Source organism: Wolbachia endosymbiont of Menacanthus eurysternus (genome assembly GCA_029715105.1).
Taxonomy (GTDB): domain Bacteria; phylum Pseudomonadota; class Alphaproteobacteria; order Rickettsiales; family Anaplasmataceae; genus Wolbachia.
The window spans coordinates 115,344-173,014 of sequence record CP085695.1 but is presented as its reverse complement, the minus strand read 5'-3'; the positions used below and the strand labels follow the sequence as shown (position 1 = coordinate 173,014).

46 protein-coding genes and 6 tRNA genes (1 of these 52 only partly in view) are annotated in these 57,671 nt (G+C 28.5%); 20 read left to right on the top strand and 32 right to left on the bottom strand.

Annotated features, from left to right (window positions below; genetic code table 11):
• Positions 1 to 169: 169 nt before the first annotated feature.
• Positions 170 to 2,218 (bottom strand): NAD-dependent DNA ligase LigA, encoded by a 2,049-nt coding sequence (gene ligA, locus LJI21_00720; protein WFW29829.1) that lies wholly within the window; start codon positions 2,216 to 2,218, stop codon positions 170 to 172.
• A 155-nt stretch (positions 2,219 to 2,373) separates the two neighbouring features.
• Here ligA and surE point away from each other — a divergent pair, with 155 nt between their 5' ends.
• The 4 genes from surE (at position 2,374) to nuoH (ending at position 6,940) form a co-directional block, all read left to right on the top strand.
• A complete protein-coding gene (surE, locus tag LJI21_00715) occupies positions 2,374 to 3,132 on the top strand; it encodes a 5'/3'-nucleotidase SurE (GenBank protein ID WFW29828.1) in 759 nt (252 codons plus the stop codon).
• A gap of 547 nt (positions 3,133 to 3,679) precedes the next feature.
• Positions 3,680 to 3,883: a hypothetical protein gene (locus LJI21_00710; protein ID WFW29827.1), complete on the top strand. Its 204-nt coding sequence runs from the start codon at positions 3,680 to 3,682 to the stop codon at positions 3,881 to 3,883.
• Entirely contained in the window at positions 3,868 to 5,937 is a 2,070-nt protein-coding gene (gene nuoG / locus LJI21_00705) for an NADH-quinone oxidoreductase subunit NuoG (protein WFW29826.1), read from the top strand. Before LJI21_00710 ends, nuoG begins: the two co-directional genes overlap by 16 nt.
• Complete coding sequence (gene nuoH, locus LJI21_00700; protein WFW29825.1) at positions 5,921 to 6,940, top strand: NADH-quinone oxidoreductase subunit NuoH; 1,020 nt, start codon at positions 5,921 to 5,923, stop codon at positions 6,938 to 6,940. Before nuoG ends, nuoH begins: the two co-directional genes overlap by 17 nt.
• A gap of 913 nt (positions 6,941 to 7,853) precedes the next feature.
• Here the strand turns inward: nuoH and LJI21_00695 are convergent.
• From LJI21_00695 to LJI21_00685, 3 genes are all read right to left on the bottom strand, one after another.
• Positions 7,854 to 9,569, bottom strand: a complete 1,716-nt coding sequence (locus LJI21_00695) for an ATP-binding cassette domain-containing protein (protein WFW29824.1) — start codon at positions 9,567 to 9,569, stop codon at positions 7,854 to 7,856.
• Between the two features lie 120 nt (positions 9,570 to 9,689).
• A complete protein-coding gene (gene grxD, locus LJI21_00690; GenBank protein ID WFW29823.1) occupies positions 9,690 to 10,007 on the bottom strand; it encodes a Grx4 family monothiol glutaredoxin in 318 nt (105 codons plus the stop codon).
• A gap of 126 nt (positions 10,008 to 10,133) precedes the next feature.
• A complete protein-coding gene (locus LJI21_00685) occupies positions 10,134 to 11,471 on the bottom strand; it encodes a malate dehydrogenase (protein ID WFW29822.1) in 1,338 nt (445 codons plus the stop codon).
• 128 nt (positions 11,472 to 11,599) lie between these two features.
• Here LJI21_00685 and pgsA point away from each other — a divergent pair, with 128 nt between their 5' ends.
• Complete coding sequence (pgsA, locus tag LJI21_00680) at positions 11,600 to 12,145, top strand: CDP-diacylglycerol--glycerol-3-phosphate 3-phosphatidyltransferase (protein WFW29821.1); 546 nt, start codon at positions 11,600 to 11,602, stop codon at positions 12,143 to 12,145.
• Between the two features lie 417 nt (positions 12,146 to 12,562).
• On the opposite strand, the gene LJI21_00675 is transcribed toward pgsA, so the two are convergent.
• The gene (locus LJI21_00675; GenBank protein WFW29820.1) at positions 12,563 to 13,753 is read right to left on the bottom strand and encodes a phosphoglycerate kinase; all 1,191 of its coding nucleotides are present in this window, start codon (positions 13,751 to 13,753) and stop codon (positions 12,563 to 12,565) included.
• A gap of 56 nt (positions 13,754 to 13,809) precedes the next feature.
• Positions 13,810 to 14,820: an NAD(P)/FAD-dependent oxidoreductase gene (locus tag LJI21_00670; GenBank protein WFW29819.1), complete on the bottom strand. Its 1,011-nt coding sequence runs from the start codon at positions 14,818 to 14,820 to the stop codon at positions 13,810 to 13,812.
• 363 nt (positions 14,821 to 15,183) lie between these two features.
• Here LJI21_00670 and LJI21_00665 point away from each other — a divergent pair, with 363 nt between their 5' ends.
• Positions 15,184 to 16,062, top strand: a complete 879-nt coding sequence (locus LJI21_00665; protein ID WFW29818.1) for a hypothetical protein — start codon at positions 15,184 to 15,186, stop codon at positions 16,060 to 16,062.
• A 777-nt stretch (positions 16,063 to 16,839) separates the two neighbouring features.
• The gene (locus LJI21_00660) at positions 16,840 to 17,343 is read left to right on the top strand and encodes a hypothetical protein (protein ID WFW29817.1); all 504 of its coding nucleotides are present in this window, start codon (positions 16,840 to 16,842) and stop codon (positions 17,341 to 17,343) included.
• 75 nt (positions 17,344 to 17,418) lie between these two features.
• On the opposite strand, the gene tldD is transcribed toward LJI21_00660, so the two are convergent.
• Positions 17,419 to 18,864: a metalloprotease TldD gene (gene tldD, locus LJI21_00655; GenBank protein WFW29816.1), complete on the bottom strand. Its 1,446-nt coding sequence runs from the start codon at positions 18,862 to 18,864 to the stop codon at positions 17,419 to 17,421.
• 59 nt (positions 18,865 to 18,923) lie between these two features.
• On the opposite strand from tldD, the gene LJI21_00650 reads away from it, so the two are divergent.
• Positions 18,924 to 19,008: transfer RNA gene (locus tag LJI21_00650), tRNA-Leu, on the top strand.
• A gap of 215 nt (positions 19,009 to 19,223) precedes the next feature.
• Here the strand turns inward: LJI21_00650 and pdhA are convergent.
• The gene (gene pdhA, locus LJI21_00645) at positions 19,224 to 20,195 is read right to left on the bottom strand and encodes a pyruvate dehydrogenase (acetyl-transferring) E1 component subunit alpha (protein WFW29815.1); all 972 of its coding nucleotides are present in this window, start codon (positions 20,193 to 20,195) and stop codon (positions 19,224 to 19,226) included.
• Between the two features lie 599 nt (positions 20,196 to 20,794).
• Here pdhA and LJI21_00640 point away from each other — a divergent pair.
• Positions 20,795 to 21,283 (top strand): hypothetical protein, encoded by a 489-nt coding sequence (locus LJI21_00640; protein WFW29814.1) that lies wholly within the window; start codon positions 20,795 to 20,797, stop codon positions 21,281 to 21,283.
• A gap of 40 nt (positions 21,284 to 21,323) precedes the next feature.
• Positions 21,324 to 22,469, top strand: coding sequence for a 1-deoxy-D-xylulose-5-phosphate reductoisomerase (dxr, locus tag LJI21_00635; GenBank protein WFW29813.1), 1,146 nt, complete (start codon positions 21,324 to 21,326; stop codon positions 22,467 to 22,469).
• Positions 22,470 to 22,495: 26 nt separating this feature from the next.
• Here the strand turns inward: dxr and pstB are convergent, their stop codons facing one another.
• The 6 genes from pstB to ribD all read right to left on the bottom strand — a co-directional run bounded on the left by pstB (position 22,496) and on the right by ribD (position 27,832).
• Positions 22,496 to 23,257 (bottom strand): phosphate ABC transporter ATP-binding protein PstB, encoded by a 762-nt coding sequence (gene pstB, locus LJI21_00630; GenBank protein ID WFW29812.1) that lies wholly within the window; start codon positions 23,255 to 23,257, stop codon positions 22,496 to 22,498.
• Position 23,258: 1 nt separating this feature from the next.
• Positions 23,259 to 24,047 (bottom strand): 4-hydroxy-tetrahydrodipicolinate reductase, encoded by a 789-nt coding sequence (gene dapB, locus LJI21_00625; protein ID WFW29811.1) that lies wholly within the window; start codon positions 24,045 to 24,047, stop codon positions 23,259 to 23,261.
• 1,119 nt (positions 24,048 to 25,166) lie between these two features.
• Positions 25,167 to 25,709, bottom strand: coding sequence for a 5-formyltetrahydrofolate cyclo-ligase (locus LJI21_00620; GenBank protein WFW29810.1), 543 nt, complete (start codon positions 25,707 to 25,709; stop codon positions 25,167 to 25,169).
• Entirely contained in the window at positions 25,670 to 26,311 is a 642-nt protein-coding gene (locus tag LJI21_00615) for an oxidoreductase (GenBank protein ID WFW29809.1), read from the bottom strand. The genes LJI21_00620 and LJI21_00615 overlap by 40 nt, the downstream gene beginning before the upstream one ends.
• A gap of 38 nt (positions 26,312 to 26,349) precedes the next feature.
• Positions 26,350 to 26,440 (bottom strand) — tRNA-Ser (locus LJI21_00610).
• Between the two features lie 282 nt (positions 26,441 to 26,722).
• Entirely contained in the window at positions 26,723 to 27,832 is a 1,110-nt protein-coding gene (gene ribD / locus LJI21_00605; GenBank protein WFW29808.1) for a bifunctional diaminohydroxyphosphoribosylaminopyrimidine deaminase/5-amino-6-(5-phosphoribosylamino)uracil reductase RibD, read from the bottom strand.
• 1,268 nt (positions 27,833 to 29,100) lie between these two features.
• Here ribD and LJI21_00600 point away from each other — a divergent pair.
• Together LJI21_00600 and LJI21_00595 are read left to right on the top strand one after the other, a co-directional pair.
• Positions 29,101 to 29,571: an iron-sulfur cluster assembly accessory protein gene (locus tag LJI21_00600; protein WFW29807.1), complete on the top strand. Its 471-nt coding sequence runs from the start codon at positions 29,101 to 29,103 to the stop codon at positions 29,569 to 29,571.
• Positions 29,572 to 29,645: 74 nt separating this feature from the next.
• Complete coding sequence (locus LJI21_00595; GenBank protein ID WFW29806.1) at positions 29,646 to 30,305, top strand: ABC transporter ATP-binding protein; 660 nt, start codon at positions 29,646 to 29,648, stop codon at positions 30,303 to 30,305.
• Positions 30,306 to 30,530: 225 nt separating this feature from the next.
• Here the strand turns inward: LJI21_00595 and LJI21_00590 are convergent, their stop codons facing one another.
• Positions 30,531 to 31,193 carry an alpha/beta fold hydrolase gene (locus LJI21_00590; protein ID WFW29805.1) on the bottom strand — a complete coding sequence of 221 codons (663 nt, stop codon included), beginning with the start codon at positions 31,191 to 31,193 and terminating at the stop codon, positions 30,531 to 30,533.
• Positions 31,194 to 31,298: 105 nt separating this feature from the next.
• Here LJI21_00590 and LJI21_00585 point away from each other — a divergent pair, with 105 nt between their 5' ends.
• Both LJI21_00585 and carB read left to right on the top strand, forming a co-directional pair.
• Entirely contained in the window at positions 31,299 to 32,447 is a 1,149-nt protein-coding gene (locus tag LJI21_00585; GenBank protein ID WFW29804.1) for a cysteine desulfurase, read from the top strand.
• 457 nt (positions 32,448 to 32,904) lie between these two features.
• Positions 32,905 to 36,138 carry a carbamoyl-phosphate synthase large subunit gene (carB, locus tag LJI21_00580; protein ID WFW29803.1) on the top strand — a complete coding sequence of 1,078 codons (3,234 nt, stop codon included), beginning with the start codon at positions 32,905 to 32,907 and terminating at the stop codon, positions 36,136 to 36,138.
• Between the two features lie 1,019 nt (positions 36,139 to 37,157).
• Here the strand turns inward: carB and LJI21_00575 are convergent.
• On the bottom strand, positions 37,158 to 39,713 hold the full coding sequence (locus LJI21_00575) for a PD-(D/E)XK nuclease family protein (GenBank protein WFW29802.1): 2,556 nt from the start codon (positions 39,711 to 39,713) through the stop codon (positions 37,158 to 37,160).
• Positions 39,714 to 39,862: 149 nt separating this feature from the next.
• Between LJI21_00575 and LJI21_00570 the strand changes: the two genes are divergently transcribed.
• Positions 39,863 to 42,943 carry a phosphoribosylformylglycinamidine synthase gene (locus tag LJI21_00570; GenBank protein ID WFW29801.1) on the top strand — a complete coding sequence of 1,027 codons (3,081 nt, stop codon included), beginning with the start codon at positions 39,863 to 39,865 and terminating at the stop codon, positions 42,941 to 42,943.
• 175 nt (positions 42,944 to 43,118) lie between these two features.
• On the top strand, positions 43,119 to 43,604 hold the full coding sequence (locus LJI21_00565) for a hypothetical protein (GenBank protein ID WFW29800.1): 486 nt from the start codon (positions 43,119 to 43,121) through the stop codon (positions 43,602 to 43,604).
• 685 nt (positions 43,605 to 44,289) lie between these two features.
• On the opposite strand, the gene dapA is transcribed toward LJI21_00565, so the two are convergent.
• The 5 genes from dapA to LJI21_00540 all read right to left on the bottom strand — a co-directional run bounded on the left by dapA (position 44,290) and on the right by LJI21_00540 (position 47,535).
• Entirely contained in the window at positions 44,290 to 45,177 is an 888-nt protein-coding gene (dapA, locus tag LJI21_00560) for a 4-hydroxy-tetrahydrodipicolinate synthase (GenBank protein WFW29799.1), read from the bottom strand.
• A gap of 12 nt (positions 45,178 to 45,189) precedes the next feature.
• Entirely contained in the window at positions 45,190 to 45,675 is a 486-nt protein-coding gene (ssb, locus tag LJI21_00555) for a single-stranded DNA-binding protein (GenBank protein WFW29798.1), read from the bottom strand.
• A gap of 68 nt (positions 45,676 to 45,743) precedes the next feature.
• Positions 45,744 to 45,819: transfer RNA gene (locus LJI21_00550), tRNA-Arg, on the bottom strand.
• Positions 45,820 to 46,017: 198 nt separating this feature from the next.
• The gene (locus LJI21_00545) at positions 46,018 to 46,164 is read right to left on the bottom strand and encodes a hypothetical protein (protein ID WFW29797.1); all 147 of its coding nucleotides are present in this window, start codon (positions 46,162 to 46,164) and stop codon (positions 46,018 to 46,020) included.
• Positions 46,165 to 46,302: 138 nt separating this feature from the next.
• Entirely contained in the window at positions 46,303 to 47,535 is a 1,233-nt protein-coding gene (locus tag LJI21_00540) for a lipoprotein-releasing ABC transporter permease subunit (protein ID WFW29796.1), read from the bottom strand.
• Between the two features lie 593 nt (positions 47,536 to 48,128).
• Here LJI21_00540 and tsaB point away from each other — a divergent pair.
• Positions 48,129 to 48,752, top strand: a complete 624-nt coding sequence (gene tsaB / locus LJI21_00535; protein WFW29795.1) for a tRNA (adenosine(37)-N6)-threonylcarbamoyltransferase complex dimerization subunit type 1 TsaB — start codon at positions 48,129 to 48,131, stop codon at positions 48,750 to 48,752.
• A 388-nt stretch (positions 48,753 to 49,140) separates the two neighbouring features.
• Here the strand turns inward: tsaB and LJI21_00530 are convergent, their stop codons facing one another.
• Both LJI21_00530 and LJI21_00525 read right to left on the bottom strand, forming a co-directional pair.
• A complete protein-coding gene (locus LJI21_00530; protein WFW29794.1) occupies positions 49,141 to 50,106 on the bottom strand; it encodes a glutamine amidotransferase in 966 nt (321 codons plus the stop codon).
• A 105-nt stretch (positions 50,107 to 50,211) separates the two neighbouring features.
• Positions 50,212 to 50,284 (bottom strand) — tRNA-Phe (locus tag LJI21_00525).
• A gap of 510 nt (positions 50,285 to 50,794) precedes the next feature.
• On the opposite strand from LJI21_00525, the gene LJI21_00520 reads away from it, so the two are divergent.
• On the top strand, positions 50,795 to 51,019 hold the full coding sequence (locus tag LJI21_00520) for a zinc-finger domain-containing protein (GenBank protein WFW29793.1): 225 nt from the start codon (positions 50,795 to 50,797) through the stop codon (positions 51,017 to 51,019).
• 1 nt (position 51,020) lies between these two features.
• On the opposite strand, the gene LJI21_00515 is transcribed toward LJI21_00520, so the two are convergent.
• The 6 genes from LJI21_00515 to rpsB are packed head-to-tail and all read right to left on the bottom strand — an operon-like array spanning position 51,021 to position 55,393.
• Entirely contained in the window at positions 51,021 to 51,650 is a 630-nt protein-coding gene (locus LJI21_00515) for a phosphatidate cytidylyltransferase (protein ID WFW29792.1), read from the bottom strand.
• Positions 51,640 to 52,344: a di-trans,poly-cis-decaprenylcistransferase gene (gene uppS, locus LJI21_00510; GenBank protein ID WFW29791.1), complete on the bottom strand. Its 705-nt coding sequence runs from the start codon at positions 52,342 to 52,344 to the stop codon at positions 51,640 to 51,642. Before uppS ends, LJI21_00515 begins: the two co-directional genes overlap by 11 nt.
• Positions 52,345 to 52,905 (bottom strand): ribosome recycling factor, encoded by a 561-nt coding sequence (gene frr, locus LJI21_00505; GenBank protein WFW29790.1) that lies wholly within the window; start codon positions 52,903 to 52,905, stop codon positions 52,345 to 52,347.
• A 10-nt stretch (positions 52,906 to 52,915) separates the two neighbouring features.
• Positions 52,916 to 53,653 carry a UMP kinase gene (pyrH, locus tag LJI21_00500; protein ID WFW29789.1) on the bottom strand — a complete coding sequence of 246 codons (738 nt, stop codon included), beginning with the start codon at positions 53,651 to 53,653 and terminating at the stop codon, positions 52,916 to 52,918.
• A 10-nt stretch (positions 53,654 to 53,663) separates the two neighbouring features.
• Positions 53,664 to 54,557 carry a translation elongation factor Ts gene (tsf, locus tag LJI21_00495; GenBank protein WFW29788.1) on the bottom strand — a complete coding sequence of 298 codons (894 nt, stop codon included), beginning with the start codon at positions 54,555 to 54,557 and terminating at the stop codon, positions 53,664 to 53,666.
• Positions 54,554 to 55,393 carry a 30S ribosomal protein S2 gene (rpsB, locus tag LJI21_00490; GenBank protein ID WFW29787.1) on the bottom strand — a complete coding sequence of 280 codons (840 nt, stop codon included), beginning with the start codon at positions 55,391 to 55,393 and terminating at the stop codon, positions 54,554 to 54,556. Before rpsB ends, tsf begins: the two co-directional genes overlap by 4 nt.
• Before the next feature lie 211 nt (positions 55,394 to 55,604).
• On the opposite strand from rpsB, the gene LJI21_00485 reads away from it, so the two are divergent.
• Positions 55,605 to 55,678: transfer RNA gene (locus LJI21_00485), tRNA-Asp, on the top strand.
• 427 nt (positions 55,679 to 56,105) lie between these two features.
• Here the strand turns inward: LJI21_00485 and iscX are convergent.
• The 3 genes from iscX to rpsD all read right to left on the bottom strand — a co-directional run bounded on the left by iscX (position 56,106) and on the right by rpsD (position 57,045).
• Positions 56,106 to 56,300 carry a Fe-S cluster assembly protein IscX gene (gene iscX, locus LJI21_00480; GenBank protein ID WFW29786.1) on the bottom strand — a complete coding sequence of 65 codons (195 nt, stop codon included), beginning with the start codon at positions 56,298 to 56,300 and terminating at the stop codon, positions 56,106 to 56,108.
• A 20-nt stretch (positions 56,301 to 56,320) separates the two neighbouring features.
• A tRNA-Leu gene (locus LJI21_00475) sits at positions 56,321 to 56,410 on the bottom strand.
• A 20-nt stretch (positions 56,411 to 56,430) separates the two neighbouring features.
• Positions 56,431 to 57,045: a 30S ribosomal protein S4 gene (gene rpsD, locus LJI21_00470; GenBank protein WFW29785.1), complete on the bottom strand. Its 615-nt coding sequence runs from the start codon at positions 57,043 to 57,045 to the stop codon at positions 56,431 to 56,433.
• A 122-nt stretch (positions 57,046 to 57,167) separates the two neighbouring features.
• On the opposite strand from rpsD, the gene tkt reads away from it, so the two are divergent.
• On the top strand, positions 57,168 to 57,671 hold the 5' end (the start) of the coding sequence (gene tkt / locus LJI21_00465; GenBank protein ID WFW29994.1) for a transketolase. The gene runs 1,446 nt beyond the window's last position; the window shows 504 of its 1,950 coding nt (coding positions 1-504); the start codon lies at positions 57,168 to 57,170; the stop codon falls past the right edge of the window.

Sequence of the window (57,671 nt, the reverse complement as noted above, 5' to 3'; positions counted from 1 at the left end):
AATACATACAATTAATAATACTCTCGTGTTGTAAAACATAGCAGAACAAAATAATAAATTACACCCCACCCCCTTGGTATCCCTCATAACAAAATAATCCTGAAACTAATTCTTTATACTATTTTATATTCTTCTGTTTCTTTATATACTCTATCTATACTAAAGATATTTAATCTCTAATTATTTTATTCCATTGATGCTCATCTAAAACTTCTATCCCCAATTCTATTGCCTTTTTATACTTAGATTCAGAACCTTCTCCTTTAATTAAATAATCAGTTCTAACAGAAAGATTTGAAGTAATTTTTGCCCCTAAAGTCTTAGCTCTCACTTTTGCTTCCTCTCTACTCATAGAAAATAGTTTACCAGCAAAAACTACAACTTTATTATTTAAAACAGAACTTCTAAAATTAACATTAACAGGAAGAATTCGAACATGTGTAACAAGATCACTTAACATCTTAATATTGTTTTCCCTAGAAAAAAAAAATCTTAAGGATTTAACTACTTTATCCCCTATACCGCTTATACTCATTAACTCGTCAATAAAAAACTTAGCTGTTTTTTTCTTTGTATTATATAGTAGATCTCCCTCAAAATTATTTGATAATAATCTAGTCATTGAATTATACCAATTAGTATAAGAAAAATAATAATTTGCAAGCAACTCTGCTACAACCTGACCTACATATCTAATACTTAAAGAAAATATAAACCTATCTAAAGTCACCACCTTCCTATTTTGTATAACATTCAATAAATTGATTATTGATTTTCTACCAAAATTAAATTGTTTTCCAACTTTATTAAGTTCACTTATTTTTCTTTCTAAGATAAAAATATCTGGAATTCTTCTTATTAAACCAAGTTTATAAAAAAAATTTATCTGTTTTTCGCCTAAACCAATAATATTAAATGCATCTCTTGAAGCAAAATGTCTTAATTTCTCTATTATTTGAGCTTTACATGTAAATTCCTCAGGGCACCTTATTGATATTCCATCAATCTGAACTTCACTATCACATTCTGGACACACTTTAGGAAATATAAATCTAGGCATACCAGCACAACGAGAGTCTTTGTCTACTTTAATAATTTGAGGAATTACATCCCCTGCTCTTTTGATCATTACAATATCCCCTTCTCTTATATCCTTGCGTCTTATTTCATCTCGATTATGTAAACTTGCCCTACTAATCAATACTCCACCTATATTAATAGGAACTAAATCTGCAACAGGAGTCAAAATTCCAGTTCTACCTACTTGTATAAATATCTTATTTAATTTTGTTTTTGCATAAATTGCAGAAAATTTATATGCAAGTGCTGAACGTGGTGCTCTACGAGTATTTCCTAAACGACTCTGTAAAATTACATCATTTACTTTATAAACCACCCCATCAATATCATAATCTAAGTTATAACGACGATTATACATCTCATTATAAAATCCCAACATTTCATCTAAATTGCTTACTAAACAACGATGCTCATTCACGCAAAAACCAAGTCTTTCAAGCTTCTCCAATATTTCACTTTGACTTCTCTCTTCTCCACCAATCAATGAATAAGTAAAATACTTAAGTGGTCTATCTGCCGTAACACTTGAATCTAATTGCTTTAAAGAACCAGCTGCTGCATTTCTTGGATTAGAAAATTTTTTGCTTTCATTTAACTTCAAAAAATCACTATTACTAATATATATTTCTCCCCTTACCTCTAATCTTCCAACGCACATACCTTGTAAAAATTTAGGAAAACCTTTTATTGTTGCTACATTACAAGTAACATCTTCTCCTATAAAACCATCTCCTCTAGTTGCAGCTTTAATAAATTTTCCATTATCATAAATTGCAGAAAATGACAGTCCATCAATTTTTAACTCACATAAAATTTCTATCTCTTTTTCAATTAAAAACCTTTTTATTTTGCACAAAAACTTCTCTACACCTTCTTCATCATAAGCACTCTCAAGAGAGAGCATAGGTTCATAATGTTTAATCTTAGAAAACCTTTTATCTGGTATAGCGCCAATACCATCCTGAACAGTGTAATTCCATGAAAATTGTTTTTTTATATCAATTAATTTTCGCTTTAATTTATCATACTCAGCATCAATAATTCTTGGCTTATTATCTCTATAATACAAAGTATTATGATAATTTATCTGCATTTGCAATTTTATGATTTTTTTTCTCAATTTTTCTAAATTAATCATAATATAGTATCTCTAATACCATAAATAAAAATTTAAAACCTCTACATCAATCTTTTAAAACTTTATATTTTATATTTAAATATAAAGTAAAATTAATTATATCAAAAAATCAATAAGAAATTGCAAACAACTCAAAGTTAAAGTATAAAATTTATATGGTAACGTTAATAACGAATGATGATGGTTATAAAAGTGAAGGAATAAAATTACTAAAAAAAATTGCACAAAACTTTGCGTCAGAAATATGGATAGTAGCACCAAACTCTGATAGAAGTGGAGCAGCAAGATCTCTTGACTATTTAATAAGTCACTCTATTAAAATAACTCAGCACAGCAAAAAAGAGTTTAGTATATCCGGAACACCTGCGGACTGCATTATAACTGCACTAAATAAAATCATGGACAAGAGACCAGACTTAATATTATCTGGAGTAAACATTGGATCAAATGTCGGAGACGATGTTTATTATTCTGGAACAATTGGTGCAGTTATGGAAGGCGCTGCAAAATCTATACCCTCTATCGCAATAAGTCAAGTATATCACAACCATAATAGAATAAACTGGCACAATACAAAAACTTTTGGACTAAAAATTATTACTAAACTTATTGAAGTTGGATGGCCTAAAAATATAGCTATGAGCGTAAATCTCCCTGATATAGAAAAAATAAAAGGAATAGAATTTGTTGAACAAGGTGAATATAATAACATTGATGGAAATCTAACCTTTATAGAAAATCCAGATGGTTCTTTAAACTTAAATTGGTCTCGAGAATATTCAGGTAGTGGAAGTGTAGGTAAAATAAAAGAAGGATTCATTACTATTACACCAATAAAATTGGATTTTACAGATTATGATACACTAAATATAATGAAAAGTTCTTACGCAGATAAATTTTCTCATAGCCAATAAAACTCCTTATAATAGAAAAGTAAAATATTGTTCTTGTAATTTTATATTTTTTAAAAAAACCCCTAAGTCCAAACCTACATTTTAACATAAAAAATAAATTAAGACTAATTCTAAATTTAGGAAAAACACTCAACAAAAAATCAAACAGTATATTTATTTATACTACTTAAAGTAACTCCATTTAGCTTTTGACTCCATAAATTAAAATTTAAATCTAATAAGCTTAACATCAAAACTATTTAACTTTCCAACAAAATTTTCCAATAACTAGAGAAATTACCTTCGATAAAACATTTAAATGAATGTACAATAATTTATAATATAATTTCAATTAACAAATAAAGAAATTCTCTGCACTATGCAAGCAAATACAAATAATATTTATTATAAAATTATAATACTCTTAATATTGTTGACTCCTTATTTTCTCTTTGCAAGAGAAACTCTCTCTCCCATAAAAGTCAATTTAAAATTCAATTTCAATTTTAAATATTGACGTTATACGCTTAAATGCTAAAATAAAGCCAAGAAATTTTATAAAATATATATGGCAACAATAACAAAAACAGCTAGTAAAAATAACCTTGTTCAAAATCAGAAAGTTAAACAAAAAACGTATAAAAGTAAATATGTGAAACCTGTAAGATATATAGATCGTGATCTACATGTAGATTATATGTCAGCTGAGTATGAAAATGGTAATATCGTTCAAGATGAAAATAATAATCCCATAAAATGGAAAGCAATATAACTTCAGACTTTGTTAAAATTACCATTAATTCTAATGAATATGAAATAGATGCTGGGCTTACCATAATCCAAGCATGTGAAACAATAGGTATTGAAATACCGCGTTTTTGTTATCATAAACGTTTAGCAATTTCTGGTAATTGTAGAATGTGTTTAGTTGAAGTAAAAGGCTTTTCTAAACCTATAGCTGCCTGTACAACACAGATCGCAAAAAATATGATTATTTATACTAACACTCCAAAAATCAAAAAAGCACGCGAAGGAGTATTAGAATTTTTATTAGTTAATCATCCACTTGATTGTCCAATTTGCGATCAAGGTGGTGAATGTGACTTGCAAGATATAACAATAATCTATGGAAGAGGAGTTAGTAGATTTAGTGAATATAAAAGAGCCGTACCAAAAAAACACTTTGGACCATTAATAGAAACTGCAATGAATAGATGTATACATTGCACTAGATGTATCAGGTTTTTATCTGATATTGCAGGTACAAATGAACTTGGAAGAATTGGTAGAGGAGAAAATATAGAAATCAGCACTTATATAAAAAAATATATTAACTCCGAACTGTCTGGAAATATCATAGACCTTTGCCCTGTAGGTGCTCTAACTTCAAAACCTTACTCTTTTAAGGCGCGTCCATGGGAATTATCGCATTGCGAAACTATAGATGTACTTGATGCTGTGGGAAGCGCAATAAGAGTTGACTATCGGGGCCCAGAAATTATGCGAATACTACCAAAACTTAACGAAGAAATAAACGAAGAATGGATATCGGATAAAACTCGTTTTGCTTACGATGGATTAAAAGTACAACGTCTTGACAAACCATATATAAAAAAAGACGGTAAATTAATCCCAGTTGATTGGAATAGAGCATTAACTGCCGCTGCAGAAAAATTAAAAAATACAAATCCAAACAAAATAGCTGCAATCGCAGGTGACCTAGTAGACTGTGAATCTATGCTCTTACTAAAAGATATGATGCATAAACTTGGTTCAACAAATATAGACTGTAGACAAGACGGTGCAAATCTTATACAAAGTAATCGTGGATCATACATATTTAATACTACTATTCAAGGTATAGAAAATGCAGACTTATGTCTTCTTATAAATACAAATCCTAAGATAGAAGCACCAATCATAAACGCTCGCATAAGGAAAAGGTATTTACAAGGAAATTTTCTTATAGGAAGTATTAGCGCAAATACCAAGTATTTATATCATGTCGAAAATCTAGGGGATAATCCTAATATTCTACATGATATAGTAAAAGGAAACCATAAATTTTGTAAACTATTAAGCGCCGCTAAAAATCCCATGCTCATCATTGGACAAGATGCATTAATAAGAGATGATTCTGAATCGATTCTAGCCCTAGCTGGTACAATTGCAGAAAATTTTAATATGATAAGAGATGATTGGAATGGTTTTAACGTACTACACAAAGCTGCAGCACGAGTTGGTGGATTAGATATTGGATTTGTTCCAACAGAGAGTTCAAATAATACTAATCAAATCATAAAACAAGCAAAAAACGGTAATATAAAAACTATTTATCTCCTAGGTGCAGATGAAATTGATGTACCAAAATTAGAAGATACATTCATAATCTATCAAGGCCATCATGGCGACAAAGGCGCACACATAGCAGATATTATTCTTCCCGGAGCTACATATATAGAAAAATATGCAACATATGTAAACACAGAAGGACGAGTACAAAGAACAAATTTAGCCACATTTCCACCTGGTGAAGCAATGGAAGACTGGTTAATTATTAAAAACTTATCTCAATATTTGGGCTTTTCTCCTCAATACAAAAACTTATCTGACGTAAGAAAAAAATTAGATACTATGGGTTTACAATTTAAAAACACTAATCAAGTAATAAAAAATAAATGGACTTCAATTGTTTGCGATAAAATAAAACTAAGTAACACTCCTTTTATATTAAAAAAATTTAATTTCTACATGACAGATTCTATAAGTCGTGCTTCAGAAACAATGGCAGCCTGTACTAAAGCTTTCTATGGATATACTAATTAATACTTTAATTGTTTTAGTATTACTACTATTTTCAGTTGCATATTTAACGTATTTTGAACGTAAACTTATTGCTGCAATCCAACTAAGACATGGTCCCAGTACAGTTGGACCTTTCGGGTTATTACAGCCGTTTGCAGATGCAATTAAACTATTAACTAAAGAACCAATAATACCACTCAAGGCAGATTCCATATTATTTGTTATAGCTCCAATACTTACTTTTATTCTAGCACTAATCTCTTGGGCAGTTATACCATTCGGTAGTAAAATAATTATAGAAAATGGACAACAAATAATATTTCCTAAGACGATAGCAAATATTAATGTTGGAGTACTTTATGTGTTAGCTGTATCCTCTTTGGAGGTATATGGTATTATTATCGCTGGTTGGTCGAGTAACTCTAATTATGCTCTCTTGGGTAGTATAAGGTCAGCTGCTCAAATGATTTCATATGAAGTTCCAATAGGACTAATAATTGCCACAATAGTTATCACAACTGGCACACTAAATCTAGGAGAAATTGTTATAATAAAACACAGTATGCCGTTTTGGATTAATTTATTACTTATACCTATGGCAATAATATTTTTTATTTCCCTTCTTGCAGAAACTAATCGACATCCATTCGATTTACCAGAAGCTGAAGCAGAACTCGTTTCTGGGTATAATGTTGAGTATTCATCGATGCCATTTGCCCTTTTTTTCTTAGGAGAATACGCAAACATGATCTTGGCAAGTGCTATGATGACAATATTTTTCTTAGGAGGATGGTATCCTCCTTTAGAATTTAATTTTCTATATAAAATTCCAGGTTCAATATGGTTTATTTTAAAGATAACTTTATTATTAACCATATTTATCTTAATTAGAGGAACAATACCTCGATATCGTTATGATCAATTAATGCGTCTCAGTTGGAAAGTATTTCTACCAATATCAATAATTTGGTTAATACTTATTTCTGGAATTTTACTCTTTACTGGAAACCTACCAAACAACTAAAAGTCACAAAATACAATACCAACAAAATACATATCTTTTTTTTGTAATGGATGAACAAACTTCTTTCTTAATTAAAATCTGAAACTCTGTTTTGACTATAAAACTCTATAACCTTATTTAAATAGAAAAATTTTAATTATATATAATGACCCCCCATATTCTTTACTATACTTTATCATATATAAAATTCCCTATCTTTTTATATCAATTTTCTAATTAAGACAAAAGTATTTATAACTTAAATATCAAAATAAAATTTAAATAATCTACATAAAACATAAAACATATACCAATTTTATAATTCCTACTTTCTTAACAACTAAAGTTTACACTAAATATCTCAATACAAATTCTACAAAATATTAATAATAAAACCCTACTCAATTTCACATTTCAAAATACCCAAATAAATTCCCATACAATTAATAACCTAAATTCTAAACTCCGCCATGAAAATTAAACTTTTAATAAAGTATCATCAATAAGAGAGAGCTTTTTAGTAATCTCAAATACCCATACCTTCTAATTAAAGAAAGTTAAAATCAATGATTTAATATTTTAATCACTTCTAACTAAAACAAAATATATGAATACAAATCATAGTAACGATGAACAATAAAACATCAAAACTCTATTTTTATTACAACTAAAAATCTATAAGAATCCTAAATTAATAAAAAGTGCTCCCACCCCAAATAGATAAAAACATTGCATCAAATGATTAAATAAAATACTAGTAATTCTTAATAATTAAGTCTTTTAATTATTCAAAATCAAAAACAAAATTTATTTATCACACTATAAATATAGTCATAATTTAACACAACTTCCTATCATTAATAGAAAAACCAATAAAACCAACCCCCTTTCTTGTGTATAATATAAATTATACAAAATAATAAAACTTTTCTCCTTATATCTTCCTCATCTTTACTAACTTCGCATATAATCCATTTTCTCTTATTAAAGATTCGTGAGTTCCTATTCCCTCCACCTCTCCGCGATTAATCACTATAATTTTATCAGCTTTAAAAACAGTTGATAGCCTATGAGTAATTATAATCGTTATCCTATTTTGCATTAACTTACTCAGCGCCTCTTGCACAAAATCTTCACTCTTATAATCAAGAGCAGAAGTCGCCTCATCTAATACTAAAACTTGTGGATTTCTTAAGATGGCTCTTGCTATTACAATACGTTGCTTCTGTCCTTCAGAAAGCTTCAGCCCCCCTTTTCCAACAAATGTATTAAACTTATCAGGTAATTTATCAATAAACTCCATAGCATAAGAATTAATAGCTGCCCGTCTTACTTCTTCATACTCGGCATCTGGTTTACTATGCAATATATTCTCCATTATAGAACAAGAAAATATTACATAATCTTGCGGCACTAAACCAAATAATGACCTAAGACTACTTAATGCAATTGACTTAATATCATATCCATCAATAGTAATGCTACCTTTAATAGGATCATAAAAACGAAGTAAAAGTTTTAAAAGCGTACTTTTACCACTACCAGATAGTCCAACGATCGAAACCGTTTGACCAACTTCTATAGAAAATGATACATTATTTAATGCAAACTTATCAGATTGAGATTCATAAGAAAATGTTATATTATTGAACGAAATTCCCTTTTGAATACTACAAATCTTCATAGAACTATCATAATTTACTATAGAATTTTGCATATTCTTAAACTTAAATAAACGCTCTACTATCCCAAAACCACGTTGTAAATCACTAATATTATCACTTATGTTATTTATAGCTCCTGCTACAAGTGCTGAATAAAATACAAATGATGATAATTCTCCAATAGTTATATTTTCACTTAAAACCTCTTTAATACCAAAAAAGATTAAAATAATCAGTGAACCTATTACAAACAAGATAATCAAAGTTACTAGAACAGCACGCAAAAATATTAACTTTGTATATGATACTGATACTAAACTCAAATACTTTTTAAAACGCACTTTTTCATTTTTCTCTAATACAAACGACTTAATAGTTACTATAGACCTAAAACTCTCTTCACTGAATAATGCAAGTTCACTCAACTTACTATGAACTAGGCGCGCACAATCGCGCACTTTACTTCCAATAAAAACCATAATAATAAATAACACAGGTATTATCACAATTGCGCACATAGTTAAATGTAAATTCGTATATAGCAGCATAACGACACTACCAACTAGAATTATAAAATTTCTAGATATAGTAAGTAAACTGCTACTTATTATAGTCTGTAATACAGATGTATCAGTAATTAATGCTGAAATCACATCCTGAATACTAACTTTTTCAAAAACACTTGGCTGCAAATCAACAATATTACTATATATATCATACCTTATTTTCGAAACAACTTTTTCACTACCAATATTAATAAAATACAACCTGATAAATGCAGTAAAAGAAATAACTAAAACTACAAATAATGCAATCGCCAACTTCATAATAAAATCGCCTTTTATGCCGGAATCAACTATTACACTTAGACCTCTACCAAAAATAAGAATCGTTAAGGCTGAAAATAAAACCGCAATAAAAGCTACAATAAAATAATTTAAACTAGGTTTTATATAATAAAACAACTGCTTAATATTAGATCGCATTTTTAAAAATCTTCAAATTGACTAACGAATCCCAATATTATGAAATATACAAAAACTATATACATTAGAGATTAATTTTTACACAAAACAATTTAAAAACAACAACCCCTAAAACCTTGTTTATATAACCTTTTTTTCTTCCAATAAACTACGCAGTTCACCTCTTTCATACATCTCACGAATAATATCGCAACCACCAACAAAATCCCCTTTTATATATAATTGCGGAATTGTAGGCCAATTAGAAAATCTCTTTATGGATTGACGTATTTCATCACTCTCTAACACATCAACAAATTTAAATTTGATATTTAAATCTTTGAGAATCGATACAACAAGTCCAGAAAACCCACACTGAGGAAAATCAGAAGTACCCTTCATGTAAAGAACCACATCATTCTCTTTTATATCTTTCCTTATTTGTTCAAAACTATCCATAAATTACCTCTAATTATCCAAATAACCAACTTCAATTATAACTTATTATTTTATAAACTTATCTACACATAACCTTTTCAACTATGCTACTTATCATTATATAACTTTAATTTTTTAAACTCAAAATTAATCTAAACAATTGTATCCTCGTGAAAACATCAGATTTAGTGTATCAAGAGAACTTGCAAGACGGGATTTTAATCGATTTTCATACTCACTCCAATCTCGTATTGCCTTTTTAGCAACACCAGAATATATTGCAGCTTTTGCGACCGCAGAAGAAACCGTTGAAATTAATCTGGGATCAAATGGAGTTGGTATTATGTACTCACATCCATAACTCATTTTACGTCTATTATAAGCTGTAAATATCTCATCAGGAACTGGTTCACGAGCAAGTTTTGCTATTGCGTATGCAGCTGCAATTTTCATCTCATTATTTATCGTAGTTGCATGTACATCAAGTGCTCCCCTAAATATATAAGGAAATCCCATTACATTATTAACTTGATTATTATAATCCGACCTGCCGGTTGCAATTATTGCATCTGGTCTCACAATTTTCGCGAACTCAGGCTTTACTTCTGGATCAGGATTAGCAAGGGCAAAAATAATTGGATCTTTGCTCATACTTTTTAATACTTCTTCACTTAACACATCTTTTGTAGATAATCCTATAAATATATCAGCACCTTTTATCACATCAACTAAAGAACGCTCTTTAGTACTAATTGCATGTTTTTCCTTCCACGCATTCATATCTTCTTTTCGACCTTTATATATTACTCCTTGTTTATCACACAACACTATATTTTTAGCACCCATAAATCTCAATATTTCTAAACACGCAATTCCTGCAGCCCCAGCGCCATTCATAACAATTTTAACATTTTCCAACTTCTTTCCAGTAATATCAAGTGCATTCTCTATTCCAGCTGCAACAACAACTGCAGTTCCATGTTGATCATCATGAAATACCGGAATATTCATTAATTTACTCAGACGTTCTTCTATTATAAAACAATCAGGAGATCTTATATCCTCTAAATTTATCCCCCCCCAACTCGGTCCGAGATATTTTACAGCATTGATAAAATCCTCTACATTTTCTGTACCAACTTCTATATCAATTGCATCAATATCAGCAAAACGCTTAAATAAAATGGCCTTACCTTCCATAACTGGTTTCGAGGCAAGAGGGCCAATATTCCCGAGTCCAAGCACTGCAGTACCGTTTGAAATAACAGCAATACAGTTACTCTTTGATGTATAATCATATACTAAATTAGAATTCCTAGCTATTTCAAGGCATGGAGCTGCAACTCCAGGAGAATAGGCGAGTGATAAATCATATTGAGTAGATAATGGCTTTGTTGGCAAAATAGATATTTTACCAGGATTACCATCTCCACTATGATATCTGAGCGCCTTTTGTTTTGTAATACAATTTAAATTGTTATCCATTATGTCTCGACCTAATAATCTCCTTTTAGAATAAGAAATTTTTATAAAAATTCAATTGTAAAACTATTGACTTGTGAAGTGTGTTTTACTCATGTATAAATTTATAATACCGCACTAGATTTAACTGCATGTTTAAGGAAAGCTTGCCTAATTTATTAACAATCTCTCGTGCACTTGCGGTACCAGTAATAATATTAAGCTTTTACTTAGAAAGTAGGTATGCAAACTTAATAACAATATCAATTTTTATATTTGCTTGCATTACAGATTTTTTTGATGGTTACTTAGCACGTGCATGGAAAGTACAATCAGAATTTGGCAAACTATTCGATCCAATTGCAGATAAATTAATAGTTGTTTCAACAATAATAATGTTGATCTATATACATAAAGTCAATGATTACATGATAATAGCAGCAGTAATAATAGTTTGTAGAGAAATATTGATTTCCGGCTTGCGAGAATTTTTAATCGCTACAAATATCAGTTTACCAGTAAATAAAACAGGAAAAGTTAAAACATTTCTACAAATGCTTGCAGTAATAACTTTAATAATAGATAACTACAGAATAATTCAATACGTAGGTATAATTTGTTTATGGATTGCAGCTATTATGGCTATATGGTCAAGCTATAATTATATTTTAATTAGTATTAAACGAATCAATAATTAAATTCTAATATCACTTCAGAACAATAGCAACAAACCAATTAAGAATTGATAACCTAATTTTTCAATTTTATTTTATATTATTTTATTATAAAACTTTATTAACATCCTCACATTTCACAATTACTTCCCTTAATTTCTTTTATTTCTACCTTTCAATTCACCATCAGTCATTCGTGCATCTCTCCCTTAATGTTCTGAATTAAACTACTCTTTTAAAATTAAGACTTTTCTATTTTATAAGTTTTTATAACCAACATTCTAGTATAGCTACGCATATTCTATAAAACACACAAAATTTTATAAACTCCCACTAATAATTAATCCCTTAATCTCTCTTATTTAAGAGATAATAGAATCTTTGTTCTCTTCTCTACTAATGAATAAGAGATAACCATAAATAAAAGCACACTTTAAGATATTAATTACGTAACACTGTAACTCCAGGCATTTCACCTCCACTCACCCAAGTTAAAAATGCACCCCCACCGGTCGAAACATATGTAAAATTTTCATTAGTAAGACCAGCAATACTCATTGCAGATAAAATATCTCCACCTCCTATTACACTGGTTAACTTCTTTTTACTAGTTAAATCACTTACAACTTTCATTACCTTTATCGTTCCATTTGCAAAAGCTGGATGTTCAAAAGCACCAATAGGACCATTCCATAAAAGAGTCTTGCTATTCAATATAATATTACTTATTAAAGATAAAGTCTTAGGTCCAATATCTAAAATTGTATCATCACTTAAAACAGATTCTATATTTCTTAAAATACAAGTTCCATAATCAAAGTTCACTGCAACCAAAACGTCCTCTGGTATAATTATTTTACAATTATATCTACTTGCTGTCTCAATAACTCTACAAATAAGATCATCAATTCCTTTATAAAAAAGAGATCTACCTATATTTACTCTGTTGAATAACAAAAAATTATTAGCAATTGCACCTCCAAGAATAAGATAATTAACCCTTTTTACTAACTTAACAAGCATTTTTACTTTAGTTATCACTTTCGTACCACTAACTATTGCAGTAACAGGCCCGTTAAATGATGCTACAAATTTTTCAAGACATTCTAATTCATTTTGTAAACAAAATCCTGCATATGAAGGTAAAAATTCTGTAACGCGTGAAATAGAAGCATGAGCCCTATGAGAACAAGAAAACGCATCATTTACATATATATCTGCTATTGATGCCAATTGCTTAGCAAAGCTCAAATCATTTTGTTCTTCCTCTTTATAAAACCTTAAATTCTCTAATAACACTATATCTCCTCTATCCATCTTATTTATTACTTCCAATACTTTTTTGCCAATACAATCATTAATAAATTTTACTTCTTTATTCAAAAGTTCTAATAAAATTAGAACTATATTTTTCAATGATAAACTACTATTTTTAATTTTTGGACGTCCAAAATGGGATGCAATAATAACTTTTGCATTTGCATTCACTAGATATTGAATAGTAGGCAACACCCTCAAAATACGAGTAGTATCACGGATTTTCCCATTTTCTATTGGAACATTAAAGTCAACTCTAACTAAAACAGCCTTATTATCAAAATCACAATTCTTTATGCTACGTATATTAACCATAAACTTTTTTATTAAAACATAAAATTTTCTACGTACACATTTAATATTTAACTTAACTAATAAATACCATCCTTCGCTTTTAAGGTTGAGTATTGAAAAAAATTAACCGAAGAGCCGTGTATCACTTTATGTATGTCATAACAAGCCATAGCACTTTCAGCAAAACCACTAAGTATCAACTTTAATTTACCAGAATAAGTAGCTATATCACCAATTGCGTATACTCTATCCCTACTAGTTCTAAATGTGGTCTGATTAACAACTATACGATCACATTTTGTATAGACACCCCAATTACTTATTGAACTCAAACTTACTGACAATCCAAAAAATAACAACAAAAAATCAACGATTATTTTTCTTTCTTCTCCAGAAATAATATTTTTTATTATTACTGCATTCAACTGACCATTTTTCCCTATTAATCCATATAATTGGTACGGTACTATAAGTTCTATTTTCCCATTATTTACAAGCAACTCAATCTCATTTTTAATTCTAGTAACACAACGGAATTCTCTTCTTCTATGCACTACATAAATTTTCTTTGCAACTTTAGAAAGCTCTATAATCCAATCAGCAGCTGAATTCCCCCCTCCCGCAATAATTATGGTCTTATCCTGAAAATCGGAAATTCTACTTACACTGTAAAATATAGATTTATTTTCATACTCTAATATACCATCAAGTGGTGGACGATTAGGTTCAAATGTTCCATTTCCGGCCGCAATAATAATCGCTTTACACTTTATTTCTGTACCTACATTTGTTACTACAACAAAATTTTTATTATCGTTACTTAAAATTTTTTCTACTTTTTGACTTAAATGATAAATAGGCTTAAACATCGAAGCCTGCTCCATTAATTTTTCAATTAACTCTTGACCAGTAATTATAGGATGACCTGGTATGTCATATATAGGTTTTTCTGGATAAAGAGCAATACATTGTCCACCAGCTTGATTCAAAACATCTATAATATGACATTTCATATCTAACATTCCAGCTTGAAAAGCTGTAAATATTCCAACAGGTCCCGCACCTACTATTACAATATCAGTTTCCATACTTTATTTCTTATTTAAGAATAACTATACAATATAAATAAAATTAACCTACAAAATAATAGTAACCTTTATAAAAATAAACTTTATTAAGTACACAAAACATATTAAAATATAAAACAAAAATTCTAGTAAACTTTCATAAGTAAAATTATCGTTTTTACTTTATTTTAAATCCAAAAATAAAAACTAATTAATTTTATCCCTGATTTCAATCACATTGCATCAATTTATTACTAGTTATTACTAGTAAAATAAAAAACTCACTCTTTTAACTTTAAAAAATATTATCTAAAAGTAGAAATAAAAACTTGATTTTTACATACTAAAAATAGTAAAACTCAACAGAACATGAGATTCATTTTTATGAAAAAAGAAATTTTTACAATCGTGGATGGTTACTGCTTTTTTTTTAGAGCTTATTATGTATTACACCATTTAACTACTACAACAGGTATTCCAACAGGTGCAGTATATGGTTTTTTGAACATGATTTTAAAATATATTACTCACTCTGATTATTTAACCATAGCACTTGACTCTGGTAAAAAGAGTTTTAGACACAATTTATACTCTAAATACAAAGCAAACAGAATAACACCTCCTAAAAATTTGATTGCACAATTTGCAATTTTAAAAAAAGCATTAAAAGCTTTTAATCTAAGCTATGAAGAAATTAAAAATTATGAAGCAGATGACATAATTGCAACATTGGTTACAAAATATACTACTAACTACTACAATTTTAAAATTATAGTAGTATCATCAGATAAAGATCTACTCCAGCTTTTGAATCAAAATATTTCAATATTGGACCCAATTAAAAACATGTATATAAATGAAAAACAAATAATAGAAAAATTTGGTGTAAGTTCTGATAAGCTTCTAGATTTATTTTCTCTCATCGGAGATACATCTGATAATATCCCAGGAGCTCTAGGCATAGGCAAGAAAACTGCAATTAAATTGCTTAATGAATTTGGTTCTTTAAATAAAATTTTAGAAAATATTACTAATATCAAACAAACAAAAATACGCGATATTCTCATCAAAGAGAAAGAAAAAATACTAATATCACAAAAACTTCTTTTACTCTGTAAAAAAGTAAATCTTCAACATAATATATCAAAATATAGAATACATCCCCCAAATATGGGAAGATTATTTTCATTTCTGGAAAAATACGAATTTATTTCACTAATAGCAAAACTAAAAAACTTTCAAAAACAACAATACAAAACCTAATAATCTTAATTATAAAGGAATCAAGATTTTAGAGCATTGTATAATTTTGCGAGATAAATTATAATTTTTTTGTTTTTCTTCTGGTGTAAAGAATAATTCATTAAATAAACCTTTTATTTTTAATAAAATTTCTGCATTATTATACACTAATCACTTTTAATAGATAAACTTTTAAACATTAAAATCATTTAAAACTCAAACTCTAATAAAAATATTTTATAGTAACTGGATGATAAGTATTAAAATTAAAACTTAATATAGCTCTCTCCACCTATTTTAAGGCCAATTAAGTAATATCCTATAAAAGGGATATAGTTAATAAATTAATCAAAATATGCTAAGATGGAAAAACAGAACACCTATATAATCACCTATCCAAGACAAAATCCTTTATAACTTAAAGAAAGTATCAAATAAAACAAACGATCACATAAAATTATTAAAACTATATTCAAATATTAATCTCTCTCTTTTAAAGATTTTAAGTTACTCTCCTAAACTATATATAAAGATTATCATTCTTCTACTCACTAAAATAAAATTTTCTCAATCAAAAAATTAAAACAAAATCATATCTAATTATCCCATTTTAAATAGAAGTAAAATCTAGTAATAACAAGAAAAATTTATAAAATGATTTTAAAAAAAGCACTTGATAAGATGTGTAAATAATATGTATAACGAAATACAGATGTATAAGATCAAAAGTTAAATTTTTTAATAAATACTTTGAAATATTAGAACAAAATGAGTCTTAAAAACTTCTCTAAAATCTTAATGACTACATTAATAAAAAAGATACAGTTTTTAAACAAAAAAGAAGAAAATGAGTTACCACTTAGTGATGAAGAAGTAATAATAATGTTCATACACAAATTTTTTCTTCCCCTTATTTTTTTTGTTTTCACAACGTTAATCTTTAGCATTAATCCCATTGTAATGAGTATTGCTATTATTGGACTTCTACTTACAGAGATAAATGCAATCAAGAATCTTTTTTTAAATAATAAAAATGGCACCCTATATTGCCCCGGTATTGAAGAAAAAAAAGAAAAATGGAACAATGAAGTTAATGACAAAATTTACAAATTTTTAAAGACTCCAATTGAAATAGAAAAAAAAAACAATCATCCTACTGCAATACAAAAATCAACTTACTTAAAAAAGGACAATAATTATAAACAACCTGATGCTGGTACAGTGTTAGAACAAATTAACATAAAACCTACTTTAAAAGAAATTTTAAAAAATAAAACTCAAAATTACTCATCTCTTTTCTAACAATTTTTGCTAATCCAAATTTTTTTAACACTTTAAACTAAGAAAATAACTAACCAGTCGTCACCAATCAGAATATTATAAAACATATTCCTGTAACTCAGTTCCACCCACTATAATTGCATCAACTTTAAGCGTTGGTTGACCAACTCCAACAGGCACATTTTGCCCATCTTTTGAACATGTACCAATACCAGGATCCAATTTTAAATCATTACCAACCATAGATACCTTCTTCAATATTGTCGGTCCATCACCAATCAATGTAGCTCCTTTAACTGGTTGTTTAACTTTACCATTTTCTATTAAATAAGCTTCTGAAGATGAAAAAACAAACTTTCCAGATGTTATATCAACTTGACCACCATCAAAATTTACTGCATACAAACCTTTTTTAACACTAGATATTATTTCTTCTGGAGTATACTTTCCTGGCAACATATAAGTATTTGTCATACGAGGCATAATAACTTTTTTATAACTTTCCCTTCTGCCGTTACCAGTTGAATTTGCTCCCATAAGCTTAGCATTCATATGATCTTGCATATATCCTCTAAGGATTCCATCTTCTATTAAAAGATTGCAACAAGAAGGAGTACCTTCATCATCTATTCTAATAGAACCACGTAAATTAGGTAAAGTTCCATCATCAACTATAGTCACTCCACTAGATGCTATTTGTTTTCCAATAGCATTTGAAAATGCTGAAACCCCCTTGCGATTAAAATCTCCTTCAAGCCCATGTCCCACAGCTTCATGTAACAATATTCCTGGCCAACCTGAACCAAGAACAACCGTCATTTCTCCAGCAGGAGTCGGAAGCGCTTCAAGATTTACTAATGCACGCTCTAAAGCTCGATCTGCAACTTCTTTCCATTTTTTTTTAGAAATAAACTTACTATAAAGATCACGTCCACCATGTCCAATAGAACATCTTTCAGTACGACCATTTTTTTCTACAATAACCAATATACTAAAATGTACTAAAGGTCTAATATCAATAAATCTATAATTGCCTTTTTTTATTATTTGTACAACTTGCCATTCTCCGCTTAAGGTTACTTTTACCTGTTTTACGCAATTACTCTTAGATCTTATATATTCATTAACATCATTAAGCAATCTTTTCTTAAAACATAGATCTATTTCACTTATTGGATTTACCCTTGAATAAAGATCTCTTACTTTTTTATCTAAACTTACTGAATTTACCTCGTTTAATGATACTAAACTTCTAACTATAGAAGCAGCATTACTAATTTCTTTTCTACTAATCTCAGAAGAACAAACAAAAAACGTGCTACTCCCACAAAAAGACCTTAAACCAAACCCACTCCTAACATTTAAATCCATATGTTTTAACATATTATCATAGAAAATTAATGATTCCGACTGATGAAACTCTAAAAATAACTCACCACCATCGCTATTAATCAGTGCATTATTCACTATTTCATATACACTATTAATATTAGTATCATTTTGAGCAAAAAACATTTGATCTACGTTTAAACTATCAGACATTTAATTTTTAAACTAAAAACTATTTAGATATATTATCTATATTTTAGTATAAATTACAAGCCCGAGTGGCGAAATCGGTAGACGCACTAGCTTCAGATGCTAGCAACTCTTTTAGTTATGGAAGTTCGAATCTTCTCTCGGGCACTTTCTTATTTTCAAAAGTATATTATCCCATATCACCTTATTATCTCTATCTATTAAACGTTTACCTAAAACTTTTTTAAATAAGAGATAAATAATAAACTTCAAAATTAATACAATATATAATTGCTCTAAATTTTTTAACATTCTGAAATAATTCCTAAATTTATTCTATCTAGAGATAATTATCATTTGTTATAACACAAGCTTTTAATTAATTAATAAACTTTGTAAACATCAGCATACAACTGATTAATATCTGGTTCTTTACTATTTTTAGCAAAATCTTCTGATTTTTTTATTAAATCCAATACTTCTTTATTGATTACCCTACACTCCTCTTCTTGAGCAATCTTGTTATCCACTATATACTTTTTTAAAATCCTTATAGGATCATGATTTTGCTTTACATTTTCAACTTCTTCTTTTGAACGATAAGTTGCAGAATCAGACATCGAATGACCACGATATCGATATGTCTTCATTTCAAGTAAAACAGGTCCCTTTCCACTACGTACATACTTAACCGCCTCACTTGTTTCCTTATAAACAGAAAAAAAATCCATTCCATTAACTTGCTTTCCAGGAATGTCAAAACCTTCTCCTCTTCTATATAATTCAGTTACTAAAGTTGATCTTTTTACAGAAGTACCCATAGCATACCCATTATTTTCTATAATATAAACTACAGGTAATTTCCACAAAGCCGCCATATTAAATGATTCATATGTCTGTCCTTGATTTGTAGCGCCGTCACCAAAATACGTAAATACTACATTATCCACTTTTTTATATTTATTAGTAAACGCTATACCAGTACCAATTGGAATCTGCGCACCCACTATTCCATGTCCACCAAAAAACTTTTTTTTAATATCAAAAATATGCATTGAACCGCCCTTACCCTTTGAGCATCCCATTTCCCTGCCTGTCAATTCTGCCATAACAACATTTGGATCAGAACCACACGCCAACATTAAACCATGATCTCTATAACTTGTAATAAAAGCATCACCTAACCTAGATGCAGCCTGCGTTCCTACTGCAACCGCTTCTTGCCCTATTGACAGATGACAGAATCCACCTATTAAACCTATTCCATACAACTGTCCTACCTTTTCCTCAAATCTACGTATAAGCAGCATTTTTTTATAAAATTCGACTATCTGTTCTTTAGTAAAATTTTCCACTTCACACAAAATCCCTTTTTATATCGAAATCTCTCCTTGATAATACCAAATATTCAAAGCTTTTAAATAAAATTAATCTAAATAAAACTAACAAAAATACATCATGGGTACAATATCCTTCTATATTTCGACAATTATTAAAACTCTATTATAATTACCTAAATAAATATTATAATATAATTACTTATAACATTATAATAGAATTAATATCTATCTGAACAAAATTTAGAACATCATCATCTATCACTATCTTCTTTTTCTTTTTATTTTATACTCTATATCATTTTTATATTATAAAACTTTCTTTGAGTTCATCTTTTTATATTATCTTATTTCTTTATAAGAAAAGCAATTTTTATATAAACCGCTATAAATATAGCTTTCTCATAGATTTTTAAATCACCTTAAAATAATTCATCATAAAATTTATAAAAACTTTATGAATTTGCTATATATATCATCTCTCAATTTTATAAAAATTTTTATTGATGATCTAATATTTATTATTAGTAAATTTACTAATAACTATTTATTAGTAGACTTCTAATGTGAATTTAAGTAATATACATTTAAAATATTTTAGAGATCAAAATGAAGTTATGAACAAATCTCAAGGTTCAAATGTTGCAGAATGGCAATCCCAACAACAATACAAGGAATATTACAAAGAAAAAAGCGGCTTTGGTCTTGGTTACTGTGACACCGCTACAACCGTTATAGACGGAGTGAAGTGGTTATTTAACACTCACGAAGGAATGATCTCTGCTTATTGCAATGTATTTGAAAGTTTAATAAATGGTAGTAACCTGGTAACACTATTTGGTAAATCATGCAATATGTTTGGTATAAAATGCTTTGAAAATCTCGGAGAATACTTTTCTAATAACATAAATTACAATGAAAATTATGAAGATTATCCTTATATCAACAACGAAATATTCTATAATGCTCAGGGCTTATATAATAATATACAACACGATACAACGCATGATCATCATAGTCAATTTTCTTCTTTTTCGCGTTATTCAATGTATCTTTTTAAAGATGAAGAAAGTTCTGAATTAATCCAAAACATCCAGAACAAATAAAAATTTGTCCTACTAAATATACATATCACAATATATTTTAATGAAAAAAATTTCAATTTTAGGATCAACTGGGAGCATCGGAAAAAAGGCTATAAGTCTTTTATTAAAGAGAAAAGAAGAATACCAAATAGAAGCACTCAGCGCACATTCTAATTTTAATCTTCTAGCTTATCAAGCAAAACTGCTAAATGCAAAATATGTTGTTATTTCTAATAGAAAATTTTTTAAAAACTTAAAAGAAAATCTTTTTAATACAAATATTAAAGTTGAAGCCGGTAGCGAAGGTTTAATGAATGTTGCCTCTCTACAAATTGATCTTGCAATCATTGCAATAGTTGGCATTGCGGCTCTTAAACCTATAATGCAAATTATAGAAAGTGGCACTAAAATTATAGGACTAGCAAATAAGGAAAGTATCGTTTGTGGTGGAAAATTCTTAATTAAAAAAGCTAAAGAAAAAAATGTACAAATAATTCCTATTGACTCTGAACACAATGCAATTTTTCAAATTTTAGAAAAAAATAAAAAATATATAGAAAAAATTATACTTACCGCTTCTGGTGGGCCATTTTTAAATTACAATTTAGAAAAATTAAAAAACGTTACAATAAACCAAGTACTAAATCATCCAACCTGGAATATGGGAAAAAAAATCTCCGTCGACAGTGCGACAATGATAAATAAAACATTAGAAATAATAGAAGCACATAATCTGTTTAATATAAATAAAAATAAAATCAAGGTAGTAATACATCCTGAATCAATAATACATGGAATCGTAACTTATAAAGATGGTTTTAATTTCGCTGTACTTGCAGAAACTGATATGTCAATTCCAATCTCATATGCTTTATACTGGCCAAAAAGACTAATCTCAAAACATAAATTAAATTTAATAGGGCAAAAATTAACTTTTCAAAAACCAGATTATATACGCTTTCCTGCGTTAAAACTCGGTATCGAAGTATTAAACTCTTCTTTTCCACATATAAACAGTATTGTACTTAATGCAGCAAATGAAGTAGCAGTTAATAAGTTTTTAAAATCTCAAATCAACTTTTTAAGAATAATCGAAATAATAAGATTAACTATAGAAAATTTTAACAATTATTTTAAAATAAACTCATTATCTGACATAATAAATATTGATTTTGAAAGTCGTATTATCGCTAACATAATAAAATAAATCTTTAGTACAATTAAAAACTAAATTTAATGATCTAGAATATACTCTTTTGTTAGGGGAAACTGAGTATCTTCGAATACTTCCTTAACACTTCCAGATTCAACAATCTTACCATTAAAAAAGAAAATTACACTATCAGATAACTTCCTAGCTTGTTTCATTGAATGAGTTATCATTATAATTGTAAATTTTAATTTCAACTCTTGAATAAGATTCTCAATTGCATTTGTAGCCATTGGATCAAGAGCAGAACATGGCTCGTCCATTAACAAAATGGTTGGTTTCACTGCAATTGCACGAGCAATACATAATCTCTGCTGTTGTCCACCAGATAAATCTAATGCACTATCCTGCAATCTATCTTTTAAATCTTCCCATAAACCTACTTTAATTAAACTATTTTTTACTATTTCATCTAATTTTTGCCTATCCTTTATTATACCATGTAATTTTGGTCCATAAGCAATATTATTATATATCGATTTTGGAAAAGGATTCGGCTTTTGGAATACCATTCCAACTTTTGCTCTCAATAATACAACATCCGTATCGCGCAAATATATATCACCAAGCCCATTAACAATTAACCTGCCAGTAACTTTGCATCCCGGTATATAATCATTCATACGATTAAAACACCGCAAAAAGGTTGATTTACCACACCCAGATGGCCCAATAAAAGTAGTAACTTTTTTATTATAAATATTTAAACTTATATTAAATAAAATTTGTTTAGAACCATACCAAAGATTTAAATCCTTAATGGAGGCACATATATCACCATTCATATCACATCATATCCTGCATTGAATAAAGTCCAGGTATCTCTCTTTTGTTTTTATATAACCACATTGCTGCTTGAACAGCTCCCTTAGCAAAAGATACACGATCAATCGCTTTATGATTCAATTCTATACGTTCATTGGAATTAATAAACATCACACTATGATCTCCTATTACCCCACCTCCACGAGATACTGCAAATCCTATTCTTCCTTTCTTTCTCATTTTCGAACAACTATGAAAACATTGACTAAGCTGAAAATCCCTACCTGAAGCATTAGCAATCGCTCTACCAAATTCTACAGCTGTTCCAGATGGTAAATCTTTCTTAAGATTATGATGCATTTCCCAAATTTCAGCATCATACTCTTTATTTAGAAGACTAGCAGCTTTTTTTACTAATTTTAATAACACATTAACTCCAATACTCATATTTGGTGACCATAATATTGGAACCTTAGCAGAATATTTCTTTAAATCAACATCTTCTATTCCAGTCGTACCACTAACTAATGGCGTTTTAAATTTTACAGACATCTTAAGGCAATCTAACATACATTCTTTAGTTGTAAAATCTATTACAACATCAGACAGATTAAACACATCTCTAATAGAACTCGTAACTTTAACCCCTACAAAAGAACCACCTATAATTGATCCTATATCTAAACCTATATATTTATTACTCGCGCTAGCAACAGCACCAACTATATTTAATTTGGTATTCATAACCAATTCATTCAGTACTTTTTTCCCCATTTTACCGCAGCCTATTACTCCAACTTTAATTTTCATAAAATTCTCACACTTCTAAAAGATTTCTTTGGATCTTGCTCTTAACTTAATTAAAAAAAAGTTTCCCTACCACATTTTACAAACTATACCCCTCATAATACTTCTCATTAATATTTTATAAAATATAAAGATTAAATATAATAAAATCACTATACTTATAGTACGAATACAAAATGCACACTCCAATATATAATGAAAAATATCGCAAGAAATAATTACTAATGCAAATATAAACTCTCAAAATTACCACTAATGTAAAACTCAATAACTATTTAAAATACAAATATCTGAAAATAGTTTTTATATTATGTATAGCACACCATTATATAAATATATATTTTATAATAGCACCAATTCTCAAACTTTTTTAGAAAACACCAATCTAATTGAAATTGTTTAACAACAAAATAACCACTCTAACATAGATCATCCTACTAAAATCTAGTATTTTATCATACTAACACTATCAAAACATAATATTTTTCAATATTACTAAACTATTTTTACCTCTCACTTTCAATTTATAAACCATAGCCAATCAGATTATTAAATAACTAATTTCTAAAAACTTTAATAACTAATAAAACAGTATAACCACGTATAACCACTCAAAAATAAAAACCCCAAGACCCCCATGAACCACTTTATTTTCGATAGTTATTTATCACCTAAACGATAATATCTCACTTAAACTATTTTAATACAATATTATATAAAAATCACCTTCAACAATTCAAAATAAAAATTATTTCTTAACAACTATTTTAGCAATAAAAACTATATGCATTTTATTGTTATATTAACAAACTTTCTTTGAAAATCTTTCATACATCGCTCCTTTTTTTTGCTTTTAGAAAGCAACCTCCTACTTATAAAAACTTGAAGCCATAATTCACTACTCACAATTAATAGAATAATTCTCTTTATTATAAAGATAACATCTCCATATTATTATTTTACAACGACATGAATATTCATATCATTATCTTTAATAAAGAAATGTACTAACAAAACTAAACAAAATCCCAAGATGAAAACATTCTAAAAATTATTCAAAAATATCAACAATTAATAAAATACATTACTCTTTTTTTTTATAAGATTTTACAACATAAAGCATCAATTGTTATACATAACACGCGTCTCTGTTATTATAATGTCTAACTTTTGATCATGCTCCTCTATTGGTAGTATTTTACAATACTGCCTTTCATAGGCTACACCTATAAATATTTTACCTAATGATCGTAATTCTTTTATTACAAAATCATAACATCCACTACCAAAACCTAATCTATTAAAATGATCGTCAAAAGCAATAACTGGAGTGATAATTATATCAGGAATTATATTTTTATTATTTAGTCCTCCTCTTACCATATTCCACTCCTTAAATCTCAATGGTTTATTTTGCCATGGAACTACAACCCTATAAGATAGATACAACAAATTATACATTAAAGGTATAATATCTATCTCTCCATCGATAGGAATATAAGCTGCAACTGTTTTACTTCTAACAAGATTAGCTAAGTTCTTTTTAAAAGAATTGACAACAAAACTTCTAGCATTACTAGAATATTTCTCATCAAGATTTTTTCTAATAGTTCTATATTGCTTTCTTATTTTCCTTTTTTGTTGTTTAATATTTCTTCTATCCATTTTGAAGTAAGTTTTTCTTGTAAACTATTTTGTTTTAAGCGTTCACTTAGGAAATCAAAATCAACAAGATTCATATCTTGATCTTGATTACTACAACTATATACATAGTTTTCTTTTCCTGTTTTAATATCTACATGTCGCTGTACACACTGCGCACAAATCCCTTTCATCATACACTGCATAGGCGAATTAACTGAAGATATCGCTAAATGCTCTGACTTTAAATATAACTTTAAAATTGTCTTTCTCGCTTCATTTATAGCTTTCATCATTTTATCAGAACCAATAGTGATAATTATATCTATAATACTCAAATCAATCATAATATCACCCAATATACGCTCTTGATAAGAAATTATTGCATCAACTATATTGCCACAAAAAGACTTATCTTGATCTCTATTTTTTTTTATTAATCCTTCTTCGCATACCCAAACTACTGCACTTGATGCAAGTTCTACAGATACTTGCTTAAACACATCATTCAACTTTCTATAACCAGCAAAATACAAAACCCTATTATTTCTTTTGAGATAGGCCTCTCCTATTGAAAATAGGACCGCATTTCCAACCCCACCACCAATAAGCATTATGTTTTTCATACCCTTGTTTTGTACCTAAATAATAATATATAAAAACCCGGAAAGGGGGGGATTTGAACCCCCGACACATTTTATATATGTGGCACGCTTTCCAAGCGTGTGCTTTAAACCAAACTCAGCCACCTTTCCACACATAATTAATTATAAATAACTAACTCCCCAATTCTATTAATAAATAGAATCTAATTTTTAAAGCTCCATTATAAAATCTCACATTGTAATCATTTTTATATTTATAACTTTAATTATTCTCTTTATTACTTTAGTAGTACAATTTCCAAAAACATACACTATCCCCCTCCTTAAAAGGATAAATATTCAAAAACATATACACAAAGCACGTATTTAAAGTACATACGTAAACTTTCTTCAAACTATTTTTCTATAAATTCAATCATATAATATTATAAATTAAACCCAAATCTCAACTATATCTTCATTGAAATTTATTGTTTCTATTTTTTTAAATTGATAACAATTATCAACAGATTTAATTCCTAAATTTCCTATAAAGGGAATTGCATCATTACCTAAAATCTTACCAGTACGACAAATTATCAATTTATCAATCAATTTTTTTTTCATTAATTCTGTAATTAATATTCCACCACCTTCAACTAATAACCTTGTTATACCAATCTCTAAAGCAAGCTTTGATGTCATATCACTTAAACAAACTTTTCCAACGCTATTTGAATTAACTATTAAATAATTAATATTTTTTATTTTTTCTTCTACTTTTTTGTTCGTAATTATCCATGTTGTTATTTTGTCTGCAGTCTTTGCAATATTACACCATTCTTTTAACTTTCCTTGACTATCTATAATTAATCTTATTGGTGACTGCCTATTAGGCATAAATGTTGGTAATCTACATGTTAAAAATGGATCATCTCTGATAAGGGTATTACTACCTATCATAATAGCATCATGTTTCGCTCTAAGTTTATGTACCCAATTTCTCGTATCATCACCTGTTATCCACTTACTATCACCTGTAAATGATGCAATTTTTCCATCAAGAGTTATCGCAACTTTGCAAACTATAAATGGTCTGCATAACTTTCTAGTAGTAAAAAATCCAATATTTAATTTTTCTGCTTCTTTCTGCATAACTCCTTGTTCTACTTCAATCCCAGCTTCTTCTAGGGCCTTAATACCCCCACCTGAAACTCTCATATCAGGATCAATTGTTGCAACTACTATTCTTTTTATTTTTGCTTTTATAATTTTTTCAATGCAAGGCCTTGTAACTCCAAAATGACAACACGGTTCGAGAGTAACATACATAGTTGCGCCACAAGCAAAATTCTTAGCTTTTTGTAAGGCAACTATCTCTGCATGTGGGCGACCACCAACTCCCGTATTTCCTTCTGCAATTATTACACCATTTTTTACAATAACACACCCAACTGCCGGATTTGGTGCAACACTTCCCAAAATTTTTTTGGCAAGCTTTAAAGCAATTGACATAAAATAATCATCACTTTTTTCATTAAAAGAAATCATTCTATAAAACATTAAACTCCACTGTATAAAACTCATATATATGTGAATAGCAAATCTTACCCTTCTCATATACCTGAGACAATAATCATATTACTATTACCAAACATTAATTCACAAAACTTATTTTAATCGAGAGAATAATAATTCAATTATTAAAAACACTGAAACTTCTTACACCAATATTTTACTTTATTTATCGTTCTATTCAACTTGTAATTTCTATACACACTTTATCTATATTTTTATATTTCTTCATTTCTTTTTAACGCATTCAATATCAAATAAAAATTTGACCAATACCTTTTTGTTAACTTTTCTCACATCCTCCTCTTATACCTTTCTTACTTTAAAGATGATCCCCAACTATTCTTAATCCACATTGTAAGAGAACACCTTTTACCATAACTCCTATAATTCTGCTGCAATTCATGTGCAAATTTATTACGAAATAATTTTCAATATTGTTTTCACATCTTTAAAAAGTCTCTGACTAAAAACATCAAACAAATCTTCTATAATTATTAAATTTACTTTAATTACATTATTAAAATAAATATCATCCATTTAGAATTGAAATGACTTGCGTTTTAAACTTTTGAAAACTTCAAGTTTTAAGTAAAACTAATACACTATTATAGTGTAATTTTAACCCTAACTATAATAAATAACTAGCCTATTTAATAATAGAACTATTACTTTTGACTAAATTAAAAATGGGGGGCCATTTATACACTTTATAATCCACTTCATTCAGAACCGTCAAAATCAATATTTTTTATTCAAAACGAAATTAAAATCTTCACAGTCTAAAATTAGACATTAGAATCAAGTTCATATTTCTCACTATCAAAATTTAAATCCTAACAGTTTACTTAACAAATTTCTAGCATATATCTGAATAATAATATGCAAACCACATGTATTAATCCTACATACATTCAGCATGCCTTCGCACAAATTAAAGCCTTTAACAATTAAAATTGTGCAGTTCACGCAACTTCAAATCACAACTAAGTTTAGCATAATAACTTTTTGATATCCATAAAATAAAAAACTATGTTTATATCCTAACAATTTAACGCATTGAATAAATAATACGCTAACCACTACTCTGCTGGAACAACTAAGGCTTTCGTCTTCTGATTCTCCAAAATACCTTCCTTTTATTTTATTCGTGAAGTATACACAATTTAATAAAAATTATTGTTTAATATGCAAAATTTCAATTATAATAAAGTTTCTCGAAATAAATAAAATAAAAACATTAATTAATAATAACTATGTCAACAAATCATTATAATGTCAATTTAACTGATAATGCAGTAAAAAAAATTCATTCTCTTACAGAAAACATAAAAAACAAAAATTTTGTTTTGCGAATTGCTGTCTCAGGAGGAGGATGCTCTGGATTTAAATATAATTTTTTTATAGATCAGATAAATAAAAATTTATCTCTAAAAAAGAACAAAAATGATAATTCTTATATCAACAAACTTAATAAAAATAATAATGAAGATTATAAGAAAAACAAGAATTACGAGATAAACTCCAATGATTCTATTAAAGATAATAATGACATAATAATTAACGATAAAAACGGAAACCCTGTATTAATAATAGATAATCATTCTATAAAATTTATAAATAATTCAATCGTAGATTATATTGAAGACCTAAACGGTTCTAGATTTCAAATAAAAAATCCTCTCGTTAAATCTAGGTGTGGATGTGGCAATAGTTTTTCAATTTAGTCATCATAATGGTCTCTCCCCCTTGGAGGGCTTCTTCTACCATTTCTTCGCATAAATAATGGTAATGTGTAGCAATGTTAGAATTGATTTCTATAAATAAAATCTTCAATAAAATTCCCGTTATAAATAATATAAACTTAAGAATTATAAGTGGACAAATAATTGCATTAATTGGCGATTCAGGATCAGGGAAAACAACTATATTACAAATTGCAGGTTTATTAGATAAACCAACTTCAGGCATAGTAACTATAAATGGAATAAATTGTACAAAAATACATGATAAATGTAAAACTTATATAAAAAGAAATTTCTTAGGCTTTATTTATCAATTCCATCATTTATTACAAGAATTATCAGTATTAGAAAATATTATGCTTCCTCAACTCATTGCTGGAAAGAATAAAATTGACGCAACAAAAAATGCGCAAATTTTACTAGATAAATTTGGCCTTAAAAACAAAGCTAATAGCTTAATATCTAAAATATCTGGAGGAGAAAGACAAAGAGTCGCAATTGCTAGAAGCATCATAAATTCTCCAAAGCTTTTACTTGCAGACGAACCAACGGGAAATTTAGATCCAGTAAACTCATCAAATGTATTCTCACTATTGCGCTCATATGTGAAAAAAAATAATAATTCTATGCTAATAGTAACACACAATCACCATCTAGCAGAAATGGCAGATTGCATATTACAAATAAAAAATAAATCATTAACAAAATATAAATAAAATACAAAAATATAAAATCGAAATATTATTTTACCTTTTTACACAATCTTGATCCTTCTACTTGTTAAGTATTCAGGTATGAAATAAAAATATAATTCTAAATAAAACAACCCCTAATACAAACCTTCTTCTTTGATTGCGAACACCCCCGCACCTTATTACTCACCATTTTACAAATTTAAAATGCTAATACGCCATTCATTTCTCTCTTAATTTTTTTCTCTCTTAGTTTTTGTAGGAAAAAGATGTACTACCTAAACGCAACTTTATATAACTATCTATAATTTGAACTACTTCTTCTTCTTTATCTCTTAGAAAATGATTAGTACCTTTTATAACATGATACTCCATAAAATCACTTTTAACCGAATTCATTAATCTCCTTGTTAATTCCGTTATATCATTCTCTTCTGAGAGAGCATCATTACTGCTTTGTATTATAAGTCCAGGGACGGGACAAGGAAAAAAAAACGAGAAGTCATACTTCGTCGCTGGAGGAGAGAGAGCAATAAAACCCACTATTTCAGGACGACGCATTGTTAACTGCATAGCCACCCACGCCCCAAAAGAAAAGCCAACTATCCAAATTGGAACGTTACTAGGATTATGCTCTTGAAGCCAATCAATTGCTATTGCAGCATCAGTTAACTCTCCCACACCTTTATCAAAACTCCCAGCAGATTTCCCAGCACTACGAAAATTAATCCTCAAAACAGAAAAACTATTACCAATAAAAGATGCATATACACTATGTATTATCCTATTGTCCATAGCACCATATCCAGGACGATCATGTAAAATTAATACAACGGGAGCGTTTGCCTTCCTGCTTTGATAATACTCACCTTCTATTTTTTTTGCTGCATTACTTAAAAAAACCTCTACCATATCTATAAGCCCTACTACTTTAGTATATGTTACCCATGTTACTTTTGCAACAAACTTTTTATTATGCTAAACTAGTAAATAACAGGTGTTCTTATCAAAAGAATAATGATAAATAAATCTTCAAACGTACTCTCTAGAAATTACATATATGCAGATTATAATGCAACTTTTCCAATTATTAAAAGTGTAAAAAAAAATATACTTAAGGTTTTATCAAAACAAATTTTGAACCCTTCGTCACCACACAAAAAGGGACAAGAAACAAGAAAAATTCTTCATGATGCAAGGGATAATATTCGTAAAACTATTGGCGTTTTAGATAATAAAGAAATAATTTTCACATCTGGTGCTACTGAAGCAAATAATCTCGTTATGAAAGGAATTGTTAATTCTAAACACGTAATTTCGGCTATAGAACATCCTTCAATCCTTAATTCTACGTATAATCCACATATAGTACCAGTTAATCAAGAAGGTATTATTAACCTTTTAGAATTAGAAAAAATTCTAAGTAAAATTAAAGAAGATAAAAAAGTAATAGTTTCAGTTATGACAGCTAATAATGAAACCGGAGTCATCCAGCCAATTAAAAAAATATCCGAAATAGCTCATAAATATGGAGCAGTGTGTCATACTGATGCTACTCAAGGCATTGGAAAAATTGAAATCAATATGGAAGATTTAGGAGTTGATTTACTAACTTTATCCGCTCATAAATTTGGTGGCATAGCAGGTAGCGGAGTTTTAATTTTTGATAAAAAACTTACAATAAAACCTATTATAGTAGGTGGAGAACAAGAAAAAGGATTACGAGGCGGTACAGAAAATATTATCGCAATTGCGAGTCTTTCTGCTGCATTACATGATATTCCACATCTTCTGTCAAAAGCAAATAAAATAAAAAAGCTACGTGATAAATTAGAATATGAACTACTAAAACTTGTAAGTGATATAAAAATTTTTGGTAAAAATTCTAAAAGGTTACCAAATACAAGTCTCATTTATATGCCAAAAGTAAGAAATGACATACAACTTATGCATTTTGATTCTAACAACATTGCAGTTAGCAATGGCTCTGCATGTTCTTCTGGAAAGGTTGAACCCTCCCATGTTCTACTTGCAATGGGAGTAACGAAAGAACAAGCAAGATGCTCAATTAGAATTAGTATAGGTTCAAAAACCAAATTACAAGATATAAAAAAAATAATAGACTGCTGGTACAAAATATATAAAATGTACCACTTTAAAATATAAAAAACTTAAATAGGATACCTCTAAATAATAAAACGAAAGTTTTTTATATTCTCTCTTTTTAAAAGAAGACCTAAATTCACATGCAAATTTGCATAAATCATTTTAATTATGAGATTAAAATTAGAAAAACACTGGTAATTTATTTTATTTTTAAGAAAATCCTTATTTTGCTCTTAGTACATTAATTATCTTATAAATCTCTATCTAATATTATAAAAATAGATCGTAATTTACTTTGTAATTTTATTACAACTGATATGCAAATTCCATTTTAAAAACCGATTTCTACATAACTTTCTACTTCTATATTTTTTACAAGTTAATCACAATTAAATAAAATATTTAAAAATTAAATAAATATTTATTAATCTAAAGTTAACAGTAATAAAAATTCACATCTATAAGAAAGACTGGTAACATTGTAATCTAACATAATAAAACTCATCATTATTAAATTATGCCGAAACGTACAGATATAGAATCTATATTAGTAATAGGAGCAGGTCCTATAATTATAGGACAAGCATGCGAATTTGATTATTCTGGAACCCAAAGCTGTAAAGTATTAAAAAATGAAGGCTATAAAGTTATTCTTATAAACTCTAATCCAGCAACCATAATGACAGATCCAGAATTTTCTGATGTAACATATATAGAACCAATATTACCAGAAATTATAGAAAAAATTCTAATTAAAGAAAAACCAGATGCAATATTACCTACAATGGGTGGACAAACCGCACTCAATTGTGCAACAAGTCTTGCAGATGATGGAATATTAGACGCATATAATATAAAACTCATCGGTATAAGCAGAGAAGCAATTAGAAAAGCTGAAGATAGAAAACTATTTCAACAATCTATGGATAAAATAGGACTAAAATACCCTAAAAGCATTACTATAAATAATCAGAAACAAATAAAAGAAGCTTTAAACTATATAAAATTACCCGCAATAGTACGCTCATCATTTACTCTAGGTGGAATTGGTAGTGGAATAGCATATAGCGAAGAAGAGTTCATTGATATTGTAGAAAACGCCTTAAAAAGCTCACCAATAAATGAAGTTCAAATAGATGAATCTATTATAGGTTGGAAAGAATATGAAATGGAAGTTATCCGTGATTACAAAGATAATTGCATAATAGTTTGTTCAATTGAAAATATCGATCCTATGGGAGTTCATACAGGTGATAGCATTACAGTAGCTCCCGCTTTAACTCTACGTGATGCAGAATACCAACAGATGAGAAATGCATCTATAGCAATACTGAGAGAAATTAATGTTAGCGCAGGTAGTGCAAATGTACAATTCGCAGTTAATTCCAAAGAAGACAGTAGTCTTGTTGTAATAGAAATGAATCCAAGAGTTTCTCGATCTTCCGCATTTGCATCAAAAGCAACAGGTTATCCAATAGCAAAAGTTGCAACTAAACTTGCTATTGGATATTCACTCGACGAAATACGCAACGATTGCACACCAATCATATCTGCTGCATTTGAACCAGTAGTTGATTATATTGTTACCAAAATCCCTCGTTTTGAATTTGAAAAATTTAAAGGTACAACCTGTGAATTATCTACTTCTATGAAATCTGTTGGAGAAGTAATGTCTATAGGGCGCACTTTTAATGAATCATTACAAAAAGCTTTCCGTTCACTTGAAACTGATCTTACTGGACTCGATGAAGTATTCTCTGAAAACACGGATATTAATTACATTAAATATAAATTATCAAAATTACTACCAAATAGATTATTAATTGCCGCAGACGCAATGCGTCACGGAGTGAGTATAAAAGAAATAAATTCAATTACTGGATATGATTTATGGTTTTTACAAAATATACAGCAAATTATTCTAGCTGAACAAAAAATTAAAAAAATAGGCTTACCTAAAACTGCATACGAAATATTAGAGTTAAAAAAAATGGGATTTTCGGATGCTAGGTTAGCAAAGTTAAGTAAAAAAAAAATAGAACAAATTGAAACAATAAGAAAAAAATTTGGCATTCACCAAGTTTATAAACGTATAGATACATGTGCAGCTGAATTTAAATCAGATACTGCATACATGTATGGATGTTATGAAGGAGACATTATAAATAAAACAGAATGCGAAGCAAATGTATCTGATCGAAAAAAGATTGTTATTTTAGGTAGTGGGCCAAATCGTATTGGTCAAGGCATTGAATTTGATTATGCATGCGTACATGCGGTTTTTGCGGCAAAAGAAATGGGATATGAAACAATAATAATTAACTGCAACCCTGAAACCGTTTCAACTGATTATGATATTGCCGATCGTCTATACTTTGCCCCATTAACTATAGAAGATGTTCTTGAAATTTTAAACAAAGAACAAGAAAATGGTATTTTAATAGGAGTTATAGTGCAAATAGGTGGTCAAACACCATTAAAGTTATCCAAAATACTGAATGAAAGAGATTTCAATATTTTGGGTACACCTTTTAACTCCATAGATCTTGCTGAAGATCGCATGAAATTTAAAAACCTCGCTTTACAGCTTAATCTAAAACAGCCTGAAAATTCTATTTGTTATTCAATAGAAGAAGCATTAACCAATACTAAAAAAGTGGGATTTCCATTAGTAGTAAGACCATCTTATGTCCTAGGGGGACAATCTATGTCTATTAAATATGACATTGAAAGTTTTAAAATATACGTATTAAATCAAACTAAAATTTTTGAACATGGATCACTGCTACTTGATAAATTTTTAGATAATGCAATTGAAGTTGATGTCGATGCCATATGTGATGGAGAAAAAGTTTTTATAGCAGCAATAATAGAACACATTGAAGAAGCTGGAATCCATTCCGGTGACTCAACTTGCTCAATACCTACAAATACACTTAGCAATGAAATTATAAAAGAAATTGAACTACAAACTGAAAAAATAGCCTTTAAATTAAAAGTAAAAGGCCTAATAAACATTCAATTTGCCATTCAAAAAAATAATATATACATACTAGAAGTAAATTTAAGAGCTAGTCGTACAATTCCTTTTGTTTCTAAAGTTATTAATATTCCAATAGCAAAGCTTGCTACACAAGTTATTTTAGGTAAAAAATTAGATCAAGAAAAAAAACTTCTTGGCCATTTTGCGGTAAAAGTTGCCGTTTTTCCATTCACGCGTTTTTCTGAAATTGATACCTTATTAGGTCCGGAAATGAAATCAACAGGAGAGGTAATGGGAATCGACTTATCATTTGAAGCTGCGCTCGCAAAAGCCTATATGGCTGCAGGATATAAACTACCAACAAAAGGAAAAGTATTAATTTCTGTAAAAGATGATGACAAAAAATACATATTACCAGTCGCACATTCACTAAGAAAACTAGACTTTGAAATCTATGCCACTAAAGACACAGCCTCATATTTAAATGATAATGGTATTACTACAAGAGCTTTAAGCAAAGCGAAAAAATGCAAATCCCACATAATTAACATGATCAAAAGTGGAAAAATAAATCTAGTAATTAATACCTCAAAATGTATTAAATCAATTTCAAACAGTAAAGATATTAGAAGAACCGCTATTTTACAAAACGTAACTTATAGCACCACAATATCCGGAAGCAAGGCATTAGTACTTGCAATTCAATATATAAAAAGCAGCAAACTAGAAGTAAAATCGCTACAACAAATACGAACTTCATTTAACTAAATGAATCACCATATTATCTCCCTCCCGTACAAACCTTTTTATCTAACTTTCTACATAAAAAACACAACAATTAACAAGACTTTTTTCAAATGAGTACACATATAATATTCTCTACAAGAATTTAATTAGTGTACCCACTACTTCATAACTACTCAAATTTATCTTCAACTTTAAATTATCATCTGCTGCTCACTTTCTATAAAGAATAACCTCTTTATATTTTCTAACTTTTAAAGTTGCAATTAAATTTTAATAACCATCTAAATTTTATAGATATTACCAAATAAAATTTTCAAAAAAACTATTTTATGTAATTTGCAATATTTAATAATTTAACACTATTTTAGTGATATTAAATTAAACTAATATTTTCGGGTATGAGCCATCCCATAACCATTATAATTAACCAAAATTTGGTTTTCCATGAAAATGTGGATCTAACTACCTTTACCCATTTAGTTTTTTGTAAATCCTTCTTTATACAATTAAAAATTAATAAAACTTTTACAATATTATCCACCAATAAATCGAAATAATTTAAAAGTTTTACAGCTACTTTATTATAGTAAGCCCATTTATTAAATTAAGAGAAGTTATTTTTAAAATATTAAATAAAATAAAACAAAGCTATAACAATGCAATATCACCCTAAATAATCTTAAATTCAGAAAATAAAACGTAAAATATACCATATAATAAACTTCACATATCCTTTATAAGGATTTTCTTTTCTGAGAAGATAAACTATATAGATTTTATTATAAAATTTAAAAAATTAAATATCTCAAACAAGCATACAAACTCCCATACATTAATTATTTTAATGAAAAGTGTGCCCAAATAAAATAGCACCCCCTATTCTAGGTTAGAAATCTATCGTTAACAATACAAAATAAAACCCAAAGTTTCTATTTTCTCAAAACTCACATTTTTATCTACAAAATATCCACTCTTTTCTACATATATCTCACATTTTTATTTACGCAGATAATAAAATATAAATATTATAAGATTTTCTCTTATAACCACTCTCCTGTCCTTTCTAATTGTTTATAAACATAAAAGTCCAAAAACCTATTAAAATAAGGAGAAGCGATAAATGGAATAGAATCTTTTAAATAACTAAATAAAAATTTCGGTAAACCAGATTTAAACTCCAAAATTTTTTGTCTGCAATTCTTCAAAGAAAAAACTTTTATCTCATTAAAATCTAGTTTCCAATAAATAAGCTCTGAAACTTCCATTTTTGTTGTATGTTCTACTGTCAATGCTTCTAAAATTAACTGAGAAAAAAATCCTGATGTAATTTCCTCATCAGAAGGAATTGAACCTAACTTATAATCTATAATTGCTATCTTACCGTTTGGTAAATATTCAACTCTGTCACATTTTGACGTTAATAGAATTCCTTTCGCAACCAAATCTATGTTTTCTGTACAAGTAATTTTATACTTGGATAAATTATTATGAGAAGTATAAACTTCAGTATCAAGATGAAATATTGGATAAAAAAAGACCTTCTCTAATTCAAATCGATTACTTCTAGTTGTTCTGTTAAACTTAATAAAAGATTGAACTATTTTCTGTAGTCTCACTAACCACATATTCGAAAAGGTAAACTGACTAGACGAAAACACTTCTTGCGCAATACGCATTGGTGATTCTCTACTATGTAAATATTTCTCAAGAGTGCTATGAACTATAACACCAAATTCCAACATCGATGGTTTAAAATTTAAGTCTCTTAATTTTTTAATGTTCAGTATATATTCAGCATAAAATGAATAAGGATTGCGAATTAATTTTTCTACTGCACTACAAGACATCACTTGCATTATTTCTTTCCTTACTTCAGACTTAGGCTTTGGAACGGGTCGAGCACAAGGTGCAATAACCTCAGGTGTATTTAACATTTTCAACCAATTATGACTATATTTTGATTCCTTTCGAAGTACAATTTCCAAGCGTCGCAATAAAATTGATTTCCTATTGCTCAACAAACTTATAATGTATACCTTACTAGCGCCAAATAAACCATGCAAGTTATATAAAAAATATCCTTGCTCTTCTTGTATAGAAGGAAAACCAAACCTTTCTCTCGTCAAAGTATTTAAGAATGGATTTTGAAAACTCGGTATATCGTAAAATCCAGCAAGTATTATAACTTTATTATAATATAAATTAAATCTATTTAAACTGTCTACTGTAGAAAAAAATTCCCTTTTTAAAAGGAAAGTTAAAATCTGAACATACAATTTTAAAGAACATTTTATCATTATACCTTCACATGCGCTTAAAAGTGCACGAATAAAAATACCTATTTCATTATCTAGCTCTGAAAAGTCAATCCCAGAAAGTAAACTAATACATTGTAGATGAGTTGCTATTACATGAGAAATAGGACAATTAACAGAATTAAGTAATAAATCAAATATAACTTTTAGTTTGTTAATAATAATTAATATATCTTCCTTATATTTTAATTTTTTATGAACATTAATTATATTTATAATACTACTACTACCGTTGATACTAAAGTTGCGCAATATTTCTATTTCAAATTCAGATAAAATCTGAATATAATTTTTTTCAATATAACCAAAAGTTACTAATTTATGTTTTAAAAGAGAAAGAAGTGCAACACTGTTCCAATTTGAACTTAAAACTTCAACACTATAAAGCAAAAGCGTTACATAAGAATGATTTTTTAAACTAGAACATCTCATACGAGATGCAAGTAACTTGTCAAAAATATATAAAGAAATATTTTCATAATCTTCACCCTCCATAATTAGAGATGTCATTTGTGCTTCTTCTTCTCTCGAATTACAAACTATAATTTCAATATTTTTAATACATTCGCCATCATTAATCTTACTAAGATCAACAGTTGTATCAAAAATACAATCAATATTACTATTCGTAGTGTTTAAACAAATAACATTTCTTCTATCTACGCCGAGATAATCTAACAGATCTTTTAAACAATACTGATAATGTTTTTTATTTAAAAACTTCCAACATTCCTCCCTAATTTCCAGATTGAGATTTGGTAAAATTACCTTTCCAAGAGGTAAATCATATATAGCCTTAATCAACAATTTGTGAATACTATTCTTTCCAATTCCAACAAAAATTATATTTTGATCTCTTCGCATAGAAGCTATCATATTATTAATATAATTAGTTTTATACTCCGGTATGTCCACCATTCCAAGATTACTCAAAGTTACATTCCAAGTCTTGATAAGTAAATTAATAAAACTTTCTGTTTTCTTTAAACGTTTATCTACTTGATAATAATCAATTACTTGAGTATACCGAATTTCGTCAAGCAATGATAATAAACTACAAGTCAAATCAATTGGAAAATTATCATTATTTTCTTTATTCCATTCCAATATAAATTGGATCAATAATAGTATTCTCTTCATAGGTTTAATAACTTTAACCCTATCAATATTCAGTATTGAGTCTTCTTTATCAATATCCTCTAATGAAATTAGATCCGGTAGAATTATATATTCTCTAATAGTACATCTCTTGAACGCATTTATTAATGCTATCACATCCATTTTACAAGGAAGTATAATCTTTACTTTTGAAATCTCATCTCCTTTGTATTCAGAACATATATATTGACTAAGTATATCAAAAAAAAATTATTTCTTTTTAGAGTAAAAACTTTTCCCATAATTTAAATTCTTTTTATTATAATAATAAGATGACAAACATCAGAATAGAAATTCTAAACAAACATAAAAAAAATAGCAATAAATGGTTTGTTAATGTTTATTCAATTTATATGAGCATAAAATTATCATCAAAACTATATGAAAATATCTGTAAACTATTTTACAATGAAACTGTACAAAACTGCCGTTATTATTTTTATAATGAAAGTCTTGAAGAAGTTAAATATAGTTTCATAGAACCACGAGCTGAATGGGGTTTGGAAATAAATTTTCTACCTAACATAGTTGATAATGTAGGTAATACTGTAAAACAAATTATCAAAGAATATTTAATAAGCAAACACCTATCCATTACTCATTCCTCTACTACTTTAAAATGCAATGCTAAAACCTATAAACTCCAATATCAAAATCTTGAAATAAACGAAAAAAATACCAAAATAACTTCATTTGATATCGCGGCAAAAAGCTCAAAATTGGTCTTAGGTAATGGAAATTTACCTGAAAATAACACTATAGAATTTAATCCCATGACTGAATATAGTACACTTATATACAAAGAAAAAAATGGTAATTTCTATTGGAAAAAACACTATAAAAAACAAAATTTCATCTCTATTCCAAATAATACCGTTAAAACTAATAATTCACAATGCTCAACTAATCAAATATTAAAAAATAATACTATAACAGCTACCAAATTTGTTAACCTAGATGTAAGTGATTACAAACTCAAAAAACTTAGCAAATACGGAATTAATGGTAACGGCACTCTAGGATTATCACTTATAGCAATGAAATCCATAAAAAATTATTTTAAAAAGCTAGGTAGAAATCCATACGATATTGAACTTGAATCTCTAGCACAAACTTGGTCTGAACACTGTAAGCACAACATATTCTGTTCCCCTATCGATGAAATAAAAAATGGTCTATACGAAAATTATATTAAGCGAGCAACCCATGAAATAAATTCCAATATATGTATATCAGTTTTCTCGGACAATGCAGGAGGAATAATTTTCGACGATAATTATTTAATTGTAGGTAAGGTCGAAACTCATAATAGTCCCTCTGCTCTCGATCCGTTTAACGGAGCAATGACTGGGGTACTTGGGGTTAATCGAGATATATTAGGCTTTGGTAAGGGCGCAGAACCTATAATGAATACATATTATTTTTGCTTTGCTGAAAAAGAAAAAAATAAATTTTATAGAGATAAAGAATGTAAAAATAAAATTTTAAATCCAAAATATATTATGAAAAAAGTAATTCATGGTGTCAATGTAGCTGGCAATTGTTCTGGGATTCCAACACAACTTGGATCATTATATTTTGACGATAGATTTTGTGGAAAACCATTAGTTTTTGTTGGTAGTATTGGAATTATTCCACGTAATATAAATAATACACTCTCACACATTAAAGAACCTAAAAATGGAGATATAATTGTAATTATAGGTGGTAGGGTTGGAAGAGACGGAATCCACGGCGCAACATTTTCTTCAAAAAAGATGTCTGGAAATAATCCTTTAACAATTGTACAAATTGGTGACCCTATAACACAAAAAAAAATGTCAAATTTTATTATAGAAGCAAGAAATCGCGGTCTTTTTAATGCAATAACAGATAACGGAGCAGGAGGATTATCGTCATCTATCGGTGAAATGGGAAAAAATGGATTCGAAGTTGATTTAAGTAAGGTTCCACTTAAAAATAATAATATGTCTCCATGGGAAATATGGATATCAGAATCACAAGAAAGAATGACTTTAGCAGTACCAGAGGAAAATCTCCATATACTTTTCCAAATCGCGAAAAAACATGATGTAGAAGCAAATGCAATCGGAATATTCAACAATACTGGCATGTCTGTAGTTCGATTCGCTTCCTCTTCGCCAATAATGAACATCGAAACTAAGTTCCTACATAACGGCAATCCCAAAATACATTTACAAACAAAACCTTGGCTCAAAAAAACTACTACTATCACCCCTATATTTAGTACTAGCACAATGTCACACCAAGAAACTGAGTTAAAAGAAATGCTAAGTAGACCAAATATTTGCAGTAAAGAGTTTATAATAGTACAATATGAACACGAAGTTCAAGGCTCATCAGTATTAAAACAATTACAGGGTAAGGGAAGAGTATGCAGCGAAGTTATTGTTTCAAGACCAATTCTTTCATCAAAAAAAGGTATTGTAAAATCGCAAGGATTCGGTTCAAGTTATGGAGAAATAGATACTTATCATATGGGGGCGTGTGCAATTGATACTGCTATACGTAATTATGTAGTTGTAGGGGGGAATATAAATCATCTAGCATTACTCGATAATTTTTGTTGGTGTAGTGCCTACGATCCAAAAAGACTTTGGCAATTAAAAAGAACTGCAAAAGCCTGTTACGATTTTGCAACTGCATTTAAAACTCCATTTATATCTGGAAAAGACAGCATGTTCAATGATTTCAAGGGATACGATGAAAATGGTAAAGAGATTACTATATCTGCACCACCATCATTACTTATTTCAGCAATTGGAGTCATAGAAGATATTGAAAATACAGTATCACTTGATGTAAAAATGCCGGAAGATTTAATATATATACTCGGTATAACACATGACGAACTTGGAAGATCTGAATATCAACTATATAGTGGAATACATAATAACAATGTACCAAAAGTCAACGCAAAAAGCGCTAAAAGTTTATATGAGTGTTATAGCTTTGCAATAGAAAATGGAATAATTGCATCCGCAATTGCATTAAATCTCGGAGGATTAGCAATTGCTCTAGTAAAGTCACTAATAGCAGGAGATTTTGGTGCTGAAGTTGATCTCTCGCTAGTACCAATCGGGAAAATACAAAATAAAAGTATAATAAACGAGATAATAATGTTTTCTGAATCCCAAAGTAGAATTCTTGTTACCATTGCACCGCAAAATCAACACAAATTTGAAAAATTATTAAAAAATAAGAATATAGTTTTTTCATGTATTGGTAAAGTAACAGAAAAAAAAATATTAAATATAAAAAATATTTTAGAAATAGACTTAATGATTTTAGAGAGCAGCTACCGTAACACATTATTAAACAATCTTAATTAATTATTAAAAATTATTTAAACTTATTTAAAAAAACTCTTTCATTATTAAAATGTTCATATAAAATAATAAACATAAGTTTTAATCTAAATTTTACTAAAGGAAACCTATAATGTATTATATTCTGTCGTTTTTCTTACTTATTATTCTCTCTTTGCTCAATAATTCAAATAAATTAATGGTATGCGCTATTATAATTATAGTAGTAGCTTTAATCACAAATTTAATAACAGCATTTTACGGTAAAAAGGAAGCTGTATATAGCATAATAATGTGCACAGTGCTATGTTGCATTCTAAAATTACAACATCTTGATGCGTTAACATTGATTTCATATACTGCAATCTTAATATCTCTTCTTCTAAGTATAATTATTTTTGATAATATAAAATCTAGACTTGATTTTTATATAACAAATTCTATTGCTCTAATTGCAGCATCAATAATCGATAGCAGCATTATGTGCATTGGATTACTACATAAATTTCACATAAACAAATGTCTATCTATATATATCAAAGACTTAGCTTTTAAATTTTCTTATATATCGATATTAGGTATTTGTCTACTAGCAGCAACAATTTTATCAAATCATATAAAGAAAAATATTAAGTTCCTACGCAATTTATCTTCTCTGTTTTTACAACCGACGAATTTTTTATAAAAATTCTCCCCCCCTTCATTTAAAATGGGGGGGTTGTTGATTCGTTTATAACGAATGAAACTTACACCATATGAGCAAGAAGTACAAATTATAATAATATATCTAAAGAAAGAGATAATCTCTTCGTAGTTTTTCGAACACGAAGTAAACTTTAATAATAAAAATATATAAAGTTATTCCTTTATGTTAGTTATACAATAACGTCACAAAATAATCCCCCTTCAAAATATATAAAAAGAAAAATTTTAACTAAAAAGAAGAACACCACCAAAACAATTATTTTTAAACGACTCTAATTATTCAAATTTTGAAAAAGTAAAAATCAATTAATTTTTTCTTTCAGCTCTATTTAAAAGCGTATGTTTATACGAAAAAATAATTCACCTCAAATCCTAAATTTATATATTTTTAAATAAATTGACTAATCCAGTTTTACATTTTGGATAAAATAGAACCACCGAACTATAACAAAAACTCTTACCACCTAAACAGAACCCAATAATAAGACAATGTTTTATTTATATAAAAACTAGAACCCTGAAACAAAGCTAATAATGTGTAACACTTATTTTAAAATAAATATTAATTTAAACTATTTTTATATTAAAATGATAAAATATTCAGGCATTTTATTAATTCAAAAATTCAATTCCCCCCCTACAAAATTCTCTTCATATTATTTCAATTATAAAAGCATATCTCGCATACTGAGTGGTAAACGAACAGTATTATATTCTATAATTCCAATATTATGAAGAAACATTTTTACAGGTACTGGATTACTTGCAATAAGTAGCAACTTACAAACCCTTTGCCAAATACCCATTAAACTTTTTATATCATCATCTTTCATGATCTGAATAATTGTCTTTTTCTCAAATTTTATCATCATACGTTGAGATAAAAATATACACCGCTTAACATATTTACGTGCTATACTAGGTAAAATATTAGAGGCAACAGAAACTAAACCAACTGCACCACGAACAACCATATCAAACGCGATATTATCATCTCCACAAAAAATCTTCAAATTTGGTGCAACCTCTTTATATTCAATCAAACTAGCAATAGTACCACTCGAATCTTTAATAGCCCAGAACTTTTCATGACCATATAAATTAAAAACAGTTTCAGGATAAAGATTTACTCCTGCCCTTGATGGAACATTATAAAGCATAGCTGGCACATGTACTTTCTCAAGCAATTTCTCAAACCATAAAGTTTGCCCTATAATCCCAGGTTTTGTATAAATTGGAGTAGTTATAAGATAATGATGAATAGGCATATCATTACAAAAATTTAGCAACTTAAAAGTCTGATATAAATTTACCCCAGGCACACAAACCATAATCTTTGTATTCAATTTTAGATCGCATGCAAATTTAACTATCATGCATCTCTCAGAGTCAGTAAGCGATAAACTTTCACCCGTGCTACCCAACAACACTACTCCATTTCCAGCCCTAGCTTGCATTATAAGCAAGCGTCGTAAACTACAGTAATCTATCTTCCCTTTACAATTAAAAGGTGTAACACAAGCAGTCCATAAAAATGGAGATAATAAACACACTTCACAAATTATCTAAAACGGTATTTCATCAATCGGTTCCTCTTTTATTAAACCATCAAAATTCTCATATTGACTTTTCTTTTCTACTTCTTCACTTTGATTGCACTCAGATGATCTATTATAATCGAAACTTGAAACATTATTTCGTAGATCTAAAAAAACAAGAACTCCGTTAAAGTTCTGCAACAATATCTCTGTTATATACTTCTCAATACCATTCTTATCAGTATATCTCCTAGTCCTTAAAGAACCCTCAATATAAACTTTGCTACCTTTTCGTGCAAAATCTCTAACAATTTTCACTAATCCTTCACTAAATACTACAACATTATGCCATTCCGTCTTTTCAGAGCGCACACCAAAAGATTTATCAGTCCAACTTTCAGTTGTAGCTACTGAGAAACTTGCCATTTCTTTTCCGTTCTGCATAGTCCTAACTTCAGGATTCCTACCTAAGTTACCAATTAATATAACCTTATTTATAGTACCATTAGACATAAACTTGCCTTTTAAATAAATTCTTTCTACATAATCTTATATAAAAATATGTTACTGTCAAATCTAAATGTGCTTGGAGGGAATCGAACCCACAAACCTTTGTCTTCGGAGGACAACGCTCTATCCAATTTGAGCTACAAGCACAAACTACCATATTAAAATCAAAATTTCACATTCCATATAAAACATTAAACATAAAATGAACAACACACTCACACTACCTAAATGTTATACTTTTCTAATTTAACCTACTGTAATAAACAATTATTATACAATAAAATTTTATCAATATAAAATTTCAATCTAAATTCCAATTTTCTTAATTATTGATACCTATATACTTTAAGTATACACATTACATTGCATTATTAATGCAACTAAACTTATTATATTAAATAATTCATCAATATCAAAACTACATACTTCCCTTCCATCTACCTCTTCTTTTATCATATCAAGAAAGAAATCAATCTTTATAAGAAAATTCACCCCCTACAAAGAATATTTTATATTAAAATTATCCATAATATAACAACAAATTAAACAAACAGTTTAAATATTTAAAAACTATTTCACGTACAATACAATATATTAAAAGATCTTCCTACAAAATTATTCACATATATTTTACTCATATCGTAATATCTCTGCGGGGTTTCGAGTAGCTGCTTGTAATGCAGGAACAATTGTCGCTATAAATGATAGAAATAATGAAAGCACAGAAATATTTATCACGTCTTGTGGAATTAAAACCACAGGTAAGCTTGAAAAAAAATATATTATAGGATTAAACAATTTAATATCAACTATTCCTTCTAGAAAAATTCTAATGTTTTCAACATTAAGAGAAAAAACAACACCTATAATACAACCAAGACAAGTCCCTATAAAACCAATTATTAATCCACAAATACAAAATATGCGTATAACGCTCCAGGTTGTCGCACCAAATGTACGCATAACTGCAATCGTTGATTTCTTTTCTTCCGCTATTATCATTAAGTTTGATACAATATTAAATGCTGCCACAACTATAATCAAAGTAAGAATTAAAAACATCACATTTTTTTCAGCTTTTAACGCACTAAAATAATGACTTTGTTGTAATTGCCAACTTACAACTTCCATTCCAACTTTTTTCTCTATAGAGCTTGCTAATTCGTCAGCCTTAATAAGATTATCTACAAACACTTCTATATTTTTTATATTATCACCACCATAGTCAAAAAAAGCTTGTGCTAATTCTATTGGCATGTATATTAAAGCATTATCATACTCAAATATGCCAGTATCAAATACTGCAACGACCTTGTATTCTTTTATTCTAGGTATATCATTAGATGATACATTAAATTCTTTAGAAGATATAAATGCAACTTTATTACCGCAGTTAACATTCAAAGTCTCTGCTAACCGAGCTCCTATTATTACTCCTTCATTAAATTTTTCAACATTGCCAGCAATTATATTGCTTATAATAGTACTTTTATTAAGTAAATCTGTAACTGATACTCCACGCACTACACTACCTGTAACTTTACCATTTGCTGCAACAATAACTTGATCAAGAGTCATAGGAATCGTTTTTAACACACCGGGAATCTTCTCAATAGATTTTAATATCACATAATAATCTGAACTTACATCTTTATTAAAAGAAACAATAATATGACCATCAATGCCAAGTATTGAATTAAGTAATTTTTCTCTAAATCCATTCATTACAGACATCACCACTATTAACGTCGCAACTCCAAGAGCAAGACCAATAATAGAAAACAAAGTCATAATAGAACAAAAACTTGCATTCTTTGCTCTTAAATAACGGATAGACATAGTAACTTCAAAAGTAATAGACATTAAATATTTAAATTAAACGTTACAAATTATACTTCTTAAAGTTAATACAATATAACCCCTCTTCAGAATTCAAAGAGTAAAATCTCCTCATTTTAAAATTCTTAAAATTTGAAACTATAAAATACCTCTAAAACAATACTTCTAGGTTAGAGAATAACATCAAAATCCATAATAAAAAAGAAAACTTTTTAATACCAAAATTAACATATAGCACGTGTATTATCCCGATTTATACGAGAAAAATACCAAAAACACATAAAATCTCCCCGTATAACAACTAGTAACTAAATTATGTAATAAAAATACTCCAATAATAAAAAAGTTCCAAACAATTACTATTTTATAACTATTCAATAAAAATTGAAGCTTAGAGGTTGAAAAAATAACCCATACCTCCCCTCTTATACACTAAAGTTTTTCATTGACTTTAAATAAAATACAATCTAATCTTGACTTAGAGCATTTTTTTTTGAATCTTAGTTCAGTATTTCATTATAATCGTAAATATTTTATACAATCAACTTGAAATATAAACATAAAATAATACAGAAGAATAATTGTTTTTATTTTAAAATAACTTTTTATACAAAATAATGTCTATTCTAGCAATTGATACTGTGAGTACTAATGGTTCAGTAGCAATAGTTGATAATAATAAGAACTATTTTGTGGAACAAAATCCTATTAATGGTAATAATATGGAAACGTTTTTTTTAATTTTAAACACTCTATTTAATAAATATAATTATAATTATAACAAAATAGATTACTTAGTAGTAATAACTGGACCCGGAAGCTTTACTGGAATTAGAATTGGTATATCTGCTGCAAAAGGTATAAGCCTCGCTACAAACAAACCATTATTCGGAGTTAGTACATTAGAAGTTCAGGCATACATGTTATCCTTGCTACATAAAGATAATACAAAAAATATCAAGGCTATAATCAAAAACACCCAAGGCTTCTACACACAATTATTTGATTTTAATTTATTACCACTATCAGATCCAATTTTAGTTTCTAAATCCCAATATACGATAGATAACAAAACAATAACAGATAATAACTATACCACGCACATAAATTATAATAATCTGCCAAAATTAAACGCTGGACATGCAGGATTACTGTTTCTCCATAAAATGGAAAATAAACAAAAATTGAATGCAGCAAATGCATTATACTTAAATAACCCTCAATATACAAGATTGTCTTAATGCTCCTAAGATAATAAATCTCTAATAAAAAGTCTGTAATTTTTTATCTTAATATAAAAAGCCACTTTTTAATTAAACTAATTAATACAACGAAATCACAATATAAATTTTCGACATTCAAAAATAATCCTTTTATAGAATTATTAGAAATTTTTACTAATTTCAATTAATAAAACACTTTTATTTTATCTACTACTACAAGAGAAAACTTGATATGAATAAAAAAATAAATAAACAAATGCTACTACTATACCACTCTATTTCACATATTTCTCCCTTATTATACGCCACCTATTTAGATATGTACAAAATAAACAAATAAAATTTATTTTACTCAAAACAAAAATTCCTCTAACTAAGGAGTTGGCTTTTTAATATAAGTAGTTAATTAAGCTCGATAAAGAAAATCATTAATAATTGCCATAGCAATTAGTGTTGAAATTTGACAAGTTTTATAATTTGACAAACAATAATTTTCATTTAAATTTAAAATAAAAATTTCTGGACAATTTTGAAAATAAATATTACCATACCTGTCTTCAATAACCTCAGCTACTCCATCGTTAGAAAACGCTACAATTTTATATCCAAGTGACTCTAATCTTTTTCTATTTTCTAACGTATTACTTAAAATTTCTGAGTAAATAATATTTGGAACATACATTGAAAACCATCCATTTTCATCAAATGGCAAAAATTTAACTAATACTTTCGCTAAATGACTATTTGGAACAACTTTCACTTTTTGAAAAAAAATGTTTTCTTGTTTTAGACATGCCATCTTGGAAGCAGATTTTAATATCCTTTCATCACTTATAAAAGAAGACATATTTACTATCTCAATTCCCTTTGCTCTTACAACAGCTTGTAAAGCTCCACACACACATAGCAAATGGATTGCAGGATTATCATCTATTATCTTTATAATCGCTTCAATAATGAGCTGATAATAAATAGAAGGAAAGGATTTATAATAATATGAATTACAGTAATTTCCTAGAATAAATATTCTATTTATTTTAGACTCTTTAATAAAATTCACAATTTCAACTTTCACTTTATCTAAAACTATCTTCTTTATAAAGATTCCATCCAACCCTATGAGATTAATTATCTCTGCCTTAATCTTCTTAAAATCAATTATTTTAATATAATCAATTAACACAATCTTAATTTTTAAATTGTCAAACATCTCACAAATATTCCGAAATAAATTAACCTCATATAAATATTTTTCCTCTACTTTTAATAGACCAACAATTATATCATTAGTCACTGAATACGAATCTTCACAAGTATATGCACAAGAAATACTACTAAATAATAATGTTATACATAGCAATATATTAAACATCATCATATTTATAACAGCAAAATCAATTTAATTTATAGAAATCCTTCACACACATACATCACCTATAAATTATAATATAGATTTTATTCATTAAATGAAAACATATGGCCTGAGCAGGAATCGAACCAGCGACACAAGGATTTTCAGTCCTTTGCTCTACCAACTGAGCTATCAGGCCAACTATATGCATACCCCTTATTTTTAAATAAAAACATTACTGTGTCTATCAAAAACTTAAAAATATAATTTTTTATAAATTAAAAATTTAATAATATAACGAAAAAACTTATCAATAATATTGAGCTCTATCAATTTTATACACATCAACAATAATAACTAATAATATAACTCTACTAATTAACGCGAATTAATAAATTCTAATATTATCTTATAACAAACAGATATTGGCGAGTATGTATTAACATCTCAACAATAAATCAAAAATCAATGTAAATTGTATTACGCAAACTATAAGAACTATAACTAGAATTTTAGTAAAAATTTTTATATTTAAACCACCTCCCTTCTTCTACAAAAGAACTACAGCAGTTCAAATTTGATTATAAACTTTATTATAAAAACATCTATAACCAGAGTTTATTAGATTTATAATAAGAATAAAATGATATTTTAATTTTATTAAACTTTATATATTTGATATTATCATATCAAATATATAAAAATTATAATGTTAAAATTAGAAGAAAATAATAATTTAATAGTTTATTGTCGAGGTGACGAAAATGATAGTACCTCTTATCATCCATTAATTTACATGTATAGAGAAAAAAACAAAATATCTTGTCCTTACTGTAACAAAACAATGAATAAAAAATTCACTACAACCCGTATTTTAAAATCAGTTAACGAACAAAAAGACTATAAACATAACTTATTTCTCTCTAAGAATTAACTCAATATAAATAACAAATAGTAACAAGAGGAGCAGTAAAAATAAAACTATCCATACGATCAAGTACCCCTCCATGACCTGGTATAATATTCCCGCTATCTTTTACATTACAAGCCCTTTTAATAAATGATTCAGTAAAATCACCAAGTTGAGCTAAAATAGCAATTATAAATCCAATCATTGGAGAATAAAATGCAGAAAACAAGCCCAAAAATATTGATCCACAAATTGTGGACATTATTCCCGCTAAAATTGCACCAAGAAATCCGGACCAAGTCTTTCCATAACTAACAACCGGACAGATCTTATATCCACCAAAACTTTTACCAAAAAGATAAGCAGTTACATCAATACTCCAAATAGTTAAAATAAACCATATTAATATATATTTTCCCCGTGAAAGATTATATAAATATATCAACGAAGCATTTGGCAATGCAATTAATAATAACGCAAAAATATATAATGTTCTCTTTCCCCGAGTTAAATCATACCATTCAAAAGAAGATAAAACTGCTATCGAAAAAATTAACATGTAAAATGTTAAATCACTAAAATATATAGCAAAAAAGAATATAAGCAATATTATCATTGAAAATAATACTCTCACTAGAAAATCTCTATCTACCATATCTTTTTTCTCTCCTAATATAATCCTCTAATGCCTTACTCAAATCATAACAAGAAAAATCAGGCCATAAAGTATCACAAAAATATAATTCAGCATAAGCTGCTTGCCATAATAAAAAATTACTTAACCTTTTTTCGCCACCAGTACGAATTAATAAATCCAATTTCGGTAAATCTTTAGTATACAAAAATTTTTCAAATTCGTTTTCTGATATACAGGTAATATTTTCTTTTATAATATTACCTACAGCATTTATAATTTCTTGCCTTGCTCCATAACTAATTGCTATAGTAAGCAATAAACCATCATTCTTGTAGGTAATTTCTTCTACTTTTCTAAGTTGATCAAACATTTTACTTGGTAGTAAATTTAAATTACCAATAAAACTCAATTTAATATTTTGATCACAAATGAAATTAATTTTATCTTCGTCAATTAAAACCGAATAAAACAAATCAAACAAATGATTAATTTCTTCTTTAGATCTAAGCCAATTCTCCATAGAAAATGCATACAAAGTTAAATACGGTATAGCTAGGGCTACACAATAACTAGTAATATTCTGCGCAACCTCACCACCTTTTTTATAACCATCAATTTTTACTTTTCCTTGATTATTTGCCCATCGACCATTACCATCCATAATGATTGCCAAATGTTTTGGCAAAAATTCAATATTTAATTCATTTATCATTCAACAATTTAATATATCTTTCTCCTTAAAAGAGAGCTCCTTATTAATCTTTCTGATATTATCATCAGTGATATTTTGTATTTTCTTTTTAATACTATGAAGATCATCTTTTGAGATTTCTTTATTTTCTTGTATTTTTTCTATTGTCTCTATAGCATCTCTACGTATATTTCTAATTGCAATCCTCGTATTTTCAGCAAATTGATATAGTAATTTTACTAATTTTTTACGAGCTTCCTGTGTTAAATTTGGAAGCATTACACGTATAACATTATTATTTTCAATAATAGGACTTAAATTTATATTAGCGTTCAATATAGCATTTTTTACTTCACCTACAATGACGCTATCCCAGACCTTGATTAATAGCGTTTTATTATTTAAAACCGAGATACTAGCAATCTGATTTAATCTTTGACACCTTCCATAAATATTAACAACTATACTATCAAGTAATGATGTACTAGCTCTACCAGAGTGTATACCTCTAATATCATTACTAAAACACTGAACAGTCTTCAGCATTTTTTCCTCTGTTTTAATTCTTATTTTATTTAACACAAATTACCTATCACTCGAAATCTGAGACTATAGTACAAACACCACAACCTTTAATAATATTAACTATTTTTTCTTCTTTTAAAGAAAAGACTACAATTGGAACAGAATTTTCACGTGCAAGCGAAATAGCCGATGCATCCATAACCTTCAAATCACGAGTCAATAAGTCCATATAAGAGAGTTTATCATACATTACAGCATCTCCATTCTTTTTTGGATCAGCTGAATATATACCATTTACTTGTGTACCTTTCAAAATGACGTCACAATTTGTTTCAACAGCACGTAAAGCTGCAGCAGTATCTGTAGTAAAAAATGGATTACCTATACCTGATGCAAAAATTACAACTCTACCTTTTTCTAAATGATAAACAGCTTTTCTTTTAACATAAGGCTCACATATAGTAGCTGCTACTGGTATCGCAGATAATACCCTACAATCTACTAAATTTTTCTCCAAAAAATTCTGTAAAATTAAAGCATTAATTATAGTTGCAAGCATCCCAATATAATCACTACTTGTTCTATCACAATTTCTCAAAAAGAAAGAGGATGCACCACGAAAGATATTACCTCCACCAATAACAATACATATCTGAATCCCAAGACTGTGAACATCAGCTATATCTTTACACAACCGATCTATAGCTTTTATATCATAGCTACAAGACTGCGCTCCCATTATAACATCACCAGAAATTTTAAACAAAACCCTATGATACTTCACTCCGTTTATTAAGGCAGTCATCTCGAATATCCTAATCTTCTCTATTGCCTAAAATAAGTAACTTATAATCAGATAGTTTAATAGTTGAATTAACATCCAACTCCTTTGATCTGATAAAATCAGAAACCTTTTTTTTATCATCCATAATAAACTTCTGTTCTAATAAAACAACTTCTTCATAATATTTAGCTAATCGATCACTTATTATTTTATCTTCTACTTCCTCAGATTTATTTAAACTTTTTACATATTTCTCAATCATAGATCTCTCGCTATTTAACTTCACATGATCTAAACCATCTATAGAAAGAGCTTCCGGTTTCATGGCAACTATATGCATAGCTATTTGCTTTCCAATTTCTTGCAACTTTAATTTATTACAAGATGATCGCAATGCGACTAAAGCTCCAATTCGACCAAAACCACATAAGCCACCATGCACATAACCAGCAACAATACCATTTTGAACTTCTAAATAACAAAGCCTGCTCAATTCCAATTTTTCACCAAACACAGATATACTATTTATAATAACCTCTTGTACCGTGATGGTACTATTATCATTATTGTAATATTTAACATTTTTTAATTCATCAATACTGGAACAACTTTCTTGAGAAGCAATTAATACTAAGTTTGAAACTAATTCCATAAACTTCTCATTTCTTGCAACAAAATCAGTTTCACAATTAAGTTCAATCAACACGCCACGATTTTCAGTTAAATGCATAGCAATCAACCCATTTACCTTCTTACTATTAAACCTTTTATTAGCCGCTTCAGCGAAACCTACTACACGTAACTTATCAATAGCTCTTTCAATATCACCATCACATTCTTCTAAAGTTTTCTTACAATCACCTAAACCTAGTCCTGTTCTTTTACGTAATTCTCTTATATCGTTCTGATTAATTATCGCTATCATTTTACTTTAATAACCTCATTCTCGCTTTCTTTAGTCATCTTATTATTCAGTACTTTAATTTGTGTAGTACTATTTTCCTTTTCATAAATAAATTTATCACTTCTTATACCATTACCAACCTTAACCCCAGATCTCATTAAACTAGACTCTATCCCTGCCAATATAAAATCTGCAGCTAACTTACAATAAAGTTCTATTGATTTTCTTGAATCATCATTCCCTGGTATAGGATAAGTAATACCGTCTGGATTAGAATTAGTATCGAGCACCGCAACTATTGGAATCTCTAATTTTCTTGCCTCTTTAACTGCAATATGTTCTTTATTAGTATCAATAATAAATAAGATATCTGGAACTGCACCCATTTCTCTAATACCGCCTAATACCTTGTCGAGTTTTTGCCTTTTTTTTTCAATACTTCCTAATTCTTTTTTTGTCAAAACACTATTTTCATTATCTAACACTTTTTCGTATTGAATTAATGTTTTTATTGAAGAAGAAACAGTCTCCCAATTGGTAAGCATGCCACCAAGCCATCGATAATTTACGTAGTATTGACCACAACGAGCTGCCTCATTTGCAATGATATCTAAAGCTTGAAATTTTGTACCAATAAACAATATACGACCACCTTGAGAAGAAACATTATATAAAGCTTTCATTGCAACCCGTAATAATGGTAACGTTTTTCGCAAATCAATTATATGTATACGGCTTTCTTGATGTACTCCATATATATATGGAGCCATTTTTGCATTCCAACGATTAACTTTGTGACCAAAATGTACACCAGATCCAGCTAGATCACCTATAGTGACTCCAGGTAAATTCACCATACTCTCTTTCTTTCCCTCCCTTAATAGTTCATTTCTATGATATGAAAATTTCAACAGTATTTACTGCATTAACAAACAATCTCTACTTTACATTGACAAAAACCAAATCGTCTACATAGTAATATATAAGATAATAAAGTGCAAATAAAAACGTTGACAAAAAAAAATACTTTTATTAGCCTGAACAAAACAAAATAAAAAGAAATGTAAGGGGGGTGTAGCTCAGTAGGTTAGAGCGCATGCCTGTCACGCATGAGGTCGTGAGTTCAAATCTCATCACTCCCGTACAAAATTTGGTAATAATAAATCTCTACATGAAACTGTTCCTTACACTATTTGTTTATTGTTTATAAAAAATTAATAATTACTATATTTGAGTTAACCTTATCATCATAATTTTAATCACAAATAACATGATAAATAAAATCTAAAGATATATTATAATACATTTACTATGAATTAAATATTTCTTATATCTATTCATAGGTAAGAAACAAACGAAAATTACCTTAAAATTTACAAAACGAAAAACAATTAATAAAAAAAGAAAAATACGCAATAAAACTTACTCAACCACTATATAAAATCTCAGATTCTATATATATAACACTCCAAATAAAAACAAAATTTTAAACGTTTTTCGTACAAAAGATTACGAAAAGTGTACTAACCCAAAACACCATGTAAATTCACATAAAAATACAGGCCGTCATTAAGATCTCTCCTCAATCCAAGCCATCTGAATAGCTTCAAGTATTTTTTCATTACAACGTTTCTCATCATCATTAAATCCTTCTAAATAAAGAACCTTCTTCTTAAGATCAGTAAATCTAATATTAACTACATCATCATACGGAAATTTTTCTTCTAGCGACTCCACAATATTTTTTATATCAAGCCACTTCATTACTTTACCTCATAAAACTCTGGTGCCCATGGGGAGATTTGAACTCCCAAGGTCTATAAAAACCCACGAATTTTAAGTCCGCTGCGTCTACCGAATTCCGCCACACGGGCCCTTTATCTACGTACATACCTCACCTAGAATAAAACTCTACTACTAAATTAATTCCCATATCCGATGAATAATGAACTTCAGAATACTGAGGCACTCTTAAAAATTTTACAGAACACTCCTTAATATTTATTTCTAAATAATCTGGAATCTTGCGCTCTTGTTTCTTGACAGCTTCTACTACCACTGGAATTTTTAACGCTCTCTCTCTTATTTTCACTATATCACCAGGCCTTACCCGATAACTTGATATATTAATAATCTTATTATTAACCATAACATGTTGGTGAGATATGAGCTGTTTTGCCGAATAAATCGTCGGTACAAGACCAGAATGATATAAAACAGAACTCAGCCTTGATTCCAAAATACCAATAAAATTATCAACTATATAACCCTTTTTATTATAAGCATCTAAAAATACACGCCTAAGTTGTTTACTTGAAATCGCATAATAAAATTTAAACTTCTTGTGCGCGGCAAACTGCTTACCAAAAGTAGACGACCTCTTAAATCCAAGAATACCATGCTGACCCGGAGGATATTTTCTCTTATTTACTGGATCCTTTGCCCTGCCCCACAAATTTACACCAAGTCTACGGCTGATTCTATATTTCCTATTTACAATAGTTGTCATAAACCTCTCATCATCTAATCCTAGTTATTTGAACTTTAATATTAAATGTCAACTAGTTTTTACAAATTTATTTTTTTATATATACTTCTCTTAAATTTTATAACTTTATAACAATGAGTGATATGAATCATCTACCACTAGAATCTATGGCAAACGCTGTCCGTTTTTTATCAGTTGATGCAATACAAAAAGCAAAATCTGGACATCTAGGTATGCCACTTGGTATGGCGGATGTCGCGACTGTTTTATTTGCTAAATACATAAATCACAATCCAGATGATCCAAAATGGTTCAATAGAGACCGTTTTATTTTATCAAACGGTCACGGTTCAATATTATTGTATTCAATATTATATCTAACAGGCTACATTAGTATAGATGAATTAAAAAATTTTAGACAACTCAGATCTAAAACTCCAGGTCATCCAGAATTTGGTTTAACTCCAGGCATAGAAGCAACAACAGGTCCACTTGGACAAGGATTTGCTATTTCAATTGGTATGGCACTTGCTGAAGCAATTCTCAAAAAAAAATTTAAAATTGATCATTATACCTATGTAATACTTGGAGATGGATGTCTTATGGAGGGAATAAGCCATGAAGCAGCATCTTTTGCTGGACATCTT

Excerpts from the sequence above, each read along its gene's own strand:
- iscX (WFW29786.1), bottom strand. The coding sequence starts at position 56,300 with ATGAAGTGGCTTGATATAAAAAATATTGTGGAGTCGCTAGAAGAAAAA.
- nuoG (WFW29826.1), top strand. The coding sequence starts at position 3,868 with ATGGAAAGCAATATAACTTCAGACTTTGTTAAAATTACCATTAATTCT.
- rpsD (WFW29785.1), bottom strand. The coding sequence starts at position 57,045 with ATGACAACTATTGTAAATAGGAAATATAGAATCAGCCGTAGACTTGGT.
- pyrH (WFW29789.1), bottom strand. The coding sequence starts at position 53,653 with ATGACTGCCTTAATAAACGGAGTGAAGTATCATAGGGTTTTGTTTAAA.
- dapB (WFW29811.1), bottom strand. The coding sequence starts at position 24,047 with ATGAAAATTAAAGTTGGAGTAATAGGCTGCGGTAAAATGGGGAAAAAA.
- LJI21_00660 (WFW29817.1), top strand. The coding sequence starts at position 16,840 with ATGACTACATTAATAAAAAAGATACAGTTTTTAAACAAAAAAGAAGAA.
- tldD (WFW29816.1), bottom strand. The coding sequence starts at position 18,864 with ATGTCTGATAGTTTAAACGTAGATCAAATGTTTTTTGCTCAAAATGAT.
- LJI21_00540 (WFW29796.1), bottom strand. The coding sequence starts at position 47,535 with ATGTCTATTACTTTTGAAGTTACTATGTCTATCCGTTATTTAAGAGCA.
- LJI21_00515 (WFW29792.1), bottom strand. The coding sequence starts at position 51,650 with ATGGTAGATAGAGATTTTCTAGTGAGAGTATTATTTTCAATGATAATA.
- LJI21_00615 (WFW29809.1), bottom strand. The coding sequence starts at position 26,311 with ATGAAAAACATAATGCTTATTGGTGGTGGGGTTGGAAATGCGGTCCTA.
- LJI21_00595 (WFW29806.1), top strand. The coding sequence starts at position 29,646 with ATGTTAGAATTGATTTCTATAAATAAAATCTTCAATAAAATTCCCGTT.
- nuoH (WFW29825.1), top strand. The coding sequence starts at position 5,921 with ATGGATATACTAATTAATACTTTAATTGTTTTAGTATTACTACTATTT.
- LJI21_00570 (WFW29801.1), top strand. The coding sequence starts at position 39,863 with ATGACAAACATCAGAATAGAAATTCTAAACAAACATAAAAAAAATAGC.
- uppS (WFW29791.1), bottom strand. The coding sequence starts at position 52,344 with ATGATAAATGAATTAAATATTGAATTTTTGCCAAAACATTTGGCAATC.
- LJI21_00685 (WFW29822.1), bottom strand. The coding sequence starts at position 11,471 with ATGGATAACAATTTAAATTGTATTACAAAACAAAAGGCGCTCAGATAT.
- LJI21_00710 (WFW29827.1), top strand. The coding sequence starts at position 3,680 with ATGGCAACAATAACAAAAACAGCTAGTAAAAATAACCTTGTTCAAAAT.
- surE (WFW29828.1), top strand. The coding sequence starts at position 2,374 with ATGGTAACGTTAATAACGAATGATGATGGTTATAAAAGTGAAGGAATA.
- LJI21_00585 (WFW29804.1), top strand. The coding sequence starts at position 31,299 with ATGATAAATAAATCTTCAAACGTACTCTCTAGAAATTACATATATGCA.
- LJI21_00590 (WFW29805.1), bottom strand. The coding sequence starts at position 31,193 with ATGGTAGAGGTTTTTTTAAGTAATGCAGCAAAAAAAATAGAAGGTGAG.
- LJI21_00620 (WFW29810.1), bottom strand. The coding sequence starts at position 25,709 with ATGGATAGAAGAAATATTAAACAACAAAAAAGGAAAATAAGAAAGCAA.
- tsf (WFW29788.1), bottom strand. The coding sequence starts at position 54,557 with ATGATAGCGATAATTAATCAGAACGATATAAGAGAATTACGTAAAAGA.
- rpsB (WFW29787.1), bottom strand. The coding sequence starts at position 55,393 with ATGGTGAATTTACCTGGAGTCACTATAGGTGATCTAGCTGGATCTGGT.
- LJI21_00575 (WFW29802.1), bottom strand. The coding sequence starts at position 39,713 with ATGGATGTGATAGCATTAATAAATGCGTTCAAGAGATGTACTATTAGA.
- LJI21_00695 (WFW29824.1), bottom strand. The coding sequence starts at position 9,569 with ATGCGATCTAATATTAAGCAGTTGTTTTATTATATAAAACCTAGTTTA.
- LJI21_00665 (WFW29818.1), top strand. The coding sequence starts at position 15,184 with ATGAAAAAAGAAATTTTTACAATCGTGGATGGTTACTGCTTTTTTTTT.
- LJI21_00670 (WFW29819.1), bottom strand. The coding sequence starts at position 14,820 with ATGGAAACTGATATTGTAATAGTAGGTGCGGGACCTGTTGGAATATTT.
- LJI21_00600 (WFW29807.1), top strand. The coding sequence starts at position 29,101 with ATGTCAACAAATCATTATAATGTCAATTTAACTGATAATGCAGTAAAA.
- carB (WFW29803.1), top strand. The coding sequence starts at position 32,905 with ATGCCGAAACGTACAGATATAGAATCTATATTAGTAATAGGAGCAGGT.
- ligA (WFW29829.1), bottom strand. The coding sequence starts at position 2,218 with ATGATTAATTTAGAAAAATTGAGAAAAAAAATCATAAAATTGCAAATG.
- dxr (WFW29813.1), top strand. The coding sequence starts at position 21,324 with ATGAAAAAAATTTCAATTTTAGGATCAACTGGGAGCATCGGAAAAAAG.
- tsaB (WFW29795.1), top strand. The coding sequence starts at position 48,129 with ATGTCTATTCTAGCAATTGATACTGTGAGTACTAATGGTTCAGTAGCA.
- LJI21_00530 (WFW29794.1), bottom strand. The coding sequence starts at position 50,106 with ATGTTTAATATATTGCTATGTATAACATTATTATTTAGTAGTATTTCT.
- ribD (WFW29808.1), bottom strand. The coding sequence starts at position 27,832 with ATGTTTTATAGAATGATTTCTTTTAATGAAAAAAGTGATGATTATTTT.
- LJI21_00520 (WFW29793.1), top strand. The coding sequence starts at position 50,795 with ATGTTAAAATTAGAAGAAAATAATAATTTAATAGTTTATTGTCGAGGT.
- LJI21_00640 (WFW29814.1), top strand. The coding sequence starts at position 20,795 with ATGAACAAATCTCAAGGTTCAAATGTTGCAGAATGGCAATCCCAACAA.
- grxD (WFW29823.1), bottom strand. The coding sequence starts at position 10,007 with ATGGATAGTTTTGAACAAATAAGGAAAGATATAAAAGAGAATGATGTG.
- ssb (WFW29798.1), bottom strand. The coding sequence starts at position 45,675 with ATGTCTAATGGTACTATAAATAAGGTTATATTAATTGGTAACTTAGGT.
- pgsA (WFW29821.1), top strand. The coding sequence starts at position 11,600 with ATGTTTAAGGAAAGCTTGCCTAATTTATTAACAATCTCTCGTGCACTT.
- LJI21_00675 (WFW29820.1), bottom strand. The coding sequence starts at position 13,753 with ATGGTTAATATACGTAGCATAAAGAATTGTGATTTTGATAATAAGGCT.
- LJI21_00565 (WFW29800.1), top strand. The coding sequence starts at position 43,119 with ATGGTATGCGCTATTATAATTATAGTAGTAGCTTTAATCACAAATTTA.
- pstB (WFW29812.1), bottom strand. The coding sequence starts at position 23,257 with ATGAATGGTGATATATGTGCCTCCATTAAGGATTTAAATCTTTGGTAT.